The following is a 48,489-nucleotide window of genomic DNA, read 5'->3' as shown; positions in this document are numbered from 1 at the left end:
GGCACCACGGTCACCGGCCGGGCCTCCGCGATCGCGACCGCGCTCACCGGTCAGGGCTTCAGCCCGGACACGACCACGGCCAACGCGCCCAGCCCCGCGACCACCACCACCCTCACCTACGGCACCGGTGAGAAGGCCCAGGCGCAGACGGTCGCGAAGACACTGGGCCTGTCCGCCTCGCATCTGAAGCAGGGTGCCGGCAGCGGCCTGACCCTGGTGATCGGCAGCGACTGGCCCAGCGGCACCAGCTACAGCGGCGGTACGTCCTCGCCCGCGCCCGCCGACACCAAGGCCGCGGTCTCCAACGCGCACGCCCAGACCGCCGACCAGGCCAAGACCTGCGCCAAGGTCAGCCCCTACAAGACGGTCAGCCTCAACGGTGTCCCCATGACCCCGGCCCAGGCCTACGCGGCGGCCAGGAGCAAGCCCGACTCCGACGCCTGACCTGAAGGCCCGGTGGAATATGGCCGTTGTACAGTTGCGCAAGGTAGCAATCATGGCAACAGGTGCGGCCGTCCGGCGCGCACCGCTGCCCGGCGTGGAGATGGGGTGGGTGGGATGCTGCGCAACGGACTGGAACCCTGGCACCTGCTGATCGTGGCGATCGTCGTCATCGTGCTGTTCGGCTCGAAGAAGCTGCCCGAGGCCGCCCGCGGGCTCGGCAAGTCGATGCGCATCCTCAAGAGCGAGGCCAAGGCCATGAAGGAGGACGGCGTCGCGCAGTCCGCGGCCCCCGCCGAAGGTGCGCCCGAGCAGTCGGCCCCCAAGGTCTTCCAGACCGCCCCGGGTGACACGGCCGCGGCCCGCACGATGGCCGAGGACACCGCCGCTCGTTGACATCCTGGGTAGCCGCGCGTGCGAACGTGAGTACGGCTACTCAGGCCCGTGTCGCCCTCCTGCCGGATCGTTGGAAGCCGGAAACGATCTCAGGAGGCTCTTCGCCATGGACGGTTCGCCGCGTTCCCTCACCGCGACGGTGCGCCACCACCTGCTCAACCCGATGGCACTGGGCTATCTGGCGATGGTGGTCGGCGTCCTCGCCTATGTCGAGGTGGACGCGCACTTCGTCGAGCAACAGGACGCCAGTTTCGCCGGTCTGTTGCTGTTCGTGGTCACGGCGCCCACCTCCTGGCTGTTCCTGATGCTGCCGGAGCCTCTCCCGTGGACCGGGATCGTCGTGGGTGCCCTGTTCCAGGCTGTGGTGCTCGGAGACGCGTACCGAAAGCTCTCCGGCCGCCCCCGTCACGGCACCCGCCCGAGCGGTGCGTGAGGAGACGGCCGGAGGCCTCTTGTTGCGCTGACTAACGGGCGGTGCCGAAGTCCTGCGTCCAGTAGCTGTTGGGCTGTGCCAGGCCGACGCCTATCTCCTTGAACGAGCAGTTGAGGATGTTGGCGCGGTGGCCGGGGCTGGACATCCAGCCCGCCATGACCTGCTCGGGAGTGGAGTAGCCGTAGGCGACGTTCTCGCCGTAGGTGCTCCAGCTGTAGCCGGCGCTCGTGATCCGGTCGCCGGGGGACGACCCGTCGGACCCGGTGTGCGACATGTTCTGGTGGGCCGCCATGTCCTGGCTGTGGGCCTGCGCCACCTTGGTCAGGGTCGCGTTCAGCGTCAGGGCCGGGCAACCGACCTTGCCGCGCTCGGCGTTGACGAGCGCCACGATGCGAGCGGCGACCCCGGAGGCCGTGGCGCTGGGCTTCGGGGTGCTCGACGGGGTGGGGGTCGCGGAGGCGGTCGGCCTGGGGACGCTGTGCGTCGCGGTGGGCTTGGGCCTGGGCTTCGGCTTGACGGTCGTGTGGGGGGTCGCGGAGGCGGTCGGGGTCTTCGACGGCACCGGCGTGGGCGTGCCGGTCTCGCCATCCTGCCAGTGGCGCTTCCAGTGGCTCTTGTGGTGGTGATGGCGATGGGTCTGGTACTGCCAGGTCTGGGCCGCGTAGTTCCCGGCACCGTCGGCCTGGGGTGCGCCGTCGTTCCCCCAGTCGCCACAGGCCATGGCGGCGGTCGGTACGCCCACGGCACTCAAGGCGACAGCCGCGATGACCATCCGCCGGTAATGCTGCTTCTTACGATGCTTCGCCATGCGTGACCTCACCGGTAACTTCCTGCGGGCCGTCATTCTTAGAAAGGCCTCACAGGGAGCGCAAAGAGCCTTCGTACTACCTTGCTTCGTAGATCCCGAGGGCCCTTGCCAAGGGCAGGTGAGCGTGCTGGTCCGGCGTTCGCAGTTTGCGTGAGTTGCTGTTGCACCGTCAGAAACCCGATGAGCTTCGGAGAACGGGCGGAAATGCCGAGCCGAGGGCATGCCGTCCTGTCTGACCCGCCAGTCTCCTACGTCAAGCCGGACAAATCCCATATGTCGCCAGAGCGGCATCTACTATTCGGCACGGCTAGCTCTCGGGGAGGGCGTGACGGATGTCACGGAACCAAAGCTTCCGGTTCTCGTCGGCCGCCCACAGGGCGATCTGTGTGCGTGAGCGAAGACCTAGCTTGTCGCGGACCTTGTCGAGGTGTGTGGCGACTGTATGCACCGAAAGTCTGAGTTGCTCCGCTATCTGTCGGTTGGTCAGCCCTTCTCGGACCAGCTCGACCACCATGGACTCCCGTGCGGTCAGCCGGGACCCCTCGTCCGCGCCGCGCCTCGCCCGCAGGGCGTACGCGACGAGCCGCTCCCCGTGCAGCCCCCGTGCGCCGGCGACGGCGGCCTCCCGAGCGGCCGGCGACAGCAGTTTCCTGGCACGGTCCGCCGCCTGTTCCATCGTGCGTCGCCAGGGCGCCTCGGGCTCGGTGTCCAGCCGGTGCCGTGCCCGCGCGCTCGCCTCGTACAACCGCAGGGCGCGCTGCGGGTCCCCGCTCTCGGCGGCCACGAGGGCCAGGCCCTCTACGGGATACAAGGAGTGGAAGCTTGTCCCGGGAGTGATCCGCAGGACTTCGGTGAACAGTCGCTCGGCGCTCTCCAGATGCCCGAGAGCCAGGCGTACGGCCCCCGCGGTGTGCAGCGCGGCCGCGGTCCGAGGCCAGGGTGCCTGCTCCCTGAGTACCGGCAGGCACCGCGCCATGAGTGCGTCGGCTTCGGGTGCCCGGCCCGCCTGGAGCAGTGCCCAGGCCAGGTGATGGGTGCACCAGGCGATCTCCTCCGGTGTGCCGAGCGAGGCGACGACGTCCAGGCACTCGCGCAGGTCCGCGACGGCCTCGGTGAACTCCCCGCGGCACAGCCGCGCCGCCGCCCGGGCGTCCAGGGCGTTGGCCAGACCGGCGGGGTCGTGGCGCATCCGCTCCCTGGCCACTGCCTGCTCGCCCCGCCGCAGCGCTTCGTCCAGGTCGGCCTGCTGGCAGGCCACCCGCGCGGCGAGCGCGGGCACCTCTCCGCCCGGCGCCGGGGCGTCGGCTCCGCCCAGCGGTCCGGTCAGCAGTGCGCGGGCGGCGGACGGCTGCTCCTGCTGGTAGTGCACCCGCGCCAGCTCGAGGGTGAGCCGCGCCCGCGCGGCGTCGTCCTGGCCGGTGGCGCAGGCCAGTACCGACGCGAGATTGTCCCGTTCCGCCGCCAGCGGGCTGCTCGCCTGGTCGGCGAACACATCCCCGCGGTCACGGTCGGCCAGCCCGGTCAGCCAGGCGAGGGCTCGTCGCAGGGTGCCGGGCAGCTCTCCGGACGCGCGCAGCCGCTCCATGGCGTAGGCGCGGATGGTGCCGAGCTGCCGGAAACGGGTGGGCGCCGCGTCTCCCGGCAGTCGTACGACCAGGGACTTGGCCTCCAGGGCGCACAGGATGCGGAAGACCTGCCCCGGTCCGATGCCGTCGCCCGCGCACACCGACCGCGCGGCGGCCACGTCGAACCCGCCGACCAGGACCGCAAGGCGTCTGAAGACGGCCCGCTCCGCCGGGTCCAGCAGCCGATGACTCCAGTCGACGGCGGCGGCGAGCCCTCGGTGGCGTCGGGGCCCGGTTCTGCTTCCGTCGGCCAGGAGGTCCAGCTGGGACAGCTGGTCGTCCAGCCCGGCCAGGATGTCACTCGGTGCCAGGGCGCCGACGTGCCGGGCCGCGAGTTCGACGGCGAGGGTCAGGCCGTCCAGCCGCCGGCAGATCTCGGCGACCGGACGAGCGTTGCCACGGTCGAGCGAGAAGCCGGGCGAGCGGTTCGAGGCACGTTCGACGAACAGCCGTACGGCATCCGCCCGCAGCAGGGCCGCCACGTCGTCCCCGGCGTCGGCCGGGGGCAGGGACAGCTCGCCGACCCGGAACACCGTCTCCCCGGGCACCCGCAGGGCCTCCCGGCTGGTGGCCAGGATCCGCAGCCGAGGACAGCGGCCGAGCAGGGTCGCGACCAGCCGGGCGCACGGCTCGGCCACATGCTCGCAGTTGTCCAGGACCAGCAGCCGCGAGGTGTCACCGATCGCCCGGACCAGACCGTCGACACCGGTCCGGCCCGCGCGTTCGCCCACGCCCAGCGCGGTGGCCACGGACTGCGCCGGCACCGTGCAGTCCCGCAGCGAGTCCAGCTCCACGAGGTCGACCCGGGCGAAGCGGTTCGGTAACGCCCTGGCGAACTCCAGCGCCAGCCGCGTCTTGCCGACCCCGCCCGCGCCGGTGAGCGTGAGCAGACGCGTGCTCCTCAGCAGCGCGCGCAGGCGGGACAACTCCTGCCGCCGGCCGACGAAGGAGTCGAGCGCCGACAGCGGGACCCGGTCGTGGGCAGTGGTGGCAGACGTGGCCGGTGGTGCGGCCGGCGCGGCGCGCTGTGCCGCCAGTCGTCGCCTGAGCGCCCGTTGTCTGCAGGCGTTGGAACAGTACCGAGCCGGCCGGCCGCCGTGCGGTCTCGTGATCAGTGCCGCGCCGCATACCTCACACGCTCGACTCCGGGTCATCCCCGTTTCCTGGCCGCCCGTTCCCGGGACGAAACCCTCGCCTCAGGGCGTGGCGGCGGGGTTGATCCCGAGGACTACGGTTCCGGTCACCCCCTTGCCGAGGTCGCTGCCCGCCTGGGTGACGGTCAGCAGGGTCGAGGACCCGCCGTTGCGGTAGATGCCGTCCCGGGCGTTGAGCGTGCGGGTCGCCGTGTTGTTCCGGTACGGGGACAGGGCGGCGACGCGGGTGTTGTACGTCTCCGGGAAGTAGAGCTGGCCCGTGTGGGACACATGGCCTCCGTGGTACGTCCCGTTGGACACCGTGCCGCCCGCATGCGTCTTGACATGGATGTGCAGGGCCCGGCCGACGTACCAGCCCGGGTAGACGGTGGTGAATTCCGCGACGCCGGCGGCGTCGGTCAGCTGCACACCGCGCAGGAAGGTCGTGTCCGGGGTGGAACCGCCGGCCACGTATCCGGAGTAGACCCCGAGCGCGTCGCAGTGCCATATGTCGACCGCGGTGTTGGGCAGCGGGACGCAGGTGGTGCTGTCCGTCACCGTGACGCGCAGGGTGAGAGGGACGCCGGCCTTGCCCTCGGTGATGTCCTTGCGGACCGTCTCCAGGTCCAGGTAGTAGGGCCCCTCGGTCTGCTCGGGCGTGAGGACACACGCGGCCGCGAGCCGGGGCGTCGCGGTGCGGGTGTCCGAGGCGGCCGCCGGCTGCGTGGCGGCGAGCCCCAGTGCGGCCACGCCGAGGGTGGCCCCGCCCAGGGTGGCGATGACGGACCTGCGGGTGGCGCCGGCCGGAGCGTCGGCCGGCTCGGGGGCGCGCTGCGGCTGCGCGGCGTCGTGGTGGGGGGTGTCAGTCATGCTGTGACGATGGCGCAGGCGCCGGACCCTGGGATCGTACGGACGACCGATGAAATCGGAGGCGTTACGAAACCCCCGAGGCGCGTGCGGCAGCCCTCAGGAAAGCCGCCGCGACTCGCGGGGAGCGGTGGGCAGCGCCAGGTGCGCGAGGTCGCCCGGCGGGGGCGAGGTCACCGGCCACAGCGGAGCGGCGACCCCGTCGGCGAGCGCGGCCGGCGCGTCGGTGAGGTTCATGCGCTCGCGCAGCCGGCCGTAGAAGTCCATCGGGCCGAGCCGCACCGCCTTGAGCCGGCGGGGAGCGGCGTACACACCGATCCAGTCCCCGGGGTTGAGCACCCCGCGCACCTGGCCGTCGACGCTGACGGCGGCCTGGCCCGAACGATCCAGGACCCGTAGCGCGATGGGCTCGTCCGGAGCGGCCACGACCGACCGGTTGAACGTCATGTGTGGGGCCACCGGCGTGAAGATGAGGCCCTCCGCACGGGGCGAGACGACCGGACCACCGGCGGCGAAACTGTACGCGGTCGAACCCGTGGGCGTGGCCACCAGCAGCGCGTCGGCGGAGTACGACGCGAGGAGCCGGCCGGCCAGGTAGACGCCGACGGACACCTGCCGGTCCCGGGCCAGCTTCTCCAGGACGACGTCGTTCAGCGCGGTGATGTTCAGGGCGACGCCCCAGTCGTCACCGGTCTCGCACTCCACACGCACCGGGGGCGGGGGCAGCATCGGTCCACGGGCGTAGTGCACCAGCGCCTCCATCTGCTCGGGCACCTCCAGCCGGCAGGACGCCCGCATGGTCAGGAGCATCCGGCTCTCGACGGTGATCCGTTCCTCCCGTACGGCGTCCAGCGCGGCGCGCACGGCCGTGGCGGGGACCTCCGTCAGGAAGCCCACCCGTCCGAGGTCGACGCCGAGGACCAGGGCGTCGTTCTCGGCCGCCAGCCGGGCCCCGCGCAGGAAGGTTCCGTCGCCGCCCAGGGTGACGATGAGATCCGGATCGCCCGCGGCGTCCAGCTCCTCCCGGGCGCTGTGCCGCGCCCCCTCCTGCCACACGTCGATGTCGGCACACCCCACGGAGTGCTCGGCGCTCCACTCACGCACGGCGCGCGCGGCGGCCACGGCTTCCGCCCGCCCGCCGTGCACGACCAGGCCGATCCGGTTCACCGTCATACCCGCCTCCAAGCCGGCTCGCCCACAGGGCCCTCCTTCACCACGATCCCCGGCCCGCACCCCGCACGCCAGGCCGCGCCGTGTGCTTCCGTGCCGATCCCGCCCGGTTCGTGTCACTGGCGTGTCACAGCTGATCCACAGCGGAACCCCTGGTCAGATGAGTCTGTCTCTGTGCGTGAACACCGGCACAGAGCCGGTCGACCGGCTTACTTTCGAAATCGGGGGACCCCATGCAGCACCGAAACACCACCCGCGTCACCGTGTCGGCGATGGCCACGATCGCGGCCGCCCTGTCGCTGACCGCGTGCCAGTCGGGTGGCGGCTCACCGGCGGCCGAGAAGTCGTCCCAGGCCCCGGCCACCGCGGCCGCTTCCCCCACGGCCTCCTCTCCCACCAGCCCGGCCACCGCTGCCTCGAAGCCCGTCGGCGGCGGCACCTCCACCCCCTCGGGCGCGACTGCCACGCCGGCGTCCGACCCGTCGGGCGGCACCGCGCCGACGTGTCCGGTCACCGCTCTGGAGGCGAGCGCGTACCAGGCTGCCAACCGTCCGAACGGCACCGGCACCGGAGCCGCGATCGTCGAGTTCACCAACGTCTCCGGCAAGGCCTGCGTACTGCAGGGCCACCCGACGGTGGCGGGGGCGGGCAACGGCTCGCCCGACCACAACGCTCCGCTGAAGGTCACCCCCACCGGTTCCGCGTCGAGCGTGAAGCTCGCGCCGGGCGGCAAGGCATGGGTGAAGCTGACCTTCGTCCAGGTGCAGGGCGAGGCCGACGGCTACTGCGCCTCCGGTGCGAAGCCCACCGTGTACCCGACACTGGTGGTCGGCCTGCCCGGGTCGGGGGCCCACCAGGTCGCCCTGTCGGACGGTGAGATCGCCGAGTGCGACAACAAGGTCACCGCGACCGCGGTGTCGGCGGTGAAGCCTTCCTGACCTCGTCTTCCTGACGGCGTCTTTCTGACCTCGTCGGGAGCCGGGTCGGCGTCAGTGGGCCGTCGTCGAGGTGACGGCGGCCCGGGCCGCCCGTTCCACCAGTGCGACGCCGTCCTTCATCGAGGTGTTGCCGTCCGACAGGACCGCGACGAGGTAGTGGTGTCCGCCGGTCGTGATCCGGCCGACGCTGTTGACGTCCCACAGCCCGGTCGTGTTGCGCTGCAGCCAGCCATTCTTCAGGGCCCACTCGGAGCCCGCGGCCGCCGAGACACCCCAGGACTGGTCGTCGGCGACGCGGCTCATCAGGGTGCGGATGTAACCGCGGGACGTGTCGGCGAGGGCGGGCGCCGAGCCCGCCTTCGGGGCGGGACCGGTGTCGAACACCGCGCGCAGCAGTCGTATCTGGTCGCTCGCCGTGGTCCGGGTCAGCCCCCACCTGACGTCGGGGCCGCCCTGGGTGGCGGTCAGCCCCAGCCGCTTGTTCGCCGCCTTGAGACCCGGTGCGAGGCCGATGCGCCGCCACAGGGCGTTCGCCGCCGCGTTGTCGCTGTGCTCGATCATCGCCTCGGCCCGGGCGCGCTCCTTCGCGGTCAGGGCCTTCCCGGAGTCCTGCACCTGGAGCAGCACCGAGGCAAGGATGTCGACCTTGATGATGCTCGCCGTGTCGTAGGGGGCGTCGTCGCCGTACACCGCGGGCGTCCGGCCCGTACCGTCCAGGTCGAGCACCGCGGCCGTCACCCGCGCCTTGCCCCGCGCCCCCACCGACGTGGGGAAGTCGGCCGGGGCGGAGCCGGACCGTGTCGACGTGGTGGCCGCGGCCGCCGATGCCGGGGCGAGCGCACCGGCCGCGAGCAGCGTCGACATCGCGGCCGCGAGCGACAAGGAGCGGATTCGGTACGCCATGGTGAGGGACCTCGGCAGTTCGGAGGGCAGGGACACAGAACTGCGAACCTAAACAAAACGCCCGCTCGGCGAAGTGACCGCTGCCACGGCAGGGCCCTTTTGGCGCGAATTGTGAGCAGAGCAACACGTGGACCGAACGTGACCGATCGTCGCGCCGCGTGGCCGCCGGACCGGCTTGCCCTCCTCACTCAAGGGGAAGAAAGTGACCAGAGAGGCACACTGGGCCCGGGAGGCGTCATGAGCACATCAGCTGAGCCGAGAGTGTCGGGCCTGGAGATCCGGTCCATCGACTACGTCCCCCTGGACGAGCGGCACGGCAAGCTGTGGCACCTGGGCCCCCTGTGGTTCATGTCCAACGCCCAGATCGCCACCCTCGCGGTAGGGCTGATCAGCATCACCGAGGGCGGCAACCTCATCTGGTCGCTGCTGGCCATCGTCGCCGGTACCTTGATCGGCACCTTCTTCATGGCCTTCCACTCGGCCCAGGGGCCCCAGCTGGGCCTGCCCCAGATGATCCAGTCGCGGCCCCAGTTCGGCTACGTCGGCGCCCTCCTGGTGTGGGTCTTCGCCTACGTCCAGTACGCGGGGTTCAACGTCTTCAACAGCGTCCTCGCCGCCGACGCCATGCACACCACGGTGCACGGCGGCGTGAAGCTCTGGGTCGTCGTGGTCACGGTGGTCGCGCTCGTCATCGCACTCGTGGGCTACGACGTCATCCACAAGGCCGAGCGGTTCCTGACCTACACCTTCCTCCTCATCTTCGGGGTTTTCACCGTCGGCATCCTGGTCACCCTGCACTACCCGGCGGGCTCCTTCGACCTCGGCGCCTTCAAGTGGACGCCGTTCCTCGCCCAGTTCGGCGTGGTCGCCGGCTACCAGATCAGCTGGGCCATCTACGTCTCGGACTACTCGCGCTACCTCCCGCCGGACGTGACGGTCCGCAAGACCTTCTACTGGACGTACTTCGGCTCCGCGCTCGGCGGAATCTGGCTGATGGTGCTCGGAGCACTGCTGGCCGCCTGGGCCGGCGAGAGCTTCGACACGATCCCCTCGATCAACGCCGCCGGCGACAAGGTGTTCAGCGGATTCGGCGCGATCGTGCTCCTCTTCTCCGCCCTGGGCCTGGTGTCCGTCACCGCGCTGAACATGTACGGCGGCTCCCTGACCCTCATCAGCGCCATCGACTCCTTCAAGCGGGTGCAGCCCACGCTCGGCGTACGTCTGCTGACCATCGGGCTGACCGCCGCCCTCTCCCTGGTCGGCGCGCTCGCCGCGACCTCCAACTTCCTCGCGAACTTCAACAACTTCCTGCTGCTGGTGCTCTACCTGTTCATCCCGTGGACCGCGGTGAACCTCATGGACTACTACGTCGTACGCCGCGGGCACTACGCCGTCGCCGAGATCTTCAACCCGAACGGCATCTACGGGCGTTGGGGCTGGCACGGCATCATCGCGTACCTGGTCGGCTTCGCCGTCATGATCCCGTTCTTCTCCGTCGGAACCCTGTACGTCGGCCCCGCCGCCGACGCGCTCGGCGGAGCCGACATCTCCCTGTTCATCGGCCTTCCGGTCTCCGCGCTGCTGTACTGGTGGCTGACCCGCTCGATCGACGTGGAGGCCGAGACGCGCGTGGCGGAGGCGGAGGCGGCGGCGCTGGAGCAGGCGGCACACGAGCACCGCGAACCCTGACTCAGGGCGTGAGCATCCGGTCCTGCTCCACCGGGGGCGTGCCGTCGTACCAGTTCAGGGGCTTGCCGAAACGGACCAGCTCGCCGTACAGCGCCGGATCGACACCGTCGGCGAGGACCAGGTCGAGCACGGCCCGGGCGGCCTCGGCGGGGGACTGGGCGTGGCTGTAGTCGCCGAACCAGGGTCGGGAGGTGGCGGTGTCGACCATGCCGGGGCAGACGGAGGCGATCAGCGTGCCGGTGGCGAGGTCGTCCGCGCGGCGTTCGGCCGCGACCGCCCGGACGGCGGCGACCTGGGCCACCTTGGAGGGCACGTTCAGCCAACGCGGCCAGCCCGCCTCCTCCGCGGTCCCGTCGCGGACGGCGCTACGCCACGACTCGACGGCGTGCTCGACCTGGTCGAGGCTCGCGCCGTCGAACAGGTGGTGCAGCCGCGTGTCGAGGTGGCCGAGGGTGCCCAGACTGCTGGCCACGACGAGCAGCCGGCCACCCGGGCGCAGGACCGGCCCGAACGAGCGCAGGATCGCGTGCGTGGCCGTGTTGGAGACATCGATGAACTCGTCGGCACGCGCGGCCTGTGACTCGTCGGGCAGCACCCGGGCCACCGCGTTGGAGATCACGACGTCGACCCCGCCGTACTGCTCCTGGAGTTCGCCGGCCAAACGGTCGACGGCGCCGGTGTCGGTGACGTCCAGGACCAGGCCCCGCACCTGACCGCGGGTGCCGGGCAGTTGGGCCACCTGGTCGGCCGCCTCGGCGACGCGCTGCGGGTTGCGGCCGGTGAGCAGGACCAGGTCGTCGGGGCCCATCCGGGCCGCCAGCCCCTCGACGAGAGCGCGGCCGAGCCCCTGGTTGGCGCCCGTGACGAGGGCGATGCGTGAAGCGTTCATGCCTGCCACGCTAGAAACGCGCGGACCATGAGTCCAACGAAAGTCACGCAAGCCTGGTATGCGTAATCGTCATGGACTTCACCGATGTGTCGCTGACCGCGCTGCGCGTCTTCCGCGCGGTGGCCGAGCAGGGGACCTTCACCGCGGCCGCGGCCTCGCTGGGCTACACCCAGTCGGCGGTGTCCCGGCAGATCGCCGCGATCGAACGGGTGGCGGGCGCCGAGCTGCTGGAACGCAGGCGTGACGGTGTACGGCTGACCGCGGCGGGTCATCTCGTCATGCGCCGGGCGACGGTCGTGCTCGACGAGATCGACGCGGCCGCGCGCGAACTGTCCGGCCTTCCCGGGCAGGCCGGGACGGTCCGGCTCGGCTGGTTCCCCAGCGCCGGAGCGGTGCTGGTGCCCAGGGCCCTGATCGCACTGCGCCGCACGGACCCCGGCCTCGACGTCGTCGGCCGGGAGGGCAGCACCCCCGCCCTGGTACGTGCACTGCGCGCCGGCAGCCTGGACCTGGCGCTGCTCGCGTCGGCGCCGCCGTTCCGGCCGCCGGACGCCGAGTCACCCCCGCTGGAGCTGCGAACGCTCACCGAACGCGCCCTGCGCCTCGCGGTGCCCGCCACCCACCCGCTCGCCCGCGGCGACTTCGTCGACGTGGCCGACCTGCGCGGTCAGCGCTGGATCACCGGTTCCACCTCCGGAGCCGACGGTCTGATGGGCGTGTGGCCGGGCCTGGACGAGCGACCCGACATCGCCCACACCGCCCGTGACTGGCTGGCCAAGCTCTACCTGGTCGCCGCCGGCTGCGGACTGACCACCGTCCCGGCTTCCCTCGCTCCCGCCGCACCACCCGGCGTACGCATCCTGCCGGTCCGCGGCGGCCCCCAGGAACAACGCCGCCTCCTCCTGGCCCGCCTACCGCACCCACCGAGCGAAGCGGTCACCCGGGTGGCAACGGCCCTCCGTGCGGCGGCTCTTGACCTCGATACGCCGGACGGGGCGCAGCCGTCCGTGTGACCGGTGGGTGTCGAAGTGGTCACCCGTGTGGCAACCACCCTCCGCGCCGCAGCCCTTGGCCTCGATACGCCGGAGCGGGCGCAGCCGCCCGCGTGAGCGGTGGGTGTGCGGCGTCAGGCCGGTTCGCCTCGCCAGGCGCCGTCGCGCTGGGCCCAGCGTACGGCGGGGGTCACCGCGAGTCCGGCCAGGGCGAACACCACGCCGAGCACCGCCCAGCCGAGGGTGCCGTGGGCGACGGCGGTGACGGTGACCAGGGCCGGTCCCGCCATCATCCCGGCCGACATCCCGGCGCCGAACACCCCCTGGTAGACGCCGTGCGCGCGGGCGTCGGCCAGTTCGTACCCGAGGGTCCAGCCGCCGGCCGCCGACAGCACCTCGGCGAAGACCTGCACCACCGCACCGGCGGTCAGCGACAGCACCGCCCACACGGGGGAGAGGCCGGCGGACAGGGCGTACACCGCGCAGGACGCGGCCAGCAGCAGTCCCGACCAGCCCATCGCCCGTACCGCGCTGGGTACTTGGGAGGCACGGCGGGCGACCCGCACCTGCAGGAGCGCCACCAGCACACAGTTGACGATCATCAGCAGGGCTGCCGTCCAGCGCGGCGCCTCGGTCCGTTCCACGATCCACAGCGGCAGCCCGACCTCGGACAGCGTGTACTGCACGACCAGCACCGCGTTGAGCACGGTCACCGCCAGGAACGGCAGGTCACGCACCGCCCGCCAGCGGTCGACGGCGGGGGCGTCGGCGTCCAGCGCCGCCCGCTCGCGTACATGCGAGGCCAGCGGCATCCGCGGCACCAGCAGCGCGGGACCCGCGAAGGACAGCGCGTTCAGCACGATCACCGCCAGATACGCGCCCCGCGTGTCCAGTTGGAGAGCGACCGCGCCGAGCGCGCCGCCCACGCCCATCCCGACGTTCGTCACCATCCGCAGATACGCCCGTGCCTCCACCCGGGTGGCCGCAGGCAGCACATCGGCGTAGAGCGCGCCCTGCACCCCGCGGCTCGCCATCTGAAACGCCGTCGCACAGATCACCGTCACGAGGAACCCGGTGTAGGAGTGCACCAGGGTGTACGCGGCCGTGGCGATCCCGGTGCCGCCCCACATCAGGGCCCCGACCCGCCGCGCGCCCCACCGGTCCGCGGCCCGCCCGGCGGGCACCCCGGCGGCGACACCCACCAGACCCGCGACCGTCATCCCGACGCCGACCGCGGTCGCGTCCAGGCCGACGATGCGGGTGAAGTACAGGATGCCGAGCGGGAAGTAGAGCCCGTTGCCGAGGGAGTTGACGACGGTCAGCACGGTGGCGAGACGCAGGACCGGGTCGGCCGGCAGGAGCCTGCCCGCACGGGTCGCGCGACTCGCCTCGGGACTGTCGTGCTGGTCAGAGGCGGATGAGACAGGTGTCGTGGTCATGCCCGACAGCCAACCCCGTCTTCACCGGCGTCCGACAATGATTTAGCGTGGCGCTCAATGATCGAGTTCCGCTTCGCCGTCGGCGACCTCGCCACCACCTCCTTCGCCTACTCCCCGCTCCAGGAGGCGGTGTTCTCGCTGCGCTGCCTGCACGACCCGGCCCGCTACCCGCATCACCGGCCGTGGCTGCGCCGCATCCGCCCACGCCTGGAGACCCTCGACCGCGAACTGCTCACCGCACTCATCGCCCCCTGGCTGTGGGTGCCCGACTTCCTCACCCCGCGCCCCGCCCGCGCCCGCCCCACGTTCGCCGAGGAACTCGACGAGGTCCGCCGCACCCCGCCGGACGTCGTCACCGCCGACTTCCACGCCACGTACCGCACCGACGACGCGCTCCCACCGGTCGTCGCGCGGGGCCTGGCCGACCCCGCGGCCTTTCTCGCCCGGCTCACCGACGCCGTCGACGCCTACTGGCACACCTGCCTCAACGACGGCTGGTGGCCGCGCGTGCAGAGCATCCTGGAGGCCGATCTCGCCCACCAGGCACGGGTGTTGGCGGAGCAAGGGGCGGCGGCACTCTTCGTCGGCCTCGACTCGCGACTCGTGTGGACCGGCGAACAGCTGCGGCTGACCCGCACACGCGACACGGCCCCCTGGCCGCCGGCCGACATCCGCATCGCCGGGCGCGGCCTGGTGCTGATGCCGACGGTCTTCGCCCGTGGCGCCCAGACGGTGATCGACCCGTCGCGCCCGCCGGTGCTCATCTATCCGGCCCGCGGCCGCGCCACCCTCTCGGAGGCACCACCACCGGTCACCGACCGCGCCCTGATACGGCTCCTCGGACACCCCCGCGCCCGCCTGCTGAGCCTCCTCGCCGAACCTGCCTCCACGACCGAACTGGCCCATCGCCTCGACGTCACTCCCGGCGCGGTCAGCCAGCACCTGGCCGTCCTCTACGACGCGGGCCTGCTCAGCCGCACCCGCAGCGGCCGTACGGTGCGGTACGCGCGCACGGCGCTGGGGAACGAGCTGTGCCGTTGAGCCTCAGTCGGCGACAGTCCTCGACGGGCACCCGGTCGTACGCCCTACTTCGGTGCCTGGAAGCCGCCGATCTTCTGCTCGAGCAGTTCGGCCAGCCGCAGCGGGGTGCGGTCCTCGAACATCGGACCGATGAGCTGCACCCCCACCGGCAGACCCTCGGGGGACCGGCCCGCTGGTACGGCGGTGGCGGGCAGGCCGGGCATGGTGGCCAGACCGGCCCAGACGAGCTGGTCCAAGTACGGATACTCGACGCCGTCGATCTCGATCCGGCGTTCCCTCGGATCGGGGTTGTGGTCGTGCGGGAACGCGGGAGTGGGCGTGATGGGACACACCACGGCGTCGAACTCGGCGAAGAGCTGCCGCCAGCCGTGGCGGTGGAGCTCGCGACGGCTGTTCGCCTCGATCCAGTCGCGGTGGCTGAACACCATGCCGCGCAGCCGTGCCGCATCGAGACTCTGGTCGTCCGCGCTCAGTCCGGCGGCGAGGGTCCGCAGCTGCTCGTACGCTTCGACGGGAAAACGTACGGTCACGCTCGAAACCAGCAACTGCGTGTAGAGCACCGCGGCTTCGGTCAGATCGGGCAGCAGCGGACTGTGCCGTTCGACGTGGGCGCCGCCGTCGGCAAGCGCGTCGGCCACCCGGTTCACGCCCGCCCGCACGGCGGACCCGGTCGGAATGAGCGGATGCTCGTCGAGGACCAGGACCCGGAAGTCGCAGAGGCGCTCGTGGCGCGGGGGCAGCAGCGTCAAGTCGTGCGCCACACCGAACGTCAGCGGGTCCGGTCCGGCCATGACGTCGAGCAGGAGCGTGAGGTCGCGGGCCGTGCGCGCCATCGGACCGGCGACGGCGAGGTCGGGGTCGGTCGGCAGTGCGGGCACGGCCGGCGGGACCATACCGCGGGTCGGCACCAGCCCGAGTGTCGGCTTGTGTGCGTAGACACCGCAGAAGTGTGCGGGGGTACGCAACGAGCCGCCGATGTCGGAGCCGATGGACAGCGCGCCGAATCCGGACGCCAGGGCCACCGCTGATCCGCCGGAGGATCCGCCCGGCGTGCGATCGTGATCCCACGGATTGTTGGTGGTGCCGTAGATCTCGTTGAAGCTCTGGATATCTTGCAGCCCCAAGGGCACATTGGTCTTACCCAGCACTACCGCGCCCGCGGCCTTGAGCCGCGACACCTGTACCGCGTCCTCGGCCGGCACATAGTCCCGGTGTTGCGGCATGCCCCAGGTCGTGGGCAGCCCAGCCATGTTGTACGACTCTTTGACCGTCACCGGAATGCCGAGCAGCGGCCGGTCCTCACCGCGGGCACGCGCCTGGTCGGCACCGCGCGCGGCGGCCCGTGCACGGTCGAAGTCCGGCACACAGATCGCGTTGATCGCCTTGTCGTCCCGCTCGATACGGGCGATCGCCTGGTCGGTCAGTTCCGCCGAGGTCACTTCACCGGCACGCAAGGCAGCCGCGAGTTCTTCGGCCGTCTGAAAATTCCAGTCCATGAATCCGACCGTACCGGCCGCTGGAACAGGCCACGAAATGCCGCTTCGCGCAACGGGATTGGTATCCGCACCGCTGCCCATGACCCGGATCACACCCGTTGGCGCGGCTCAACTACCGGTCTCGATCACGGGTGTTCGCCGCAACGCAGCGGCCGCCCACCGAGTTGCACCGCGCATGCCCCGACGGTCAGCAGCCCGCCGGCGAGAAAGGCGCCCCGTACGTCGGCCAGCGGCAGGATCAGTCCCCCGAGGGCGGCACCCGCCGCGATACCGGCGTTGTAGGAACCGGAGTTCGCCGCGAGCGCAATGTCCGTACGGCCCGGTGCGCACTGCAGCATCGCGTTCTGGGTGGTCATGAACACCGGCCCGAGCGCACCGCCCATCAGCGTCAGGAACACCACCGCCGCCACGGGATCGCTGCCGGCCGCGTACAGACCCAGCATGCCCACGGCCTGAGTGGCTACGGCAACGGTCAGCGCGGACTGCGGAAAGCGGTCCAGCAACGCCCCGGTGATGCTCACCCCGGCCAGACACGCGACGCCGAAGGCCACGAACAGGGCGGTCACCGTGCTCGGGGAGAACCCGCTCACGTCGCCGAGGAACGTGACGATGTAGGTGTACCCCGCGAACGCCCCGGTGGCGGACAGGGTTCCGGTCGCCAGCACCGTCCGGAACCGCCGGACGTCGGGCCTGCTTCCGTAGGCCGCGGGCTCTTCTTCCGGACGCGAGGTCGGCAGCAGAACGGCGATGGTCACCAGAGAGCCGAGCCCCAGAGCCGCGAGTATGGCGATGGGGACCCGCCAACTGTTCTGCTGGCCCAGCCAGGTCCCGGCAGGAACACCGAGCACGAGGGCGAGCGAACCGGCGACGGACAGCGCCCCGACCACACGTCCGCGGACTTCGGGCGTGAACAGGCCCACCGCGACCGGCCCCATCACCGCCCAGAACAGCGCCTGGGCGAGCGCGGTCAGCAGCCGCGCCACGAGGAGCAGCCAGTAGGAGGTCGCCAGCGACGCGACCAGACTGGACACGACGAGCCCGGCCAGCAGTCCCGTGAGCACATGGCGTCGGGGCACGGCCCGCACGACGTGGGCGAGCGGCACCGAAGCTACGGCCACCATGACGCCGTAGCCAGTGACCAGCAGACCGACCGCTGACAGGGACACCCGCAGGCTCTCGGAGATGAGCTCCAGAAGGCCGACCGGCAGGTTCTCCGCGGTGTTGAAGGTGAAGGCGGCCAGCATCAGAGCCCCGAGCACCGCCGGGCCGTGCCAGGGCGCCGGCTGCCCCGTGATCGCACGGCCCCTTCCTGCCCTCGCCCGCTGCGCCTGCCCCGTGGCACCGTCCATGGAAGTACCTCACCGGCCTCATCGGTCCCGCCGCAACCGAATTCATCTGCCAGATGGGGGTGAGGTCAAAGGCTCAGGCATGGCCTTCGGGACCACCCCGTCGTCCCGGGGTCGAAAGCACTTGCCCAGGCGCGGGGCGGTCTCGGCGCGGGCGCCCGCCGGCCCGGGCGCTTGACCGCCTGGCCGACGATCACCGTCTCCGCCGTGCTCCCGGTGGACGGCGAGGTGTGGGTCGTGGACGTGATCGACGGGGCCGTGCAGTTCTGCACGGTCGACTGCTGCAGGCGCCGGCGGACGGCGCCGTGGCTCCCTGGCGCCGATCAGCGGAATGCGTCGCCGCTCCCGACGCCCGGCCTGACCCCGCTCAGCGGAAGGCGTCCATGCGCTGGGTGCCGATGACCGACAGCAGCCGTAGCGCTTCCTCGGACGGTGAGCCGGGGGCGGCGGTGTAGATCACCACCTGCTGGTCCCGGTCGGTGATGTGGAGGACGTCGCAGTTGACGGTCACCGGGCCGACCATCGGGTGCTGGAAGGTCTTGCACAGGGTCGGCTCGGCGGACACGTCATGGGAGGCCCACAGCCGGGCGAACTCCTCGCTGCCGGTGAGCAGTTCACCGATCAGGCCGGTCAGCTCGGGGTCGTCGGGGTAGCGGGCGGCGGCAGCGCGCAGACGCTGGGCCGAGACACGGGCGAACTCGTCCGCGTCGGACACCCCGTACAGCCGCTGCCCATCGGGGCCCGGCCCTAGGAAGGCCCGGCGCACCAGGTTGCGTTCGCGCCGTGGCAGGGCGGAGAAGTCCTCCGTGAGGGCTGCCGCCAGATCGTTCCAGGCGAGCACCTCGAACGTCGCCGACGTCACGATCGCGGCGGCCTGCGGCAGCCGGTGCAGCAGGTCCAGGATGCTCTGCCGCACCTCGCGCGGCGGCCCGGGCGGTGGGCCCGGCGGTGCGCCGGCGAGGTGGTGGAGGTGGTCGCGTTCCGCGTCCGACAGACGCAGCGCCCGGGCCAGCCCGCCCAGCACCTCGCGCGAGGGACGCGGGCCGCGCGCCTGCTCGAGCCGTGTGTAGTACTCGGTCGAGATGAACGCGAGCTGCGCCACCTCCTCACGGCGCAGCCCAGGGGTGCGGCGGCGCGGCCCGGTGGGCAGCCCCGCCTCGGCGGGGGTGATCCGCTCGCGCCTGCTGCGCAGGAAGGCCGCCAGTTCTCGTCTGTCCACGCCCTCAGTGTGCGCGGGGGCAGGGGAGCCGATCCAGGTACAGCCGGTGCCTGGATCGGCCTCCCCGGACCGGCGCAGGCTCGCTGCCATGAACAACACATCCACCGACTCCACCTCGGGCCTGCTGGCAGGCAAGGTCGCCTTCATCACCGGTGCCGGGCGCGGCATCGGTGCCGCGGCAGCCCGCTTGTTCGCCCGGGAGGGCGCCGAGGTACTGCTCGCGGCCCGGACCGAGGAACAGCTCAAGGCGGTGACCGAGGAGGTCAGGGCGGCGGGCGGCACCGCCGACTACGTGGTGTGCGATCTGGCCGACGCGGCCGGTGTGCGCGCAGCCGTGGACCGCGCCGTCGACCTGTACGGCCGCCTCGACATCGCCTTCAACAACGGTGCGACCATCCAGCGGCCCGGCCCCATGGACCAGCTCCCGGAGGCCGAATTCGACCATGTCTGCACCGTGAACCTCAAGAGCGTCTGGGTGGCCATGGTCGCCGAGGTCGCCGCCATCCGGGCCACTGCCGGGAGCGGGGCCATCGTCAACAACTCGTCCGTCGGCAGCCTGAGAGGAAACCCCGAACTGCCCGTCTACGGCGCGACGAAGCGGGCCGTCAACAGCCTCACCGAGTCGGCCGCCGTCACCTACGGCCCGGAGGGCATCCGCGTCAACGCGATCGCCCCCGGCGGCACGCTGACCGAAATGATCCGTACCTGGGAAGCGGAATCGCCCGGAGTCCTCGACCGGATCAAGGCACAGACCCCGCTGCGCCGCACCGCCGACCCCGACGAGATCGCCGAGGCCGCCGCCTGGCTCCTCAGCGACCGCTCCTCCTTCGTGACCGGCACGGTCCTTCGAGTCGACGGCGGGGCGCGGGCCTGAGCGCCGGCCTGAGTCCGGGCCTGAGCGCGGGCCCGAGTCAAGAACCGGAACCGCCGAGTCCGTGCCGTGTGTGATCTCCCCCATTGCGACCGCCGGTCCGATGCGGCCACCCTCTCGTCGAACGAATCTCCGAAGAACTGTTATCGGGGGCTCGCCGAGCTGTCTCCCAGATATCGGACAGCACCGTTCGGCATCGAGGACAGGGAAGCGATTGATGAGTACTGAGCACACGGTGGAGTCGGCGGCACTGGTGACCGCTGCCCGGGCGGGTGACGCGGCGGCCCAGGACGCCCTGGTCAGCGCGTACCTCCCGCTGGTCTACAACATCGTGGGACGTGCTTTGAACGGCTCGGTCGATGTCGACGACGTGGTGCAGGAGACCATGCTCCGCGCCCTGGACGCGCTGGGTGGTCTGCGTACTCCCGAGAGCTTCCGCTCCTGGCTCGTGGCGATCGCGATGAACCAGGTGCGGGCGCACTGGCAGGACCGGCAGGTCGCTACGGGCGCCGTCGAGGAGGCCGAGGAACTCGCCGATCCGGGTGCGGACTTCGTGGATCTGACGATGGTGCAACTGCAGCTGTCCGGCCAGCGCCAGGAGACGGCGCGTGCCACCCGCTGGCTGGAGCCGGACGACCGGGGACTGCTGTCACTGTGGTGGCTGGAGTGCGCCGGTGAGCTGACCCGCGGCGAGGTGGCGGCGGCCCTGGAGCTGTCGCCCCAGCACACCGCGGTCCGCGTACAGCGGATGAAGGCTCAGCTGGAGGCGGCCCGCGTGGTGGTACGGGCGCTGGACGCACAACCGTTGTGCGCGGAACTGCAGGGCGTGCTGGCCTCCTGGGACGGCCGGCCCTCGACGCTGTGGCGCAAGCGCATAGCCCGGCACGCCCGCGGCTGTGCGCGCTGCTCCGGCCTGTGGAGCGGGTTGATGCCCGCGGAGGGACTGCTGGCCGGCCTGGCACTGGTCGCGGTGTCGACCGCGCTGCTGGCGAAGATGGGACCCGCCTCGGGCGGGATGGCCATGGCCGGCTCGGCGTCCCGGCTGGACGCGTCCGCGGGCCACACCGGTACGGGCCCGGCGTCCGGCCGGCGCGCCGCACGCGGCCGGTCGGCTTCCCGGGGCGAGGCCCGTCGGCGTCGGCGCATCCGGCGCCGGGCCGTCGGCGGTGCCGTCGTGGCGGCCTGCGTCGCGGGCGGCGGCCTCTGGTACTTCGGGACGGACGCCGGGTCGGGGAACGAAGGGGCGACCGCCGCGCGGACCGCCGGCGATCCCGTGGTGGACCTCTCCGCACCCCGCGTCGTCGAGACCTCGCAGTCGCCCTCGGCCTCTCCGACGCCGTCCCCGTCGGCCTCGAAGAAGGCGAAGAGTGCCAAGAAGACGCCCCACCCGGCGAAGAAGTCCGCGTCCGCTCCCGTGCGGTCCGCTCGGCCCCCGCAGAGCGCGCCGAGCACACCGCGGGCCCAGTCGACCCCCTCGGACACCGTGACGCAGGTGGTCGCGCTGGTGAACAAGGAGCGCGCGGCCGCCGGCTGCGGACCGCTCACCGAGGATCCTCAACTGGAGAAGGCCGCGCAGGGCCACTCCGACGACATGGCCGCCCGTAACTTCTTCGACCACACCAACCCGGACGGCGCCGACCCCGGGCAGCGCATCACCGCCGCGGGCTACCGCTGGTCCACGTACGGGGAGAACATCGCCCAGGGCCAGCAGACCCCGCAGGCCGTGATGGACTCCTGGATGAACAGCCCCGGCCACCGGGCCAACATCCTCAACTGCTCGTTCAAGGACATCGGCGTGGGCGTCCACAAGGGTTCGGGCGGCCCCTGGTGGACCCAGGACTTCGGCGCCAAGCTCTGACCGCCGGAGGCAACTGGCATCCGTTCAGGAGCCGTTGAGGTCGTGGCACCGCGGGTACGCTGAGCGGGCCCTGCCCTCCTCCACGAACGGGACCCGACCTCATGGAACTCGTCTTCTCCGGCCGTGTGATCGAGTGGCGTGGGCCGTCGCCCTTCTACTTCGTCGCCGTGCCGGACGAGGAGTCCGCCGACATCCGCGAGGTGGCCACGGCGGCCTCGTACGGCTGGGGCGTGATTCCCGTCGAGGCCCGGATCGGCGAGACCACCTTCACGACGTCGCTCTTCCCGAAGGACGGCTCCTACCTGCTGCCGCTCAAGAACGCCGTGCGCAAGCCGCAGGGTCTCGCCGAGGGCGACGACGTGACGGTGGAGATGGCCGTGCGTCTCTAGCGCCGGATGCCGGGTTCCCGGGCGGCCGGCCTTCGCCGACCCTGATCTGCGGGTGTTCCGCACACGCTGATAGTTGTCTTGACAACAGTTGCCTAGGCAATCACGATGGATGTGTGACTACGACACACGGACTGCACGACCACCTCGGCTACTGGCTGCGGCGGCTCTCGGACGAGGTCCACGCCCGCTTCGAAGCCGAGATCGGCAGGCATGGCGTCACCGTCTCCCAGTGGGGGGTGATGGCGAGCGTGTTCCACGGTCACACCACCACCAAGGCGGTGGCACAGCACATGGCCATCGACCCCGGAGCCGTCTCCCGGCTCGTGGACCGCCTCGTCGCCAAGGGCCTGATCCGGCGCGAACCCGACCCGGCCTCCCGGCGCACCGTGCTGCTCGTCCTCACCGAAGAGGGCCGCGCGCTGGTCCCGGTGCTGGCCGGCCTCGCCGACCGGAACGACGCCTACTTCTTCGGCTCGCTCCAGTCCCCGCAGCGAGACCAGTTGGAGAGCTGGATCCGCCGCCTCGTGGGAGAACCCCACCCCGCGCCCTCGCATCACACCCCTGAGGAGTCGTCATGATCGCGCGCTCTCGCACCAAGACCGTCAGCATCGACCGCCCCGTCGCCGAGGTCTTCGATTTCCTGGCCGACCCGGCGAACTGGCCGAAGTGGGCCGTTGTCAACATCAAGTCGATCGAGCCCACCGAGGACCCCGAATGGTGGGCCATGTCCACCCCGGTGGGCCCGGCCCGGCTCCGCCTGCGCGCCGACGCCGAGTTCGGCATCCTGGACCACGACTACCTGGACGACACCGCGTCCTGGCGTGTCCCCGCCCGCGTCGTCGCCAACGGCGACGGAGCCGAATTCATGATCACCTTTTATCAGCCGCCGGGCTTCAGCGACCAGTTCTTCGACGAGCAGATCGCCCTGGTCGACACGGAACTGTCCACCCTCAAGTCACTCCTGGAAACCCAGGAGTGACCACGTTCGAGCGGCTGGTGACCATCGACGCTCACCAATAATGTCGTCGGCCCGCGAATGCGTGGCCCATGGAGCCCATGATCCACAGGACCGCGCCGATCACCACGAGAATGATGCCGATGGTCCACAGGATCGAAATGCCGAAGACGAATCCGAGGATGAGCAGGATGATTCCGAGGACAAGCATGATGTGCCTCCTGCTGATACCGGAAGTTTCCTCTCTGCGAGTGCCCCGAAACAGCGGACAATCCCATGCGCGGTTCCGAAATCTTCGAGCCGCTGAAATGGCGCCGTAACGGAAGGGGCCGACCAGGAACCTTCAGCCGCGGCTCGCAGACCGCGGAACGAGTCGCAGCGCGTGCAGGGCGGAGCCGAGGTCGGCGAGGGCGGCGGGGTCGGCGAGTGAACGGCCCGTCAGTTTCTCTATCCGCCGGAGCCGGTAGCGCACCGTGTTCGGGTGGATGAAGAGCTGGTTCGCCGTCTCGGCGGCGACACCCCCGGCCGTGAACCAGTGCCCGAGCGTCTGCAGGAGCCGCGCCCGCTCGGGCGCCGGCAGCTCCAGCACCGGCCCCAGGACGACCTCGACCAGGCGTGCCGCCTCGGCAGGCGCGGCGGCGACCAGCATGGCGAGCGGACTGTCGTCGAAGCGGGCCACCCCCGGTCCGTCGCCCGGCAGCCCGGCCAGCGCCAGCCGGGCGAAGCGCAGCGCCTGCGGTGTGTCGCGCAGCGAGTCGAACCGGGGGCTCACCCCCACCCGTGCCTGACGGTGCCGCAGCGCCCGACGGGTCAGCGCCTCGGCGTCGGGATGGGCCAGCGAGAGCAGCCCGATCTGCTCGCCGGGCAGCAGCCGCCAGGCGGACAGCACACCGGTCTGCCGCAGGTCCGCCTCGATACCCGGCAGCGACTCCCCGCCCGGATCCGGCACGGAGGCGGCCACGACCGCGTACGGTCCCCGCTCCGGCAGACCGAGCTGCCGCGCCGTCTCCCACAGGGTCGTCCGGTCCGCGAGCGCGCCCGTGAACAGCGCCTCGACCAGCGCCGAGCGGCGCGCCTCGCGCTGGAGCGCCAGCTCGGCGCTGGCCTCCCGGTAGGCCGCCGCGACAGCCTCCGCGTAACGACCGAACTGCGCCCAGATCTCCGACGAACCCGCCACCAGGTGGGCGTCCGTGACCCCCGGATGCCGCTGGGCCTCGTCGACCATCTGCGCCCACAGGTACTCGAACCCGATCCGGTAGGCGTGCAGTGTGTCCGCGAGGGGCACGCCCTGCTCGGCCCGGAGACGACCGGTCTGGTCCGCGGGCCGCACATCGGGTTCCGCGTCGAGCGCGAAACGCCCGAGCAACTGGTCCGCGTTGGCGGTGCAGGACTCCCGCAGCGACGCGAAGGGGATCAGCGACTCGTCGGCGTAGGACTCGACCTCCGCGCGGATGCGCCGCGCCATCCGCTCGCCCAGTTCCGGCAGCCGCCCCTGCAGGGCCGCACTCACGTCCGAGAGACTCATACGTGCAGCGTACGGCGTGCTTTTTGTCTCCCGGAACAATCCCTGGCAGTGTGAGCTGTCCGCGCGGCCATGGACGCCCCCGGGCACGGAGGCGACCATGCCGTGAGCGCAGGCGGGGGAGCCCGGCGAGCGCAGCGAGCATGCATGCGAGGAGGCATCATGGCCAATCTGGCGGAATTCCTGGCGGAGACGGCGGGCCGGCACCCCGAGAACGCCGCCCTGCGGCTGGGGACGGCGACCACCACCTACGCCGAGCTGGACCGGCTGAGCGCCCAGGCCGCCGCCCTGCTGCGCACCGAGGGCCTGCGGGCCGGCGACCGGGTCGCGCTGATGCTGCCGAACACGCCCGAGTTCGTCGTCCTGTACTACGGCATCCTGCGCGCCGGCGGCATCGTGGTGCCGATGAACCCGCTGCTCAAGGCGCGGGAGACCGAGTACCACCTGCGCGACTCCGGCGCCGTGCTGCTCTTCGAGTGGCACCAGGCACCCGGTGAGGGCGCCCAGGGCGCGGACGCGGCCGGAGTACGGCACATCGCGGTCGAACCCGCCGCCTTCGCCGCCGACCTGGCGCGGCTGGAGCCGCAGTACGAGATCGCCACCGTCGCCGGCGACGACGTCGCCGTACTGCTCTACACCTCCGGCACCACCGGCCGCCCCAAGGGCGCCTCGCTGACCCACGCGGGACTTCGCCACAACACCGAGGTCAGCGTCGTCCACGTGATGCAGATGACCTCCGAGGACGTCATCGTCGGCTGTCTGCCGTTGTTCCACATCTTCGGGCAGATCTGCACGATGAGTGTCGCGGTGTACAGCGGTGCGGCGCTCGTCCTCGTGCCCCGGTTCGATCCGCAGACCGTGCTCGACGCCATCGCCCGCGAGCGCGCGACCGTCTTCGCGGGCGTGCCCACCATGTACGCGGCGCTGCTCCAGCATCCGGGTGCCGACGAGACCGGCGTCCTCACCCTGCGCATGTGCGTCTCGGGCGGCGCGTCCCTGCCGGTGGAGATCCTGCACGGCTTCGAGCGGCGCTTCGGCTGCATGGTGCTGGAAGGCTTCGGCATGTCCGAGACCAGCCCGGTCGTCTCCTTCAACCACTCCGACCGCCCGCGCAAGCCCGGATCCATCGGGACCCCGATCCGGGACGTCGAGGTGCGGCTGCTCGACGACACCGGCCGGGACGTGACCCTGGGAGAGGTCGGCGAACTCGCGGTGCGCGGACCGAACGTGATGAAGGGTTACTGGAACCGCCCGGAGGAGACCGCCGCCACCATTCCCGACGGCTGGCTGCGCACCGGCGACCTGGCCCGGCAGGACGAGGACGGCTACCTGTACATCGTCGACCGCAAGAAGGACCTCATCATCCGCGGCGGCTACAACGTCTACCCGCGCGAGATCGAGGAGGTCCTGCACGAGCACCCCGCCGTCGCCCTCGCGGCCGTCGTCGGCGTGCCCGACGAGAGGCTCGGCGAGGAGATCGCGGCAGCGGTCGTCCTGCGCCCTGGAGCCGAGGCGAGCCCCGCGGAACTCCAGGAGTACGTGCGGGACCGGGTGGCGGCCTACAAGTATCCGCGCCACGTGTGGCTGGTGGACGCGCTGCCCATGGGCCCGAGCGGCAAGATCCTCAAGCGGGAGATCTCGGCTCCCGTGCACTGAGCCTGCTCCCGTCCACCGACCCGGTGACGGGGAGGGGGGTGGTTCCTGGGCGCGGCGGTTGCGAAGATGGGCGCATGACCATGTCCCAGGGCGCCCGCCGGCCCACCATCGCCGATGTGGCCCAGGCGGCGGGGGTCTCGCGGACGACGGTCTCCCACGCCCTCAACGGCATCGGCAAGGTCGATCCGCGGACCCGCGAGCGCATCAAGGGGGTCGCCGCCGAACTGGGTTACCGCCCCAACCTCCGGGCCCAGCGGCTGCGGCGGGGCCAGGCCAGGGCGATCGCGCTGGTCTCCTCGATGCCGTTCGCGGTGGCCGGCGGCCCCTCCCGGCTCGGCTTCTACATGGAGGTGGCCGCCGCCGCGGCCGAACGGGCCCTCGTCCACGAGTACGCGCTCGTGCTGATCCCGCCCGTGCAGTCCGGGTCCGCGCTGTACTCCGTCGACATCGACGGGGCGATCGTCGTCGAGCCCGAGGCGGACGACCCGGCCGTGGCCCAGCTGCGGGAGCGCGGGCTGCCCTATGTGGCGCTGGGCCGGCCCACCGCCCCCGACGACGACGCCCCGTACGTGGACCTGCACGGCGGCCGCGTGGCCGAACTCCTCCTGGACCACCTGCGCGCCCAGGGGGCCCGACGCCCGGCGCTCATCGTGGGCGAGAGCACCCGCCACTCCTCACTCGACGCCCGCGCCGCCTACGAACGCGCGGCGCTCGCGCACGGCTGGACACCGCTCGTCGCCACCGCGCCGGAGGCCGACGGTGAGCAGGCCGGGTACGACCGCTGCGCCGCGCTCCTCGCGGAGCACCCCGGCATCGACGCACTGTGCGTGCTCGTCGACGCCTTCGCCGTAGGGGCGGTACGGGCGCTGCGGGACGCGGGCAGGCGCATCCCCGACGACGTGCTGGTCGTCACCCGCTACGACGGCCTGCGCGCCCGCACCTGCGAACCACCCCTCACCGCGGTCGACCTACGCCTGGACCGGGCCGCCACGGCCGCGGTGGAACTGCTGCTCGCACGGCTGAGTGGCCAGACACCCGCCGACGACGAGACGCCGACGCCCGGACGCGGGGTGCCCGCCCCGGAGCCCGGCCTCGTCCTCCGCACCTCGTCCTTGCGTCAGCCGCCGACGGCCACGGAAGAGGGCACGGTCACGGGTCAGCGGACTCCTGCGGGTTGAATCCGTTCGCTACTGCCTGACGTTGCGTCAGGCGCCCGCCATCAGGCCCCCCGACACCAGGGTGAAGACGAGGTCTCGTCCCTGCGTCAGCCGCAGACGGGGACGAAGGGGGGCACGGTCACGGACCAGTTGACGCCTGCTGGTTGAATCCGCCCCCTCCCTCCCGAGCACAGTCACGGGTCAGCACACACCTACGAGCTGAATCCGCCCCCTCCCGCCTGGCGTCGCGTCAGGCCCCCGCCATCAAAACCACCCCCGACACCAGGGCGAAGACGAGGACGAAGCCGCGCATTCTCTTCGCGTCGACGCGTCGGTGCGCCAGGCGGCTCAGCCATGCCCCCGCCGCCAGAGCGGGCAGTAGCAATGCCGCCCGGCCCACGTCCGCCGGATGACCCCGCCCGGTGGCGAACAGCAGGGCGAGCGAGGCGATTTCGCCGGCCAGGAAGCAGACGGCGACCGTGGCGCGCAGCTCACCGGGCGGCCGGTGCTGGTAGACGAGGGCGAGCGGCGGGCCGCCCACGCCGGTCGCCGTCTCGGTCAGCCCCGTGAGGACTCCCGCGCCCAGATAGGCACCGCGCCCTGGCGTGAAGGCGGGCACGAAGAGGCTCACCAGCGCGGCGAGCACCGTCGACGCACCGACCACGGCCCCGAGATCGCCCTCGGGGATCACCCACAGGAGGGCCAGCCCCGCCGGCGTCGCCGCCAGCCGCGCCGCCGTGATCCACCCGGCACCGCGCAGGTCGAGGCTGTGCCGCTCCCGCCAGGCGACGTACAGATTGAGCGGGATCATCGCGGTGAGGACGAACCCGGGCAGCAGCCCCGGATCGAGCAGCCCCGCGACCGGAGCGACGATCAGCGCGAACCCGAGCCCGCTGGTCCCCTGCACGAACGCGGCCGCTGCCACGGCCAGCGCCAGCACCGTCAGCGCACCGCCGCTCATCGCCCACCGTCCCGGCCCTGCGGCCACACCGCCGCCGACGTCGGATGGGTCCGCGTGATCCGGGCGCGCCGCACCACCTGCGGGGCCAGCTCCGCAGCCCGCCGGACCAGCCCGGGCCCGTCCCAGTCCAACGGCCAGCCCCGCCACAACCGCAGCCGCCCGGCGACGAACACGGCGGTGATCTGGTCCCGGTTGCCGCGTCTGACCAGCTCCCACGGCCGGTCCCAGGACGGCTGCATCTCCGGCCCGGTGACGTCCACCAGCAGGAAGTCGGCGGCGGCGCCGACCGTCACCCGTCCGGTGAGCCGACCGAGACCGGCCGCGTCCGCGCCGCCCGCGGTGGCCCGGTCCAGCCAGGTCCAGCCCGCGCCGCAGGAGGAGTCCCCGCTGGCCAGGCCGTAGCCGAGCCGCTGCGCGAACTCCGCCGCGTCCGCGAGCCGGAAGCCGTCGCCCCGGGTCCCGTCCGTGCCCAGCCCGAACCGGATGCCGCGCTCGGCGAACGTCGTGGCCGGGGCGACCGCGTTGCCCTTCCAGGCACTGGCGACCGGGTTGTAGCTCACCGCGGCCCCGCTGTCGGCGAGCAGGGTGACCTCGGACGGGGTGAGCAGCGTCGCGTGCGCGGCCAGCAACTGCGGGCCCAGCGCGCCCGCGTGGTGCAGATACTCCAGGGGTCGTAGCCCCTGCCGTACCAGGGAGCGTTCGACGGCGACGAGGTGTTCGTTCACATGGATCTGCACGACGCGGCCCGCCTCGGCTGCGAGCCGCGCGGTGGCCGCCAGGGTGCCGGTGGTCGCGGCCTCCGGCACGGAGACGGCGAGCGAGGGGTGGACGAGGTCGTCGCTGCCGTAGCGCGCCAGATGCTTCTCGGCGGCGCTGAGGACGGTATGCGGGTCGGTGTCCTCGTCGGTGCCGTCCGAGGCGTCGTTGCAGACGAGTCCGAGCACGCAGCGGATGCCCGCATCGCGCGTCGCCGAGGCCACCACGTCCACGTCGACCGCGGCCCGGGTGCCCGCCTCGGCGACCGTCGTGAACCCACCCCGCAGCGACTCCAACGCGGCCAGTTTCGCGGCGACATACGCCGATTCCTCGTCGAGCGCGCCCTCCAGCGGCACCCACACCCGGCGGAAGATCTCCGACGGCTCCCCGAAGGCGAGCGCACCGCCGAAACCCTGCGTCAGATGGTGGTGGGCGTCGACGAATCCCGGCATCAGCACGTGCCCGGGCAGTCGGACGGGGGTCAGCGACGGGTACGTGCGGACGATCCGCTCGGTGGGTCCGACATCGAGGAACGTGCCGTCCCGCACCACCACCGCGTGCAGGTCCCTGGGACCTTCGGGTGTCAGCGTCGCGTCGGGGACCAGCAGCAGCGCCTCATGCCGGAGCTGGTCGGGGGACAGGTCGGTCATGGTTCTCCGTACTTCGGGCGGGCAGACGGGGCGGCCGGTCATGCGTGGGCGGCCGGGGAGGGCACCTCGGCAGGCAGCGCGCCGGCGTCCGAGGTGCGGCGCCCCAGGTGGTGGAAGAGGACGTTGAGGACGGCGGCGACGAGCGCGCCCACGGCCACCCCGCTCTCCAGCAGGATCCGTACGCCGGACGGGAAGCCGGCGTACACCCCGGGAACCAGGATCGGCAGCAACCCGAGCGCGAGCGCGACCGCGCAGGTCACCATCGACGTGTGGTCCTGCAGCCGGGCCCGGTGCAGCATCTGCACGCCCAGCACGGTGATCACCGCGAAGACGACCATCGCGGCGCCTCCGACCACGGCCGAGGGCATCACACTGATCGCCCGCGCGACGGGCGTGAGGAAGCCGAGCAGGACCAGTACGACGCCCGCGGCCGCGGTCACATACCGGCTGCGTACACCGGTGACCCGCACGATGCCGATGTTCTCGCCGCTGGTGACCATCAGCGGCAGCCCGAGGAATCCGCCGAGCAACGACGTCAGGGCATCCCCGCGCACCGTCCGCGGCACGTCGGACCGGATGTCGATGTCCTTGCCCACCGCCTCCGCGTTGATGACGGTCTGTCCGGTCGCCTCCGCCATCGACGCCACGCTGTACAGCATCAGCGGCAGCGCGGCGAGGACGTCGAAGACGGGCGCACCGTAGGGCAACGGCCTCGGCACGCTGACCAGTTGGCCCGCCAGCAGTGCGCCCGGATGGACCTGGCCGACCGCGAAGGCCAGGCCCGTGCCCCCGACCAGGCCCAGCAGGACGGCGAGTTGCCGCAGGACCCCGCGCAGCAGCCGGGTGAAGGCGACGATCAGGCCGATCGTGGCGAAGGCCAGCCCGAGGCGGGCCGGATCCCCGAAGCCGGGTGTGCCGGGCTGGCCGGTGACCAGCAGCGCCCCGACCCGCACCAGGTTCACGCCGACGATCACGATCATCGTGCCGATGACCAGCGGCGGGAAGAACTTCAGCAGCCGTGAGAACAGCGGGAGCACCAGGAAGGTGAAGGCCGCGGTGAGGATGACCGCGCCGGTGGCCGTGCGCAGTCCGTGCTGTTGCGCGATGGCCATGAACAGGATCAGCGGCGCACCGCCGGGCAGCATCACGAACGGCAGTCGCGGCCCGAACTTCCAGGGCCCGAGGGACTGCACGAGTGAGCCGATCCCCGACAGCAGCAGTGCCGCCGAGAGCAGGTCGACGGTGAGCTGCGGGCTCAGCCGGAGGGTGGCGCTCATCAGGAAGATCGCGGAGATCGGCGTCGCCGCCATGACGAGGACGTGCTGGACGCCGAAGAGGAGGATCCGTCCGAGGGGGCGGGACTCGTCGACGGGGTGTACGGGACTGGACACGCGCGGGCTCCGTTCGGCTCGCTCGGCTCAGGCCTCGACGATCCGGCCGTGGACGGCGGCCAAATCGATTTGGCCACATCGATTTGGCCGCCAGTATGGCGGTACGGAACACGGGTTGGTCAAGAGGTCGGCCGGAGTCGTCTGTTGCGACTCCGGCCGGTCGGGCGGTCGGTCAGAGCGGGGCGGGCTCTGTCCGTGCGGCTGTGGCGTGGTTGTCGTCTCCCGGGTGCGCGGGGCGCCCGAACAGCAGCGTCGCGGCGCCCAGTCCGAGCCCGGCCCCGAGCAGTTGGGCCGCGACGAACGGGACGACGGAGGCGGGGGCGATCCCGGCGGCCGTGTCGGTGACGACGCGGCCGATCGTCAGCGCGGGGTTGGCGAAGGAGGTCGAGGACGTGAACCAGTACGCGGACCCGATGTAGGCGGCCACCGCGGCCGGTACCAGCCGGGCACGGCCGGTGCGCTGCAGGCCGAGGACGAGCAGGATCAGCCCGGCGGTGGCGACGACCTCGCCCAACCACAGGTGTCCGGCGGACCGCTCGTGGGTGGAGAGCTTCACCAGGGGCCGGGCGAACATGGCGTCGGCCAGGACCGCGCCGCCGATCGCCCCGGCCACCTGCGCCGGTATGTACGCGGCCACCTCCCGCAGGGTCGGTCCGGTGCTCCGACGGCGGTCGGCGTACCAGGCGGACAGGGTGACGGCAGGGTTGAGGTGCCCGCCGGACACCGGCCCCAGCAGCGTGATGAGCACGCCCAGGCCGAACACGGCGGCGAGCGAACAGGCCAGCAACCGCACACCGGAGTCCTGCGACAGTTGGGTGGCCTGGATCCCGGAACCGACGGCCACGACCACGAGCAGCCCGGTCCCGACCGCCTCGGCGGCGACGCGGCGGGCGAGGGAACCGGTCATGCGATGTACGGCGCTTGATGCGTCTGATGCGTCATGACAGGCAGTCTGGGTGTGCCCCCGAGCGCGAGGACAGTGGAGGAAAACCCCATCCTGCCCGGGATCTCTCGTCGGTTGCGCGGTGCTCGACGCAACGGTCGCGCCGCACGGTGCTCGACGGCACGGTCACGCCTCAGCGATGGTGATGCAGCCGGTCGAGCAGAACGTAGGCGCGTTTCTCCGCGGCCGCGAGTTCGGCGGGGTCGATCCCGGCCGGCCACAGCTCACCGGCGGCGGCGTCATCGGCGTCGCGCAGTTCCACGACCGCCACCGCCAGACGCACCTGGACGAGCGAGGGCGGCGGCTCGCCGGCACGGCCCAGTGACCGTTCGGCCCGGTCGGCGGCCGCCACGCACGCGTCCAGCGCACGCTCCACCCGTACCGCGGCCCGGTCGTGCACCACCAGCAGAGCGCACAGCAGCCCCGTGCCGATCCCCACCACGCTGCCGACCACCCGGTCGAGGACCAGTTCGCCGGTAGGTGCGGGCGCCGCCAGGTCGCTCAGCAGCAGCGCCATCGGGGTCAGGAAGACGACCCCCAGGCCGTAGTTGCGGACCACCACGAACTCCAGCAGGAACTCCAGGGCAGCGATGACCAGAGCGAGTGCCATGGGCTCCGGGTGCGCGGCCAGCACGCCGAGCGCGATCAGCAGCCCGAGGAGCGTGCCCAGGGTGCGCTGCACGGCACGCTGGGCCGTCGTACGCAGATTGACCGAATGCAGCACGGCGGCGGCCGAGATCGCCGCCCAGTAGCCGTGCTCCAGGTGCAGGAGGACGGCCAGCCCGCCCGCCACGCCGGTGCCCAGGGCCATCCGCAGCGCGGGCACGGCCAGGACGGCCAGGTGGTCGGGGCCGCCCGGCCGCCCGACCAGCAACTCCGTGGCACGCAGCGCGGCGGCGTCGTCCCGCGCCGCGGCCGACCCCGCCGCGCATCCGGCCCCACCGTCCCGGGCCTGCGGCAACGGCGACGCCGTAGGGAGGAACGGCAGCTCACGCAGCACGGCGGGGGTCCGGCGGCGCCGGTCGGCGAGGAGGGCGGCCTGCCGGCGCAGCTGCACGGCCGTCGCGGCCGGGTCACCGGGCGCACCCCGCGCGGAGCCGACCAGCAGGGTCCAGGACAGGTCGGTCAGACGCAGGAAGACCGCGTCGGGGCCGGGCCCTCTGCTCCGAGTCCGAGCCGGCGGCGGAGAGCCGAGGCACTGGTACGCGTGCAGGACGGCGACGGTGGCGCCGTGCCGGGTCTGCCGCGGTACGTCCCCCGCCGCGGACGCCTCCAGCACCTCGGCGAGCCGACGCAGGGCCATGGCCACCGCCAGGCGCTGCGGCCGCTCGGGATGCACGAACCGGCCGGAGACCGCCAACAGCCACGCGAACGCCGCCCCGGCCGCCGCCAGCGCCGTGTGGGGGAGCACTTCGGCCCACGTGGCGGAGGCGTTGGCCGCCACCGCGAACGAGAACAGGAGCAGCACCGCGCCGAGCCCGCCGAGCCGGGTGGCATCGCAGACGTACTTCGCCACGCCCGCGACCACGGCCGTCGCCGCTGCCACCACGGCGGCACCGGCCGCCGACTCCCCGGGGCGGGCCCACACCGCGAGCGCAGACCCACAGCCCACGCACGCCGTCATGGCCACGGCCACCACCGCGAGCACCCGGGCGCGACGGGCATAGGGCAGATTGCGGCCGAACGTGGTGGTGAAGGATCCGAGCATGGCGTAGACCGCCAGATCGGGCCGTCCCGCAGCCACGATCGGTACGGCGACCAGCCCCATGGCCAGGGCGGCCCGCACGGCGAACAGCAGCGCTCCGTCCGCGTCGTGCAGGGTCAGCGCACCGCGCGGGGAGAGAGCCCGCCCCGCGCCGGCGACCGAGCTGCGCCAGCCGTGCCCAGGCACGGGAGGGGAGAATCGACGCAAACCCGGCATGCTCGGTGTATACCCCGTGCTCCGGCCGGGTGCGCGGTCAGCGGGCGGCCGCATGCCGCTGCCCGGGACGGCGCGCTCCGGCGGGCCGGCCGGCGGCGACGGAACTACCCTGGTGGCGCATGAGCACCTGGTTGCCGCTGGACGCCGTGCCCCGCCTGGCCGGCGCGGTGCTCCTCGGCGCCGCGGTCGGCGTGGCCGTCGGACTGTCGTCCCGGGAGCTGCTGGGTGCGCTGGCCGGGATCGCCGTGACCCAACTCGCCTTCGTGGTGGCCGGCTGGGCGGTGCTGTGGCCCATGGACGCCGCGGCGACCCATCGCAACGCCCGACGCGAGGACTTCCGGCCCGTCGGGGAGGAACTCGTGGTCGTGGCCGTCGCCTCGTGCGGACTGGTCGCGATCGTGCTGCTGCTCCTGCTCGGCGCCTCCGACACCGGCCATGTCGGTGCCGCGATGGCGCTGTTCGGGGTGTTCATGGCCTGGGCCGCACTGCACCTGATGTACGCCACCCGCTACGCCTACGTCTACTACGCCGCCGGAGGCGGGATCGACTTCAACTCCGACCAGCAGCCCGCGTACCGCGACTTCTTCTACTTCAGCTACAACCTCGGCATGACCTACCAGGTGTCGGACACCTCCGTCTCGAGTACGACCGTCCGCGCGATCGTGCTGCGGCACACACTCCTGTCGTACGTCTTCGGCACCAGCATTCTCGCCACCGCCATCAACCTCGTCGCGGGCCTCGTCACCGGCTGACGTCCTCGCGCGGTTCCGCGCCGTACGCAGCAGGATGAGAACAGGAACCATCGAAATCAGGGACCATCGAAATCCGGGACCAGCGCAGAAGGGGGCCGGTTCGTGCCCGAGTCACAGGCCGTGGTCGTCGAACCGGCCAGAGCCACCGTCTTCCTCGTGGTCACGGTCGATCCGGGTGGCGAGGGGGCGGTCCGCGACCTGCTGGAGGACGTCTCGGGTCTGCGCCGCTCGGTCGCCTTCCGCGCACCCGACGACCGGCTCACCTGCGTCGTCGGCATCGGATCGGAGGCCTGGGACCGGCTCTTCGGGGGACCGCGCCCACGGGAGCTGCACCCGTTCGCGGAACTGAACGGCCCCCGCCACCATGCCCCGGCGACCCCGGGAGACCTCCTCTTCCATGTGCGCGCCCGCCGCATGGACCTGTGTTTCGAACTGGCCCGGCTGGTCATGGAGCGGCTGCGCGGCGCGGTCACGGTGGTGGACGAGATCCATGCCTTCAAGTACTTCGACGAACGCGACCTGCTCGGGTTCGTGGACGGCAGTGAGAACCCCGAAGGGCAGGTCGCGGCCGACGCGGTGTCCATCGGCGACGAGGACCCCGACTTCACCGGGGGCAGCTATGTGATCGTGCAGAAGTACCTGCACGACATGACGGCGTGGAACGTCTTGTCCCCGGACCGGCAGGAGAAGGTCATCGGCCGGACGAAGCTCGACAACGTCGAACTTCCCGACGACATCAAGCCCGCCGACTCCCACGTGGCGCTCAACACCATCACCGACGAGAACGGCGACGAGCGCAGGATCGTGCGCGAGAACATGCCGTTCGGCAGCCTCGCGGAGGGCGCGTTCGGCACGTACTTCATCGGCTACGCGCGTACTCCGGACGTGACCGAGCAGATGCTGAGGCACATGTTCCTCGGCGACGGCCGAGCCGCGCACGACCGCATCCTGGACTACTCGACGGCGATGACGGGGTGCCTGTTCCACGTACCGACCGTCACCTTTCTGGACGACCTGCCCGCCGCTCCCGGCTGAGTCCGAACCCGGCTTCTGATCAGCCCTGTCCGCCGGGTGCCCCGCCGAGGGACACCACCATCGCGGTCAGCCGTCCCTCGGGTGCGCGGTAGCTCACCGAGTCGCCGGCCCGGTGGCCGAGCAGCGCGTGCCCCAGCGGACTGTCGGCCGTGATCAGCGTGGGGTCCAGGACTTCCGCCGTCGCGCCGATCTGGAACGTGTCCTCGGTGCCGTCCTGGAAGCGCACGGTGACCGTGCTGCCGACACCCACCACATCCGTGGAGGGCCGGCCCGCTTCGGCCGCCTGCCGCAGTCGCGTGGTGATCTGCGAGATACGGGCGTCCAGGCGATCCAGCGCGTCGACGCGCTGCAACTCGTCGGCCTCGTCGGCGCGGTCGCCGGTCGTGTCACCGTCGCGCAGAGTCGCCGCGACCGATGCGCGTTCGGCGCGGACTTCTGCGAGTTCCTTCTCGAGCGCCTGACGGGCAACCTCGCTGATCGGCTCGGGTTCGCTGGTCATGCGTGCTCCTCAGGTGTGGGGGAGAGGAAAGAACAGGTGTGGGGGTAACGAAAGAAATGGCTGAAAGCATGATCTTTCGGTCATGTTAGTCGAGGTGCTGCATATCACCCCTCGGCATAGCCTGAGGAAGAGCGACGACGCCCGAGGAAGAGCGACGACCACCGGCCTCCGTGTGCCGAAGGAGTGAGAGCCGTGGCCATCTCCGAGCACGACCAGAAGCACCGGGAGCCCCGGGTCGGTCCTGTCCCCAAGGAGGAGCCGGAGTTCCACCCGTACCACCACCCGGCCGCAGGCTGGGGCGCCGCGAAGAGTGTGAGCCAGGTGCTGATGCGCGAGGGCGCCCTGGTGGACGGGCCCCGGGCGATCATGCGGATGAACCACGAGGGCGACGGGTTCGACTGCCCGGGATGCGCCTGGCCCGACGACACCAAAGGGCTCCACCTGGACATCTGCGAGAACGGCATCAAGCACGTCACCTGGGAGATGACCGGCAAGCGGGTCGGCCGCGACTTCTTCGCCGCGCACTCGGTCACGGAGCTGTTCGGCTGGAGCGACTTCGACCTGGAGGACCAGGGACGGCTGACCGAGCCGATGGTCTACGACCCCGACTCGGACCACTACGTCCCGATCCGCTGGCACGACGCCTTCGAGCTGGTCGGCCGCACCCTGCGCGAACTGGACGACCCGAACCAGGCGTCGTTCTACACCTCCGGCCGCCTCGGCAACGAGGCCACCTTCCTCTACCAGCTGATGGCCCGCGAACTGGGCACGAACAACCTGCCCGACTGCTCCAACATGTGCCACGAGGCCAGCGGTCGCGCCCTGGAGGCGTCCCTGGGCACCGGCAAGGGGACCGTCGACCTCAAGGACTGGGAGACCACCGACGCCCTGTTCATCATGGGCGTCAACGCGGCCTCCAACGCGCCCAGGATGCTCACCGCCCTCGCCGAGGCCTACCGCCGCGGCGCCCAGATCGTGCACGTCAACCCGCTGGTCGAAGCGGCCGCCACGCGCACCATCGTGCCGCACGACTTCACGGACATGGCCCTCCTCAAGACGACCCGGACCAGCACCCTGAACCTGCAGCCGCGCATCGGCGGCGACATGGCGCTGCTGCGCGGCATGGCCAAGGCGGTCCTGGAGCAGGCGAGGACCGATCCCAAGGCCGTCGACCAGGAGTTCGTCGACCGTCACACGGCCTACTTCGACGAGTACCGGGACCTGTGCGAGGGGACCCCCTGGGCGGAGATCGAGCACCAGTCAGGTCTCAGCCGCGACGACATCCTCAAGGCCGCGCGCGTGTACCGCGACGCCGACCGCTCCATCTTCAGCTGGTGCCTCGGTATCAGCCAGCACGAGCACGGCGTCGACACCGTCCGGGAGATCGTCAACCTCCTTCTGCTGCGCGGCAATCTGGGCCGCGAGGGCGCCGGTCCCTCACCGGTGCGCGGGCACAGCAACGTCCAGGGCAACCGGACCTGCGGCATCGACCACCGGCCCGCCGAGGAGTTCCTGGACCGCCTCGCCGAGATCTGCGGGATCGACCCGCCCCGCGAGCACGGCCTGGACACCGTCGGCACGATCCAGGCCATGCACAGCGGCGACGTGAAGGTGTTCGTCGGCATGGGCGGCAACTTCGCCCTCGCCGCGCCCGACACCCCGTACACCTACGAGGCGCTGCGCTCCTGCGACCTCACGGTCCACGTGAGCACCAAGCTGAACCGCAGCCACCTGGTCCACGGCCGGCAGGCCCTCATCCTGCCGTGTCTGGGCCGGACCGAGAAGGACCACCAGAAGGGCGGCGTTCAGGCCACGTCGGTCGAGGACTCGATGAGCATGGTCCACCTGTCGGTCGGCATGAAGCGCCCCGCCTCCAAGCACCTGCTGTCCGAGCCCGCCGTCATCGCCGGCATCGCCCGCGCCGCACTCCCGGACAGCGACACCCCCTGGGAGTGGTACATCGAGGACTACGACCGTATCCGCGACACCATGGCCCAGGTGCTCGACGGATTCGAGGACTGCAACCGCCGGGTGCGCCTGCCGCTCGGCTTCCGCATCAAGCAGCCCGCCCGCGAACTGGTCTTCCTCACCCCCACAGGACGCGCCGAGTTCTCCGCAGCCCCGCTGCCCGACGTCGTCCCCGCCCCGGGCACCCTGGCCCTCGGCACCATGCGCTCCCACGACCAGTGGAACACGACCATCTACTCCGACAACGACCGCTACCGGGGCGTCAAGAACCTGCGCACGCTCGTCTTCATGAACGAGGACGACATGCGGGAACGCGGCATCTCCGAGTTCGACCCGGTCGACATCACCAGCACCGCCAAGGACGGCAGCCACCGTCACCTCAACGGATTCCTCGCCATCCCCTACGACATCCCCCGCGGCTGCGCCGCCGGCTACATGCCGGAGATGAACGTGCTGTGCGCGCTCGGCGACTACAGCACGCAGAGCGACCAGCCCCTGATGAAGCACGTCAAGGTCACGATCGAACCCGCCGCTTGAGGGGGCGGTGCCTTCAGGGACCCACCGGCTCCGTCCCGGGGCTCACCGGCTCCTTCCGGGCCTCACCGGCTTGGCTTCTGGGACGCCACGATCGTGTTCATGGTCTGCTCCGCCCCGGCCAGCCGTTGCACCCGCTCCGCGAATCCCGGGAACTGCGACGCGATCTTGGTGAGGAACCTCAACTCGACCGGGGCCACGTTGATTTCGGCGACATCACGCTCGATCGCCCGGGTCACGCCCTTGACGACCTGCTCCGGCGCGACGGTCCGCACCCCGCCGGGCGTCGGCGAGCCCGTGTTCGCGAACATCCCCAGCTCGCGTACGAAGCCCGGCTGGACGATCGAGACACCGACGCCCGTGCCGTGCAGGTCCTGGCGGAAGGCGAGCGAGAAGCCGCGCAGCCCGAACTTCGTCGCGTTGTACATCGACGACGACTTGGTGGCCGCCATTCCCGACAGCGACCCGACGAAGCAGATGTGCCCGCGCCCGGCGGTGACCATGGCGGGAGCGAGCAGCCGCGCGAGCATCGCGGGCGCGCGCAGGTTCACCGCGAGCGCCCGGTCGATCTGCTCCGGCGTGTAGTCGAGCACGTCACCGCTGGAGGGCAGGGCGGCGTTGGCGATGAGGATGTCGGTCCCGGCGGCCTCCTCCGCGAGGCGGAGCACGTCATCGGCGTCGCCGAGATCGGCCAGGATCGTTCGCGCTCCGTAGCGGTCGGCGAGCGGCTCCAGCGCCTCGCGCCGCCGGCCGGTGAGTATGAGATCCGCGCCGCGAGCGGATATCTCGGCGGCGAGCGCCCCACCGATGCCGCCCGTGACCCCGGTCAGCAGAACAGTTGCCCCGGCAATGTGCACGACTATCCTCCCGTACTGTTCGTTCGAACGAACAGTAGAGGGGGCGGGAGGGACTGTCCACCGGAACGCGGATGGAACAATGCATGGCATGCCGAACGCCGCCCCCTCCGCCACGACGCGCCAGCGCATCATCACCGCCGTCCTGCAGATCATCGGCGAGGGCGGGGTCGCGGCGGTCACCAACCGGCGCATCGCCAAGGAAGCCGGAGTGTCACTCGGCTCGGTCACGTACCACTTCGAGACCCAGCACGATCTGCTGCGGGAGAGCCTGCTGCACTTCGTACGCGAGGAGGCGCGGTACTTCACCGAGCTGGCCGACCAGTGCAAGACCGAGGACATCGACGTCCAGGACGCGGCGTCCCTGGCCGGCCAGGTCGCGTGCGGCACGGCGCTGGACAGCGCCCATCTCGCGCCCTTCGAGCTGTACATCCACGCCGGGCGCGACGAGCGACTGCGCGAGGCGGCGGCGGAGGCGTTCCGGGCCTACGACCGGCTCGCCGCGCAGATCCTCACCGCTCTGGGCGTGCCGGACGCGGAACGCCTGGCGGCCACCACGGTCGCCCTGGTGATGGGGCTGCAACTGCGGCGTCTGGCCACCGGCAGCCCCGCGGAGGACCTGGTCGACGCCCTCCTGCTGCTCGCGCGAGGCAGTCTGCCTCCGCAGTGATCAGCGACGCAGCAACTCCGTCGCCTGTTCGCCGATGATCTCCCATGCGGCGGACGGGACATCACCGAGCGCCGTCCGCCGCAGCGCCCGTACGGCGTCCTCGCCACCGGTGTCGCCGGTGGCGCTGCCGCTGACCACGTCGTATCCGTCGCGCACGGCGACACGGAGGCGGCGCTGTCCGTCGGCGTCGGCGTGCAGAGCCGTGGCGACGACGAGCGGCGGCGCTCCGCCCGCCTCGGCCGGCAGTTTGCGGTAGGCGGTGGCGACGGGCTCTCGCCAACGGATGCTCAGCAGCAGCGGACGCTTGGCGATCGCCTCGGCCAGATCGATCTCCTGGACGCCTTCGGGTCCCAGCACCGACGCCCGCGCGTCCAGGACGAGAGCCGCCGGCAGCAGGCAGCGCAGCGTACTGCCCACGAGATTGCCGCCGACCGTCGCCGTCCGGCGCACGGCGCCGGTCCCGACCGAAGCGGCGGCCAGGCGTATGACGTCCGGGACCCGGTCGTCGATCCGGTTCAGCACCACGGCGGCGCCCAGCGTCTCGCGCCCGAGGACATTGGCCTCCGGGAGGCCGCGCAACGACATGGCCTGTTCGGGGAATCCATCGCGCTGCCATTCGGCCCACACCAGCGTCGCCCCGCCGATCGGCACGGCCCCCTCGGCCAGGCACTCCTGCGCCTCGGACACGGAGCTGGGCTGTCGCAAGAGCATCGCAGCCGACCTGCCTTTCTGGGGAGTTGAGCGGCGGGGCCGTGAACCGGACACCCGCCCATCGGCATGGCGCATTCTTGCCGCACGGACCGGGGCGCACACAGGGCTCACATGAGCATGCCGGGCGTCCTCGCAGCCCGTTCGCACAGGCATGGGGGCTGGTCCCCATGGGGACGACGGCGGCAACTAAGCTCCCGCGCATGAACGGAGAGGGCAGCGACAACAGCGGTAGACGGGTTGTCGACGGGCGGTTCGAGCTGGCAGCACGGCTCGGCGGTGGCGGTATGGGCATGGTCTGGCGCGCGACGGACCTGGTGCTGCACAGGAGCGTGGCGGTCAAGGAGGTGCGGCCACCCGATCCCGACCTCGCCGAGTACGATCCGGAGGCCGCCCGGACGCTGCGCGAGCGGGTCCTGCGGGAAGCACGCGCGCTGGCCCGGGTCGACCACCCCAATGTGGTGACCATCCATCATGTGGTCGACGGCGGCCCGGGAAGCTACCCCTGGATCGTCATGGAACTCGTCACCGGCGGCTCCCTGGCCGACCGCCTTGCGCGCGGGCCGATGTCCCCCCAGGAAGCGGCACGGATCGGACGTGAGGTGCTGGCCGCGCTGCGCGCCGCGCACCAGGCGGGCATCCAGCACCGCGACGTGAAACCGGCCAACGTCCTGCTGCGTCCCGACGGCCGTCCGGTACTGACGGACTTCGGCATCGCGGCGATCCGTGAGGCCACCACTCTCACGGCCACCGGGTCGGTCATCGGCACCCCGGACTACATGGCGCCCGAACGCGTCTCCGGCAAGGACGGTGGTCCCGCCTCGGACCTGTGGTCGCTGGCGATGATGCTCTACACGGCCGTGGAGGGCGAGCATCCGCTGCGCCGCGGCACAACACTCGCCACCCTGGCAGCCGTCCTCAGCGACGACATCCCGCCCCCGGTCCATGCCGGTCCGCTGCGGGACGCCCTGATGAGGGTCCTCGTCCGGGACCCCGCCGCGAGGCCCGACGCCGAGCAGCTGGACCGGATGCTGGCCGACGCCGCGCGCGAACCCGAGTCCCCCACCTCCTACCAACTGCATCCCCCGTCGGCACCGTACGTTCCCGGGCCTGCCACGGCACCCACGGGCTTCGGCCCCGCGCCCGCCATGTCCGGGGGGCCGTACGGTGCTCCGCCGGCCCCGACGACGTCCCAGGGCCCACAGGACGCGCGCCCGGCGTCCGCCACGGTCCCCGTACGGCCGGACCGTGGCCGGCGCTGGACGCTGGTGGGCCTGCCCGTCGCCGGAGTCGCGCTCGCCGGGGTGCTCGTGTGGACGCTGCTCCCCGACGGAGACTCGAAGGCGTCCGGTTCCGGCGCGACCGGCAACTCCACCACCAGGTCGCCGTCGGGCGGCGGCTCGACCGCCACGGACGTCACGCCGTCGGCGAAGGAGTCGACCGGCGCCACGGCGAGCACCAAGGGGAACCTGCTGACTCCGGCCGGCATCCGCACCGCCATCAGCGCGTTCAAGCAGCAGACCGGCCGGACCCGGTTCGGGTCTTTCGTCGTGTATCCGGAATACGTCTCCGCCGACCTGATGGTGAAGGGCAGCGACACCAAGGAGGACTCGTACACCTATCGCCCCGGCCAGGGAGTCCAGAAGGGCATCATCAGCGACACGCTCAGCGGTGAGGAGAAGCCCGTCAGCCTGGACGACTTCGACTGGGACAAGGTCCCGGCCCTGCTGGCCGAAGCCGAGCGGAAACTGAAGGTCGATGACGTGCAGACCCGCTACCTGTCGGTGACCCTTCCGGGCAACGTCTTCGGTGACCCTCCCGGAATGTCCGTCTACCTCACCAACGCCTACGGACAGACCGGCTACCTCCAGGCGGACAAACAGGGCAAGGTCTTCAACGTCATGCCCAACGAAAAGTGATGTGGCATGTGAGGCAGGTCACTTGATGGAGTGGAACTCGAAGGCCGGCATCGGCGAACAGGAGGTGACCACGACACGGCTTTCGAGGGATACGACATGAATGACAGAGGTAAGGCGTGACACTGCTGCCGGACACCGGCGCCGCTCTCGCCCCGACGACGGACGCGAGCGGCGACTCCGACGGCTCGGTCATCGAACGATCCTGGGAGACGCCCGACGCGTTCGCCGTGATCTTCGACCGCCACGCCGACGACATCCACCGCTACATCGCACGACGTCTGGGCCCCGACACGGCTGACGACCTGATGGCGGAGACGTTCGTGATCGCGTTTCAGCGTCGTCGGCGCTACGACCCGTCGCACGCGCACGCGCGGCCCTGGCTGTACGGGATAGCCACCAACCTGATCGGCCGTCACCGCAGGGACGAGGCCCGTCGGCTGCGGGCGCTGTCGCGCATGGCGTCCTTGTCCTCGGAGCGGGACCACGCCGGTCCTGAGGACGGGATCACGGAGAGCGCCGCCGGGACGCACGGCACTCTGGCCGGGGCTCTCGCCCAACTGCCCGCCCGCCACCGGGACGTGCTGCTGGTGATCGCCTGGGGAGAACTCGACTACGTGGAGGCCGCGCAGGCCCTCGGCGTGCCCGTCGGCACCGTCCGCTCCCGCCTGCACAGGGCCCGCACCAAGCTGCGACGGGCACTGGGCGGACCGGACCTCACCACCTCGACCGCGCCTCAGAAGGAGACCGATCATGGATGAACTGACGATGGTGCGGGGATGGGACACGGACCAGCACAGGCTGTCCGACGAGGCCCGCGCCGCCGCCCGAGCCCGTCTCGGAGCCGCCATGGTCGAGGAGTCCCGCAGTGGTGCATCCCGTGGGCGTGCACTCAGCCGACGACTCGTGTTCCGTACCGCGCTCGTCGGCGTGACCGCGGCGGCGGTGGGTGTCACCGTCCTGGTGGCCCACGACGCCAAGGACGACGACAAGCCACGTCTGGGTGCGATCAGCGCGACGGAGGTGCTGCAGAAGGCCGCTGACAGGTCACGCGCCGCGGGGAACGATCTGCCTATTCCGCGTAACGACCAGTACTTCTACACCAAGACGTACATCACGCAGACGCCGGTCAAGGGCGGGAAGACCAGGACGTGGATCGACGAGAGCTGGATGTCGGTGGACGGTTCCAAGCCGTCCCTGCGTCAGGAGCACGGGAAGATCCACCACGATCCGCCGCTCGGCAAGCACGAGGTGCGCTGGCCTCCCACCGTCTACTCGAAGCTCAAGGCCATGCCGACGGACCCCGACAAGCTCCTCGCCCAGTTCAGGATGGGCCGGCCAAGCACGACCCAGAACGACATGTACGCGTTCTTCGAAGGATCCATGCTGCTCATGGGACCTCGTGTGATGCCCCCCGGCCTGCAGGCCGGCGCTTTCGAAGCGCTGGCGAAGCTTCCCCGGATCCGCCTGGACTACGACGACGTGGACGTGGCCGGCCGGTCCGCCGTCGGAGTCTCGTACCCCAAGACGACGTTCACGTTCCTCTTCGATCGCAAGACGTACGACTACCTGGGCCTGCGCACCAAGGGGAGCAGTCCGAAGAAGGTGCACGGCGAGTGGAAGCAGAGCAACTGGTACTACGAGACCAGGATTCTGCAGGACACTCAGGTGGTCGACCGTATCGGACAGCATGACTGAGATCTCTGAACTCCGGTTGGCGGGGGCGGCTCGGGCCGCGCTGGGCGGCGGGCGGCGGCTGGCGGCGGTCGAGCGGGTCGCGGGCGGCAGCAAGAAGGGCGTGTACCGCCTGGTGATGGACGACGCCACCACGGCTGTCGCCTACCTGTGGCACGACGCCGAGAACTACTGGCCCGCGGCCGAGGGCGACAACGACCTCACCGACCCGTTCTCGCCCGGCCTCGGGCTCGACCTGTTCGAGGCCGCGCACGCCCGGCTGGACGCGCTCGGCGTCCGCGTCCCGGCCATCCGTCTCGTCGATCGCGAGGGCACCCACGGCCCGGGCGACCTCGCGATCGTCGAGGACGTCCCAGGCGAGAACCTGGAGAAACTCCTCGCGCGTGACCCGAGTGCGGCCGCCCCCGTCCTGGACCGGCTGGGGGAGGCGTTGGAGGCGATGCGGGGTCATCGGGCGTCCGGGTACGGCAAGGTGGCCGTGGTCGACGCGGGAGGCACTTCGCGGGGGACGTCGTGCGAGGGGGTCGTCCTGGACCGTGCGCTGCGCGACCTCGCCGAGGCGGCGGCCCGGGATCCGCGGATCGCGGGAGCCCGCGACCGGCTGGAGCAGCGGCTGACGGATCTCGCGGCGGTGGTGCGGCCGCGCGCCGAGTACGCGGTCGTCCACGGCGAACTCGGCCCCGACCACGTGCTGGTCGACGCGGGCGGGAACCCCGTGGCGATCGACATCGAGGGTTCGATGTACTTCGACGTCGAGTGGGAGCACGTCTTTCTGCGGATCCGGCTGCACGACGCCTACCGTCCGCTGGCGGTGGACGGCCTGGACGAGGACCGGCTCGCGCTCTACACGCTCGCCCAGCGCCTGTCCCTGACGGCGGGTCCGCTACGGCTGCTCGACGGGGACTTCCCCCACCGTGCGGCCATGGCGGACATCGCCGAGCACAACCTGGAGCAGGCGCTGGCCCTGGTCGCCGTGGTCTGATCCCCGGGTCAGTCGAGGACAAGGGGATCCGGCAGGGACGCCGAACGGTGCATGCGCAGGAGCGTGTGGACGACTCCTGACAGGCCCGACATGAGGCTGGGGGAGAACGCCTCGCGGGCCAGTCCGCCGACCGGGCCGCGCTGTTCGAGGCTGGTGAGGATCTCGCCGTCGAGGTCGGCGGGGTCGCCGACGTTCATGGACGTGAGGAACTGCCAGAGGCCGAGGTCGCCGTGGCACAGGGTGTGGCTCCAGCCGAAGCCCTCGGCCGCGCAGGCCCGCGCGGCGCGGCGGGCCATGTCGAGGTGGGCCGGATCGCCGGTGCGCCGGTGGAGGTCGAGCATGCCGACACCGATTCCCGCGCTGCCGTGACACCAGCTGGTGAAGAAGTCCTCCTCGGCGCCGATGCGGACGTCCAGCCAGTTGCCGTGGTCCGGTTGGTAGAGGGACTCCTGGTAGGCGAAGGCCAGTTCGGCGAGGTGGGCCCAGCCGTGCCGCTCGGCCGCGGCACCCGCGTCGCTCAGGGCGAGCCGGGTCAGCGCCCAGCCGATGCCGGTGGCGCCGTGGGCGAAGCCGCCGATGCCCTCCGGGTTGAGCCGGGTCGTCCACCGGGCACCGCTCGCGTCCACCGTGGCCAGGCCGGTCAGCCGACGGCCGATCTGCGCCGCCGCGGCGAGCCAGCGCTCCTGCCCGGTCGCGCTGGCCAGGTTGAGCAGAGGGACGATGCCACCGGCCGCTCCGTTGAGGAGATCCACCTCGACGTCGTCCTCGACGAGTCGGCCCTCCAGCAGCACCGCACGCGCGGCGGCCCGCTCCAGCAGCCGGTCCTCACCGAGCACCCGGTGCAGCGCCAGCCACGTCCACACCTGCGACGCGGCACCGCTGAACGCCCCGGCGGACGGCGTCGGCGTCCGGTCCTCGGTGCTCATCAGGACGCGCAGCGCGCCCTCTAACGTCTCGGTGACGCCGGGTACCTCCTCCGCCCGCCCGGCGCGCACCTCGGCCGCGTACTCCGCGAGCGTCAGCACCACGCCGCCCTGCCCGGTGTAGAGGTCGGCGGGCAGCACCCTGATCGACCACCCCGCGGGGGTGAAGACCGGGCTGATCCAGGTCACCGTGCCGTCCTCGCCGCGCACCCCTCCGTCGCACAGCCGCCGGACCATCCGTGCGGCCAGTTCCCGGCGGCGCCGCTCCCGGTCACGGGCGTGCGGGTCGCGGGCGGCTTCCTGCACCCGCGCCGGCAGCGAACGCTCGTTCAGGTACGCGCCGACCAGCGCGTCCTGGATCACCGACTCCTCCAGCGCCAGATCGGCGGTGCGCCAGTCCTCGACCGTGTTCCGTACGGCGGCCGCGTCCACGGTGAAGCCGAACAACGGCACGTCACCGGCCAGGAGGTCCGCGATCTCACCGTCGATGGCCGCGCGCTCCGTCGGCGCACCGGGCAGCACCTCGGCGTTGCGCCGCAGGATGTCCCGGGCCCGCTCGACGGCCGCGGCCTCGTCGTGCAACGACGCCGGATGCCACAGCATGCGGCCGATGTCGACGTACGCCTGGGTCGGCCGCAGGATCCGGCGGGCCTGCGCGCCTTCGAAGCGGGACAGCAGACGGTACGGGTCCACGCCGGGTCGGTGCAGGTGCGCGGTCATCTCGCGGAAGCCGGCCAGGATCCGGTCCCAGTACGCGCTCAGCACGGGGGTCGGGCTCGGGTGGTTGCCCGCGGTGGGCATCGCCACCAGGTCCACGTGGAAACGGGCCGCCGCGGTGCCGCCGTCCGCGATCACCGGGCTCGGGATCAGCGGCTGCTGGCCGGGCAGTGCCCCCACCCCGGAGATGTCCACGCCGCCGAGCGCGAACCCGGTGCCGCGCACGGGCAGCAGTCCGGTGCGCAGCACCGTTCGCCGGATGGCCGCCGCTGCCACGTCCACCGCGTCGCCCCGGCCGCTGGGCGGGAAGGGGGCGGGGGAGTCGAAGAGCGTCTCGGCGTCCACGATCACCGGCACCGGGCCCGCGGCGATCATGTTCTCGGCGTGCATGTCGGTGCCTCCGGTGAAGCGGAGGACGGCCAGCCAGTGCCCCACGTTGCGGTAGAACGCTGCGAGTTCGACGTCGTCCGCGCAGTACCGGTGGTGCACGAACTCGGCCCAGCCGTGCCCCTCGCACGCCACCGTCCGCGGCACCCGGATCCGTTCGTCCGACGCCGGGGCACCGGGGAAGTCCGTGAACAGCTCGTCCAGCAACGCGCCCAGAGCCACGTCGGCCTCGGACGGCCGGGGCTTGTACATCACGCTTCCGCCGGAGAAATCGACCCGGCTCACCGTCAGGCCGCCCCGGTGGCTGTCGCCCGCCCCAAACGTCACGGCGTGCACCGGCCCCGCGGGTCCCCCGAGCAGCGGTCGCAGCAGCTCGCGGTCCGCGGCGAGCCGCTGCGCGAACCCGGCCGTCGCCGCCACCGACATCCGTGCCACCGCAGCGATCCGCGGGCCGACACTCGCGTACCGGCCGGCCAGCTTGCCGAGATAGCCCTCCGCACCGGCCTGCTCGATGAACGCGGCCCACGTTCGCGTGTCCGCCGCACCGCCGGCGTCCGGACCGGCGCCCCCTGCCAGGCGCAGCGCGTGCAGTTCGACCAGGAGGAGCCGGGAGAGTTTGGCGTGCAAGGACCGGAGCAGGGCCGTGTGCCCGGCCTCCAGCACCACGTCCCGCTCGACCCGGTCCAGGGCGGTCACGGCCGCCAGGCGCCGGGCCAGGTCGTCCCGCCACGGCCGGGCGATGCCTCGTACGGGCCCGGCGAACCACTCAGCCTCGTCCACGCCGTCCGGCGTCGATCCGCTCACCTTCCACCCTCCCTCTTCGACCTCACCGAACGAGACGCGGGGAACCGCGCGAGCAGCGCGCGGTTCCCCGGTCGGGGCCCGAAGGCACCGTGGACGATCAGCAGCACCAGCTGCCGTGCGACCCGCTCGGGCTGGAACAGAAGCCGTAGAGGGAGTCGCTCGGGTCGGTGAGCGCGGCCTCCGCGGCGGC

At 71.7% G+C, this 48,489-nt stretch carries 44 protein-coding genes (1 of these 44 cut by a window edge); 22 read left to right on the top strand and 22 right to left on the bottom strand.

All coding sequences use genetic code 11. The annotated features are described in order from the left end of the window. From BEK98_RS31520 to BEK98_RS31510, 3 genes are all read left to right on the top strand, one after another. A partial coding sequence (locus tag BEK98_RS31520) for a LytR C-terminal domain-containing protein (protein WP_143684189.1) occupies positions 1-444 on the top strand: 444 nt, incomplete at its 5' end. 114 nt (positions 445-558) lie between these two features. Further along, positions 559-837 carry a Sec-independent protein translocase subunit TatA gene (gene tatA / locus BEK98_RS31515; protein WP_094220122.1) on the top strand — a complete coding sequence of 93 codons (279 nt, stop codon included), beginning with the start codon at positions 559-561 and terminating at the stop codon, positions 835-837. Between the two features lie 106 nt (positions 838-943). Beyond that, positions 944-1,270 carry an SCO4225 family membrane protein gene (locus BEK98_RS31510; RefSeq protein ID WP_094220121.1) on the top strand — a complete coding sequence of 109 codons (327 nt, stop codon included), beginning with the start codon at positions 944-946 and terminating at the stop codon, positions 1,268-1,270. 31 nt (positions 1,271-1,301) lie between these two features. Here the strand turns inward: BEK98_RS31510 and BEK98_RS31505 are convergent, their stop codons facing one another. The 4 genes from BEK98_RS31505 to BEK98_RS31490 form a co-directional block, all read right to left on the bottom strand. After that, entirely contained in the window at positions 1,302-2,078 is a 777-nt protein-coding gene (locus tag BEK98_RS31505; protein ID WP_094220120.1) for a CAP domain-containing protein, read from the bottom strand. Between the two features lie 307 nt (positions 2,079-2,385). Continuing rightward, a complete protein-coding gene (locus tag BEK98_RS31500) occupies positions 2,386-4,857 on the bottom strand; it encodes an ATP-binding protein (protein WP_094220119.1) in 2,472 nt (823 codons plus the stop codon). A 42-nt stretch (positions 4,858-4,899) separates the two neighbouring features. Continuing rightward, on the bottom strand, positions 4,900-5,706 hold the full coding sequence (locus BEK98_RS31495) for an intradiol ring-cleavage dioxygenase (protein ID WP_094220118.1): 807 nt from the start codon (positions 5,704-5,706) through the stop codon (positions 4,900-4,902). Between the two features lie 96 nt (positions 5,707-5,802). Next, entirely contained in the window at positions 5,803-6,876 is a 1,074-nt protein-coding gene (locus tag BEK98_RS31490; RefSeq protein ID WP_094220117.1) for an NAD(+)/NADH kinase, read from the bottom strand. A 230-nt stretch (positions 6,877-7,106) separates the two neighbouring features. On the opposite strand from BEK98_RS31490, the gene BEK98_RS31485 reads away from it, so the two are divergent. Further along, a complete protein-coding gene (locus BEK98_RS31485; RefSeq protein WP_094220116.1) occupies positions 7,107-7,811 on the top strand; it encodes a DUF4232 domain-containing protein in 705 nt (234 codons plus the stop codon). 51 nt (positions 7,812-7,862) lie between these two features. Here BEK98_RS31485 and BEK98_RS31480 read toward each other — a convergent pair whose 3' ends face one another. After that, on the bottom strand, positions 7,863-8,714 hold the full coding sequence (locus tag BEK98_RS31480; RefSeq protein WP_094220133.1) for a serine hydrolase: 852 nt from the start codon (positions 8,712-8,714) through the stop codon (positions 7,863-7,865). Between the two features lie 237 nt (positions 8,715-8,951). Here BEK98_RS31480 and BEK98_RS31475 point away from each other — a divergent pair, with 237 nt between their 5' ends. Further along, positions 8,952-10,403, top strand: a complete 1,452-nt coding sequence (locus BEK98_RS31475) for a purine-cytosine permease family protein (RefSeq protein ID WP_208643289.1) — start codon at positions 8,952-8,954, stop codon at positions 10,401-10,403. A 1-nt stretch (position 10,404) separates the two neighbouring features. On the opposite strand, the gene BEK98_RS31470 is transcribed toward BEK98_RS31475, so the two are convergent. Beyond that, positions 10,405-11,292, bottom strand: coding sequence for an SDR family NAD(P)-dependent oxidoreductase (locus BEK98_RS31470; protein WP_094220114.1), 888 nt, complete (start codon positions 11,290-11,292; stop codon positions 10,405-10,407). Positions 11,293-11,363: 71 nt separating this feature from the next. Between BEK98_RS31470 and BEK98_RS31465 the strand changes: the two genes are divergently transcribed. Then, positions 11,364-12,305, top strand: a complete 942-nt coding sequence (locus BEK98_RS31465; RefSeq protein ID WP_094220113.1) for a LysR family transcriptional regulator — start codon at positions 11,364-11,366, stop codon at positions 12,303-12,305. Between the two features lie 113 nt (positions 12,306-12,418). Here BEK98_RS31465 and BEK98_RS31460 read toward each other — a convergent pair whose 3' ends face one another. Continuing rightward, a complete protein-coding gene (locus tag BEK98_RS31460; RefSeq protein WP_094220112.1) occupies positions 12,419-13,723 on the bottom strand; it encodes an MFS transporter in 1,305 nt (434 codons plus the stop codon). Between the two features lie 57 nt (positions 13,724-13,780). On the opposite strand from BEK98_RS31460, the gene BEK98_RS31455 reads away from it, so the two are divergent. Then, a complete protein-coding gene (locus BEK98_RS31455) occupies positions 13,781-14,764 on the top strand; it encodes an ArsR/SmtB family transcription factor (protein ID WP_208643288.1) in 984 nt (327 codons plus the stop codon). A 44-nt stretch (positions 14,765-14,808) separates the two neighbouring features. On the opposite strand, the gene BEK98_RS31450 is transcribed toward BEK98_RS31455, so the two are convergent. The 3 genes from BEK98_RS31450 to BEK98_RS31440 all read right to left on the bottom strand — a co-directional run bounded on the left by BEK98_RS31450 (position 14,809) and on the right by BEK98_RS31440 (position 18,825). After that, on the bottom strand, positions 14,809-16,260 hold the full coding sequence (locus BEK98_RS31450) for an amidase (protein WP_094220111.1): 1,452 nt from the start codon (positions 16,258-16,260) through the stop codon (positions 14,809-14,811). A 125-nt stretch (positions 16,261-16,385) separates the two neighbouring features. Further along, positions 16,386-17,504 (bottom strand): MFS transporter, encoded by a 1,119-nt coding sequence (locus BEK98_RS31445; RefSeq protein WP_208643290.1) that lies wholly within the window; start codon positions 17,502-17,504, stop codon positions 16,386-16,388. A 469-nt stretch (positions 17,505-17,973) separates the two neighbouring features. Next, entirely contained in the window at positions 17,974-18,825 is an 852-nt protein-coding gene (locus BEK98_RS31440; protein WP_094220110.1) for a helix-turn-helix transcriptional regulator, read from the bottom strand. Positions 18,826-18,913: 88 nt separating this feature from the next. Between BEK98_RS31440 and BEK98_RS31435 the strand changes: the two genes are divergently transcribed. The 5 genes from BEK98_RS31435 (at position 18,914) to BEK98_RS31415 (ending at position 22,922) form a co-directional block, all read left to right on the top strand. After that, positions 18,914-19,699: an SDR family NAD(P)-dependent oxidoreductase gene (locus tag BEK98_RS31435; protein ID WP_094220109.1), complete on the top strand. Its 786-nt coding sequence runs from the start codon at positions 18,914-18,916 to the stop codon at positions 19,697-19,699. 214 nt (positions 19,700-19,913) lie between these two features. Further along, positions 19,914-21,554 carry a sigma-70 family RNA polymerase sigma factor gene (locus tag BEK98_RS31430; RefSeq protein ID WP_094220108.1) on the top strand — a complete coding sequence of 547 codons (1,641 nt, stop codon included), beginning with the start codon at positions 19,914-19,916 and terminating at the stop codon, positions 21,552-21,554. Positions 21,555-21,655: 101 nt separating this feature from the next. Next, positions 21,656-21,943, top strand: coding sequence for a DUF1905 domain-containing protein (locus BEK98_RS31425; RefSeq protein WP_094220107.1), 288 nt, complete (start codon positions 21,656-21,658; stop codon positions 21,941-21,943). A 113-nt stretch (positions 21,944-22,056) separates the two neighbouring features. Then, the gene (locus BEK98_RS31420) at positions 22,057-22,521 is read left to right on the top strand and encodes a MarR family winged helix-turn-helix transcriptional regulator (RefSeq protein ID WP_094220106.1); all 465 of its coding nucleotides are present in this window, start codon (positions 22,057-22,059) and stop codon (positions 22,519-22,521) included. Further along, positions 22,518-22,922 carry an SRPBCC family protein gene (locus BEK98_RS31415; protein WP_094220105.1) on the top strand — a complete coding sequence of 135 codons (405 nt, stop codon included), beginning with the start codon at positions 22,518-22,520 and terminating at the stop codon, positions 22,920-22,922. Before BEK98_RS31420 ends, BEK98_RS31415 begins: the two co-directional genes overlap by 4 nt. Before the next feature lie 31 nt (positions 22,923-22,953). On the opposite strand, the gene BEK98_RS49140 is transcribed toward BEK98_RS31415, so the two are convergent. After that, entirely contained in the window at positions 22,954-23,109 is a 156-nt protein-coding gene (locus BEK98_RS49140; RefSeq protein ID WP_094220104.1) for a DUF6131 family protein, read from the bottom strand. Positions 23,110-23,241: 132 nt separating this feature from the next. Then, positions 23,242-24,423: a PucR family transcriptional regulator gene (locus tag BEK98_RS31405; protein ID WP_244202080.1), complete on the bottom strand. Its 1,182-nt coding sequence runs from the start codon at positions 24,421-24,423 to the stop codon at positions 23,242-23,244. Positions 24,424-24,582: 159 nt separating this feature from the next. On the opposite strand from BEK98_RS31405, the gene BEK98_RS31400 reads away from it, so the two are divergent. Both BEK98_RS31400 and BEK98_RS31395 read left to right on the top strand, forming a co-directional pair. Beyond that, a complete protein-coding gene (locus BEK98_RS31400; RefSeq protein ID WP_094220103.1) occupies positions 24,583-26,076 on the top strand; it encodes a long-chain-fatty-acid--CoA ligase in 1,494 nt (497 codons plus the stop codon). Positions 26,077-26,150: 74 nt separating this feature from the next. Then, positions 26,151-27,254 (top strand): LacI family DNA-binding transcriptional regulator, encoded by a 1,104-nt coding sequence (locus tag BEK98_RS31395; protein WP_094220102.1) that lies wholly within the window; start codon positions 26,151-26,153, stop codon positions 27,252-27,254. Positions 27,255-27,483: 229 nt separating this feature from the next. On the opposite strand, the gene BEK98_RS31390 is transcribed toward BEK98_RS31395, so the two are convergent. From BEK98_RS31390 to BEK98_RS31370, 5 genes are all read right to left on the bottom strand, one after another. Next, on the bottom strand, positions 27,484-28,194 hold the full coding sequence (locus BEK98_RS31390) for a sulfite exporter TauE/SafE family protein (protein ID WP_094220101.1): 711 nt from the start codon (positions 28,192-28,194) through the stop codon (positions 27,484-27,486). After that, positions 28,191-29,600 carry an amidohydrolase family protein gene (locus BEK98_RS31385; RefSeq protein ID WP_094220100.1) on the bottom strand — a complete coding sequence of 470 codons (1,410 nt, stop codon included), beginning with the start codon at positions 29,598-29,600 and terminating at the stop codon, positions 28,191-28,193. The genes BEK98_RS31390 and BEK98_RS31385 overlap by 4 nt, the downstream gene beginning before the upstream one ends. Positions 29,601-29,638: 38 nt before the next feature. Beyond that, a complete protein-coding gene (locus BEK98_RS31380) occupies positions 29,639-30,991 on the bottom strand; it encodes a uracil-xanthine permease family protein (protein ID WP_167444298.1) in 1,353 nt (450 codons plus the stop codon). A 172-nt stretch (positions 30,992-31,163) separates the two neighbouring features. Further along, a complete protein-coding gene (locus BEK98_RS31375) occupies positions 31,164-31,898 on the bottom strand; it encodes an aquaporin (RefSeq protein ID WP_094220099.1) in 735 nt (244 codons plus the stop codon). Positions 31,899-32,067: 169 nt separating this feature from the next. Further along, the gene (locus BEK98_RS31370) at positions 32,068-33,855 is read right to left on the bottom strand and encodes an FUSC family protein (protein ID WP_094220098.1); all 1,788 of its coding nucleotides are present in this window, start codon (positions 33,853-33,855) and stop codon (positions 32,068-32,070) included. 119 nt (positions 33,856-33,974) lie between these two features. On the opposite strand from BEK98_RS31370, the gene BEK98_RS31365 reads away from it, so the two are divergent. Together BEK98_RS31365 and BEK98_RS31360 are read left to right on the top strand one after the other, a co-directional pair. After that, a complete protein-coding gene (locus BEK98_RS31365; RefSeq protein ID WP_094220097.1) occupies positions 33,975-34,607 on the top strand; it encodes a DUF1345 domain-containing protein in 633 nt (210 codons plus the stop codon). 102 nt (positions 34,608-34,709) lie between these two features. Next, complete coding sequence (locus tag BEK98_RS31360; protein WP_094220096.1) at positions 34,710-35,642, top strand: Dyp-type peroxidase; 933 nt, start codon at positions 34,710-34,712, stop codon at positions 35,640-35,642. A 19-nt stretch (positions 35,643-35,661) separates the two neighbouring features. Here the strand turns inward: BEK98_RS31360 and BEK98_RS31355 are convergent, their stop codons facing one another. Further along, positions 35,662-36,141 carry a GreA/GreB family elongation factor gene (locus tag BEK98_RS31355; RefSeq protein ID WP_094220095.1) on the bottom strand — a complete coding sequence of 160 codons (480 nt, stop codon included), beginning with the start codon at positions 36,139-36,141 and terminating at the stop codon, positions 35,662-35,664. Positions 36,142-36,333: 192 nt separating this feature from the next. On the opposite strand from BEK98_RS31355, the gene BEK98_RS31350 reads away from it, so the two are divergent. Beyond that, on the top strand, positions 36,334-38,646 hold the full coding sequence (locus tag BEK98_RS31350; RefSeq protein WP_244202079.1) for an FdhF/YdeP family oxidoreductase: 2,313 nt from the start codon (positions 36,334-36,336) through the stop codon (positions 38,644-38,646). 62 nt (positions 38,647-38,708) lie between these two features. Here the strand turns inward: BEK98_RS31350 and BEK98_RS31345 are convergent, their stop codons facing one another. Further along, on the bottom strand, positions 38,709-39,500 hold the full coding sequence (locus tag BEK98_RS31345; RefSeq protein ID WP_094220094.1) for an SDR family NAD(P)-dependent oxidoreductase: 792 nt from the start codon (positions 39,498-39,500) through the stop codon (positions 38,709-38,711). An 88-nt stretch (positions 39,501-39,588) separates the two neighbouring features. On the opposite strand from BEK98_RS31345, the gene BEK98_RS31340 reads away from it, so the two are divergent. Beyond that, the gene (locus BEK98_RS31340; protein ID WP_094220093.1) at positions 39,589-40,167 is read left to right on the top strand and encodes a TetR/AcrR family transcriptional regulator; all 579 of its coding nucleotides are present in this window, start codon (positions 39,589-39,591) and stop codon (positions 40,165-40,167) included. Here the strand turns inward: BEK98_RS31340 and BEK98_RS31335 are convergent, their stop codons facing one another. Further along, positions 40,168-40,878 carry an FAD binding domain-containing protein gene (locus tag BEK98_RS31335; protein WP_094220092.1) on the bottom strand — a complete coding sequence of 237 codons (711 nt, stop codon included), beginning with the start codon at positions 40,876-40,878 and terminating at the stop codon, positions 40,168-40,170. It lies immediately after the preceding gene. Positions 40,879-41,078: 200 nt separating this feature from the next. Here BEK98_RS31335 and BEK98_RS31330 point away from each other — a divergent pair, with 200 nt between their 5' ends. The 4 genes from BEK98_RS31330 (at position 41,079) to BEK98_RS31315 (ending at position 45,468) form a co-directional block, all read left to right on the top strand. Further along, positions 41,079-42,794, top strand: coding sequence for a serine/threonine-protein kinase (locus tag BEK98_RS31330; RefSeq protein ID WP_094220091.1), 1,716 nt, complete (start codon positions 41,079-41,081; stop codon positions 42,792-42,794). A gap of 116 nt (positions 42,795-42,910) precedes the next feature. After that, positions 42,911-43,552 (top strand): RNA polymerase sigma factor, encoded by a 642-nt coding sequence (locus tag BEK98_RS31325; RefSeq protein ID WP_244202078.1) that lies wholly within the window; start codon positions 42,911-42,913, stop codon positions 43,550-43,552. Next, complete coding sequence (locus BEK98_RS31320; protein ID WP_094220090.1) at positions 43,545-44,489, top strand: CU044_5270 family protein; 945 nt, start codon at positions 43,545-43,547, stop codon at positions 44,487-44,489. The genes BEK98_RS31325 and BEK98_RS31320 overlap by 8 nt, the downstream gene beginning before the upstream one ends. Beyond that, positions 44,482-45,468, top strand: a complete 987-nt coding sequence (locus tag BEK98_RS31315; RefSeq protein ID WP_208643287.1) for a phosphotransferase family protein — start codon at positions 44,482-44,484, stop codon at positions 45,466-45,468. Before BEK98_RS31320 ends, BEK98_RS31315 begins: the two co-directional genes overlap by 8 nt. Before the next feature lie 8 nt (positions 45,469-45,476). On the opposite strand, the gene BEK98_RS31310 is transcribed toward BEK98_RS31315, so the two are convergent. Together BEK98_RS31310 and BEK98_RS31305 are read right to left on the bottom strand one after the other, a co-directional pair. Further along, the gene (locus tag BEK98_RS31310; protein ID WP_208643286.1) at positions 45,477-48,299 is read right to left on the bottom strand and encodes a type 2 lanthipeptide synthetase LanM family protein; all 2,823 of its coding nucleotides are present in this window, start codon (positions 48,297-48,299) and stop codon (positions 45,477-45,479) included. A gap of 97 nt (positions 48,300-48,396) precedes the next feature. Continuing rightward, positions 48,397-48,489 carry the 3' portion of a DUF6229 family protein gene (locus BEK98_RS31305; RefSeq protein ID WP_094220088.1) on the bottom strand. Its footprint extends 108 nt past the window's final position, so 93 of the gene's 201 nt are visible here — the last part of the coding sequence; the start codon falls outside the window, past its right edge; the stop codon is at positions 48,397-48,399.

The organism is Streptomyces diastatochromogenes, from assembly GCF_002242805.1.
Lineage (GTDB): Bacteria > Actinomycetota > Actinomycetes > Streptomycetales > Streptomycetaceae > Streptomyces > Streptomyces diastatochromogenes.
This window is presented reverse-complemented; position numbering and strand designations above follow the sequence as displayed.

Coding starts and splice junctions, on each gene's coding strand:
- tatA (WP_094220122.1), top strand. CDS start 559: ATGCTGCGCAACGGACTGGAACCCTGGCACCTGCTGATCGTGGCGATC.
- BEK98_RS31510 (WP_094220121.1), top strand. CDS start 944: ATGGACGGTTCGCCGCGTTCCCTCACCGCGACGGTGCGCCACCACCTG.
- BEK98_RS31505 (WP_094220120.1), bottom strand. CDS start 2,078: ATGGCGAAGCATCGTAAGAAGCAGCATTACCGGCGGATGGTCATCGCG.
- BEK98_RS31500 (WP_094220119.1), bottom strand. CDS start 4,857: ATGACCCGGAGTCGAGCGTGTGAGGTATGCGGCGCGGCACTGATCACG.
- BEK98_RS31495 (WP_094220118.1), bottom strand. CDS start 5,706: ATGACTGACACCCCCCACCACGACGCCGCGCAGCCGCAGCGCGCCCCC.
- BEK98_RS31490 (WP_094220117.1), bottom strand. CDS start 6,876: ATGACGGTGAACCGGATCGGCCTGGTCGTGCACGGCGGGCGGGCGGAA.
- BEK98_RS31485 (WP_094220116.1), top strand. CDS start 7,107: ATGCAGCACCGAAACACCACCCGCGTCACCGTGTCGGCGATGGCCACG.
- BEK98_RS31480 (WP_094220133.1), bottom strand. CDS start 8,714: ATGGCGTACCGAATCCGCTCCTTGTCGCTCGCGGCCGCGATGTCGACG.
- BEK98_RS31475 (WP_208643289.1), top strand. CDS start 8,952: ATGAGCACATCAGCTGAGCCGAGAGTGTCGGGCCTGGAGATCCGGTCC.
- BEK98_RS31470 (WP_094220114.1), bottom strand. CDS start 11,292: ATGAACGCTTCACGCATCGCCCTCGTCACGGGCGCCAACCAGGGGCTC.
- BEK98_RS31465 (WP_094220113.1), top strand. CDS start 11,364: ATGGACTTCACCGATGTGTCGCTGACCGCGCTGCGCGTCTTCCGCGCG.
- BEK98_RS31460 (WP_094220112.1), bottom strand. CDS start 13,723: ATGACCACGACACCTGTCTCATCCGCCTCTGACCAGCACGACAGTCCC.
- BEK98_RS31455 (WP_208643288.1), top strand. CDS start 13,781: ATGATCGAGTTCCGCTTCGCCGTCGGCGACCTCGCCACCACCTCCTTC.
- BEK98_RS31450 (WP_094220111.1), bottom strand. CDS start 16,260: ATGGACTGGAATTTTCAGACGGCCGAAGAACTCGCGGCTGCCTTGCGT.
- BEK98_RS31445 (WP_208643290.1), bottom strand. CDS start 17,504: ATGCTGGCCGCCTTCACCTTCAACACCGCGGAGAACCTGCCGGTCGGC.
- BEK98_RS31435 (WP_094220109.1), top strand. CDS start 18,914: ATGAACAACACATCCACCGACTCCACCTCGGGCCTGCTGGCAGGCAAG.
- BEK98_RS31430 (WP_094220108.1), top strand. CDS start 19,914: ATGAGTACTGAGCACACGGTGGAGTCGGCGGCACTGGTGACCGCTGCC.
- BEK98_RS31425 (WP_094220107.1), top strand. CDS start 21,656: ATGGAACTCGTCTTCTCCGGCCGTGTGATCGAGTGGCGTGGGCCGTCG.
- BEK98_RS31415 (WP_094220105.1), top strand. CDS start 22,518: ATGATCGCGCGCTCTCGCACCAAGACCGTCAGCATCGACCGCCCCGTC.
- BEK98_RS49140 (WP_094220104.1), bottom strand. CDS start 23,109: ATGCTTGTCCTCGGAATCATCCTGCTCATCCTCGGATTCGTCTTCGGC.
- BEK98_RS31405 (WP_244202080.1), bottom strand. CDS start 24,423: ATGAGTCTCTCGGACGTGAGTGCGGCCCTGCAGGGGCGGCTGCCGGAA.
- BEK98_RS31400 (WP_094220103.1), top strand. CDS start 24,583: ATGGCCAATCTGGCGGAATTCCTGGCGGAGACGGCGGGCCGGCACCCC.
- BEK98_RS31395 (WP_094220102.1), top strand. CDS start 26,151: ATGACCATGTCCCAGGGCGCCCGCCGGCCCACCATCGCCGATGTGGCC.
- BEK98_RS31390 (WP_094220101.1), bottom strand. CDS start 28,194: ATGAGCGGCGGTGCGCTGACGGTGCTGGCGCTGGCCGTGGCAGCGGCC.
- BEK98_RS31385 (WP_094220100.1), bottom strand. CDS start 29,600: ATGACCGACCTGTCCCCCGACCAGCTCCGGCATGAGGCGCTGCTGCTG.
- BEK98_RS31375 (WP_094220099.1), bottom strand. CDS start 31,898: ATGACCGGTTCCCTCGCCCGCCGCGTCGCCGCCGAGGCGGTCGGGACC.
- BEK98_RS31370 (WP_094220098.1), bottom strand. CDS start 33,855: ATGCCGGGTTTGCGTCGATTCTCCCCTCCCGTGCCTGGGCACGGCTGG.
- BEK98_RS31365 (WP_094220097.1), top strand. CDS start 33,975: ATGAGCACCTGGTTGCCGCTGGACGCCGTGCCCCGCCTGGCCGGCGCG.
- BEK98_RS31355 (WP_094220095.1), bottom strand. CDS start 36,141: ATGACCAGCGAACCCGAGCCGATCAGCGAGGTTGCCCGTCAGGCGCTC.
- BEK98_RS31340 (WP_094220093.1), top strand. CDS start 39,589: ATGCCGAACGCCGCCCCCTCCGCCACGACGCGCCAGCGCATCATCACC.
- BEK98_RS31335 (WP_094220092.1), bottom strand. CDS start 40,878: ATGCTCTTGCGACAGCCCAGCTCCGTGTCCGAGGCGCAGGAGTGCCTG.
- BEK98_RS31330 (WP_094220091.1), top strand. CDS start 41,079: ATGAACGGAGAGGGCAGCGACAACAGCGGTAGACGGGTTGTCGACGGG.
- BEK98_RS31320 (WP_094220090.1), top strand. CDS start 43,545: ATGGATGAACTGACGATGGTGCGGGGATGGGACACGGACCAGCACAGG.
- BEK98_RS31315 (WP_208643287.1), top strand. CDS start 44,482: ATGACTGAGATCTCTGAACTCCGGTTGGCGGGGGCGGCTCGGGCCGCG.